Annotated in this window: 55 protein-coding genes (1 of these 55 only partly in view); 30 read left to right on the plus strand and 25 right to left on the minus strand. The window is 72.0% G+C overall.

Annotated elements, in window-relative coordinates; genetic code table 11:
- From QE401_RS14920 to QE401_RS14940, 5 genes are all read right to left on the minus strand, one after another.
- Positions 1 to 169, minus strand: partial view of a capsid assembly protein gene (locus QE401_RS14920; RefSeq protein WP_307138959.1) — the beginning only. Its footprint begins 560 nt before the window's first position; only the first 169 of its 729 coding nucleotides appear in the window; it begins with the start codon at positions 167 to 169; the stop codon falls past the left edge of the window.
- A gap of 7 nt (positions 170 to 176) precedes the next feature.
- Positions 177 to 1601: a portal protein gene (locus QE401_RS14925; protein ID WP_307138960.1), complete on the minus strand. Its 1425-nt coding sequence runs from the start codon at positions 1599 to 1601 to the stop codon at positions 177 to 179.
- A 4-nt stretch (positions 1602 to 1605) separates the two neighbouring features.
- Positions 1606 to 1839, minus strand: coding sequence for a hypothetical protein (locus QE401_RS14930; RefSeq protein ID WP_307138961.1), 234 nt, complete (start codon positions 1837 to 1839; stop codon positions 1606 to 1608).
- Positions 1840 to 1984: 145 nt separating this feature from the next.
- A complete protein-coding gene (locus QE401_RS14935; RefSeq protein WP_307138962.1) occupies positions 1985 to 2452 on the minus strand; it encodes a hypothetical protein in 468 nt (155 codons plus the stop codon).
- A gap of 1 nt (position 2453) precedes the next feature.
- Positions 2454 to 2897: a hypothetical protein gene (locus tag QE401_RS14940; protein ID WP_307138963.1), complete on the minus strand. Its 444-nt coding sequence runs from the start codon at positions 2895 to 2897 to the stop codon at positions 2454 to 2456.
- A 126-nt stretch (positions 2898 to 3023) separates the two neighbouring features.
- Between QE401_RS14940 and QE401_RS14945 the strand changes: the two genes are divergently transcribed.
- Positions 3024 to 3674, plus strand: coding sequence for a S24 family peptidase (locus QE401_RS14945; RefSeq protein WP_307138964.1), 651 nt, complete (start codon positions 3024 to 3026; stop codon positions 3672 to 3674).
- 327 nt (positions 3675 to 4001) lie between these two features.
- Here the strand turns inward: QE401_RS14945 and QE401_RS14950 are convergent, their stop codons facing one another.
- A complete protein-coding gene (locus QE401_RS14950; protein WP_307138965.1) occupies positions 4002 to 5966 on the minus strand; it encodes a phosphatidylglycerol lysyltransferase domain-containing protein in 1965 nt (654 codons plus the stop codon).
- Positions 5963 to 7621 (minus strand): lysine--tRNA ligase, encoded by a 1659-nt coding sequence (locus QE401_RS14955; protein ID WP_307138966.1) that lies wholly within the window; start codon positions 7619 to 7621, stop codon positions 5963 to 5965. The genes QE401_RS14950 and QE401_RS14955 overlap by 4 nt, the downstream gene beginning before the upstream one ends.
- A 142-nt stretch (positions 7622 to 7763) precedes the next feature.
- On the opposite strand from QE401_RS14955, the gene QE401_RS14960 reads away from it, so the two are divergent.
- From QE401_RS14960 to QE401_RS14970, 3 genes are all read left to right on the plus strand, one after another.
- The gene (locus tag QE401_RS14960; protein WP_307138967.1) at positions 7764 to 10652 is read left to right on the plus strand and encodes an ATP-dependent DNA helicase; all 2889 of its coding nucleotides are present in this window, start codon (positions 7764 to 7766) and stop codon (positions 10650 to 10652) included.
- Between the two features lie 46 nt (positions 10653 to 10698).
- Positions 10699 to 11121, plus strand: a complete 423-nt coding sequence (locus tag QE401_RS14965; protein WP_307138968.1) for a tellurite resistance TerB family protein — start codon at positions 10699 to 10701, stop codon at positions 11119 to 11121.
- Positions 11122 to 11277: 156 nt separating this feature from the next.
- Positions 11278 to 13341 carry a prolyl oligopeptidase family serine peptidase gene (locus tag QE401_RS14970; RefSeq protein WP_307138969.1) on the plus strand — a complete coding sequence of 688 codons (2064 nt, stop codon included), beginning with the start codon at positions 11278 to 11280 and terminating at the stop codon, positions 13339 to 13341.
- Between the two features lie 6 nt (positions 13342 to 13347).
- On the opposite strand, the gene QE401_RS14975 is transcribed toward QE401_RS14970, so the two are convergent.
- From QE401_RS14975 to groES, 4 genes are all read right to left on the minus strand, one after another.
- Positions 13348 to 13896 (minus strand): DUF2165 family protein, encoded by a 549-nt coding sequence (locus QE401_RS14975; RefSeq protein WP_307138970.1) that lies wholly within the window; start codon positions 13894 to 13896, stop codon positions 13348 to 13350.
- 47 nt (positions 13897 to 13943) lie between these two features.
- Complete coding sequence (locus QE401_RS14980) at positions 13944 to 14147, minus strand: cold-shock protein (RefSeq protein ID WP_271137093.1); 204 nt, start codon at positions 14145 to 14147, stop codon at positions 13944 to 13946.
- A 279-nt stretch (positions 14148 to 14426) separates the two neighbouring features.
- The gene (groL, locus tag QE401_RS14985) at positions 14427 to 16070 is read right to left on the minus strand and encodes a chaperonin GroEL (RefSeq protein WP_307138971.1); all 1644 of its coding nucleotides are present in this window, start codon (positions 16068 to 16070) and stop codon (positions 14427 to 14429) included.
- Positions 16071 to 16121: 51 nt separating this feature from the next.
- Positions 16122 to 16412, minus strand: coding sequence for a co-chaperone GroES (groES, locus tag QE401_RS14990; protein WP_076958178.1), 291 nt, complete (start codon positions 16410 to 16412; stop codon positions 16122 to 16124).
- Positions 16413 to 16702: 290 nt separating this feature from the next.
- On the opposite strand from groES, the gene QE401_RS14995 reads away from it, so the two are divergent.
- Positions 16703 to 16978: an usg protein gene (locus QE401_RS14995; protein WP_307138972.1), complete on the plus strand. Its 276-nt coding sequence runs from the start codon at positions 16703 to 16705 to the stop codon at positions 16976 to 16978.
- A 29-nt stretch (positions 16979 to 17007) separates the two neighbouring features.
- Here QE401_RS14995 and QE401_RS15000 read toward each other — a convergent pair whose 3' ends face one another.
- Genes QE401_RS15000 through QE401_RS15010 form a run of 3 tightly spaced genes read right to left on the minus strand, consistent with a single transcriptional unit; the run spans position 17008 to position 19494 of the window.
- The gene (locus tag QE401_RS15000) at positions 17008 to 17925 is read right to left on the minus strand and encodes an AEC family transporter (RefSeq protein WP_307138973.1); all 918 of its coding nucleotides are present in this window, start codon (positions 17923 to 17925) and stop codon (positions 17008 to 17010) included.
- A gap of 49 nt (positions 17926 to 17974) precedes the next feature.
- Entirely contained in the window at positions 17975 to 18604 is a 630-nt protein-coding gene (gene gmk, locus QE401_RS15005) for a guanylate kinase (RefSeq protein ID WP_307138974.1), read from the minus strand.
- Complete coding sequence (locus tag QE401_RS15010) at positions 18601 to 19494, minus strand: YicC/YloC family endoribonuclease (protein ID WP_307138975.1); 894 nt, start codon at positions 19492 to 19494, stop codon at positions 18601 to 18603. Before QE401_RS15010 ends, gmk begins: the two co-directional genes overlap by 4 nt.
- A gap of 39 nt (positions 19495 to 19533) precedes the next feature.
- On the opposite strand from QE401_RS15010, the gene QE401_RS15015 reads away from it, so the two are divergent.
- Positions 19534 to 20322, plus strand: a complete 789-nt coding sequence (locus QE401_RS15015) for an SDR family NAD(P)-dependent oxidoreductase (RefSeq protein ID WP_307138976.1) — start codon at positions 19534 to 19536, stop codon at positions 20320 to 20322.
- Between the two features lie 144 nt (positions 20323 to 20466).
- On the opposite strand, the gene mltG is transcribed toward QE401_RS15015, so the two are convergent.
- From mltG to fabD, 5 genes are all read right to left on the minus strand, one after another.
- Positions 20467 to 21444, minus strand: a complete 978-nt coding sequence (gene mltG, locus QE401_RS15020; RefSeq protein ID WP_307138977.1) for an endolytic transglycosylase MltG — start codon at positions 21442 to 21444, stop codon at positions 20467 to 20469.
- A 174-nt stretch (positions 21445 to 21618) separates the two neighbouring features.
- Positions 21619 to 22902 carry a beta-ketoacyl-ACP synthase II gene (gene fabF / locus QE401_RS15025; protein ID WP_307138978.1) on the minus strand — a complete coding sequence of 428 codons (1284 nt, stop codon included), beginning with the start codon at positions 22900 to 22902 and terminating at the stop codon, positions 21619 to 21621.
- Positions 22903 to 22951: 49 nt separating this feature from the next.
- On the minus strand, positions 22952 to 23191 hold the full coding sequence (locus tag QE401_RS15030) for an acyl carrier protein (protein ID WP_007003588.1): 240 nt from the start codon (positions 23189 to 23191) through the stop codon (positions 22952 to 22954).
- Between the two features lie 181 nt (positions 23192 to 23372).
- A complete protein-coding gene (gene fabG / locus QE401_RS15035; RefSeq protein ID WP_307138979.1) occupies positions 23373 to 24110 on the minus strand; it encodes a 3-oxoacyl-[acyl-carrier-protein] reductase in 738 nt (245 codons plus the stop codon).
- Positions 24111 to 24122: 12 nt separating this feature from the next.
- Positions 24123 to 25079 (minus strand): ACP S-malonyltransferase, encoded by a 957-nt coding sequence (fabD, locus tag QE401_RS15040; RefSeq protein ID WP_307138980.1) that lies wholly within the window; start codon positions 25077 to 25079, stop codon positions 24123 to 24125.
- A gap of 432 nt (positions 25080 to 25511) precedes the next feature.
- Here fabD and rpsF point away from each other — a divergent pair, with 432 nt between their 5' ends.
- The 14 genes from rpsF (at position 25512) to QE401_RS15110 (ending at position 39269) form a co-directional block, all read left to right on the plus strand.
- Positions 25512 to 25982: a 30S ribosomal protein S6 gene (gene rpsF / locus QE401_RS15045; protein ID WP_307138981.1), complete on the plus strand. Its 471-nt coding sequence runs from the start codon at positions 25512 to 25514 to the stop codon at positions 25980 to 25982.
- A gap of 6 nt (positions 25983 to 25988) precedes the next feature.
- On the plus strand, positions 25989 to 26270 hold the full coding sequence (rpsR, locus tag QE401_RS15050; RefSeq protein ID WP_007003584.1) for a 30S ribosomal protein S18: 282 nt from the start codon (positions 25989 to 25991) through the stop codon (positions 26268 to 26270).
- Between the two features lie 42 nt (positions 26271 to 26312).
- Positions 26313 to 27242 carry a hypothetical protein gene (locus QE401_RS15055; protein WP_307138982.1) on the plus strand — a complete coding sequence of 310 codons (930 nt, stop codon included), beginning with the start codon at positions 26313 to 26315 and terminating at the stop codon, positions 27240 to 27242.
- Between the two features lie 16 nt (positions 27243 to 27258).
- On the plus strand, positions 27259 to 27828 hold the full coding sequence (gene rplI / locus QE401_RS15060) for a 50S ribosomal protein L9 (protein ID WP_271137082.1): 570 nt from the start codon (positions 27259 to 27261) through the stop codon (positions 27826 to 27828).
- Positions 27829 to 28028: 200 nt separating this feature from the next.
- The gene (locus tag QE401_RS15065; protein WP_307138983.1) at positions 28029 to 29300 is read left to right on the plus strand and encodes an SAM-dependent methyltransferase; all 1272 of its coding nucleotides are present in this window, start codon (positions 28029 to 28031) and stop codon (positions 29298 to 29300) included.
- 93 nt (positions 29301 to 29393) lie between these two features.
- Positions 29394 to 30914: a replicative DNA helicase gene (locus tag QE401_RS15070; RefSeq protein WP_307138984.1), complete on the plus strand. Its 1521-nt coding sequence runs from the start codon at positions 29394 to 29396 to the stop codon at positions 30912 to 30914.
- A complete protein-coding gene (gene alr, locus QE401_RS15075; protein ID WP_307138985.1) occupies positions 30895 to 31995 on the plus strand; it encodes an alanine racemase in 1101 nt (366 codons plus the stop codon). Before QE401_RS15070 ends, alr begins: the two co-directional genes overlap by 20 nt.
- Before the next feature lie 15 nt (positions 31996 to 32010).
- Positions 32011 to 32796, plus strand: a complete 786-nt coding sequence (locus QE401_RS15080) for an MlaE family ABC transporter permease (protein ID WP_307138986.1) — start codon at positions 32011 to 32013, stop codon at positions 32794 to 32796.
- Positions 32793 to 33566, plus strand: a complete 774-nt coding sequence (locus QE401_RS15085; protein WP_307138987.1) for an ABC transporter ATP-binding protein — start codon at positions 32793 to 32795, stop codon at positions 33564 to 33566. The genes QE401_RS15080 and QE401_RS15085 overlap by 4 nt, the downstream gene beginning before the upstream one ends.
- A gap of 223 nt (positions 33567 to 33789) precedes the next feature.
- Positions 33790 to 34626, plus strand: coding sequence for a Hint domain-containing protein (locus QE401_RS15090; protein WP_307138988.1), 837 nt, complete (start codon positions 33790 to 33792; stop codon positions 34624 to 34626).
- A gap of 214 nt (positions 34627 to 34840) precedes the next feature.
- The gene (gene radA / locus QE401_RS15095; RefSeq protein ID WP_307138989.1) at positions 34841 to 36268 is read left to right on the plus strand and encodes a DNA repair protein RadA; all 1428 of its coding nucleotides are present in this window, start codon (positions 34841 to 34843) and stop codon (positions 36266 to 36268) included.
- 198 nt (positions 36269 to 36466) lie between these two features.
- Entirely contained in the window at positions 36467 to 37024 is a 558-nt protein-coding gene (locus tag QE401_RS15100; protein ID WP_307138990.1) for a CvpA family protein, read from the plus strand.
- Between the two features lie 5 nt (positions 37025 to 37029).
- Entirely contained in the window at positions 37030 to 38529 is a 1500-nt protein-coding gene (gene purF, locus QE401_RS15105) for an amidophosphoribosyltransferase (RefSeq protein ID WP_307138991.1), read from the plus strand.
- Positions 38526 to 39269 (plus strand): SDR family NAD(P)-dependent oxidoreductase, encoded by a 744-nt coding sequence (locus QE401_RS15110; RefSeq protein ID WP_307138992.1) that lies wholly within the window; start codon positions 38526 to 38528, stop codon positions 39267 to 39269. Before purF ends, QE401_RS15110 begins: the two co-directional genes overlap by 4 nt.
- A 31-nt stretch (positions 39270 to 39300) precedes the next feature.
- Here the strand turns inward: QE401_RS15110 and QE401_RS15115 are convergent, their stop codons facing one another.
- Positions 39301 to 39777 carry a GNAT family N-acetyltransferase gene (locus QE401_RS15115; protein ID WP_307138993.1) on the minus strand — a complete coding sequence of 159 codons (477 nt, stop codon included), beginning with the start codon at positions 39775 to 39777 and terminating at the stop codon, positions 39301 to 39303.
- 66 nt (positions 39778 to 39843) lie between these two features.
- The gene (locus QE401_RS15120; protein WP_307138994.1) at positions 39844 to 40770 is read right to left on the minus strand and encodes a calcium-binding protein; all 927 of its coding nucleotides are present in this window, start codon (positions 40768 to 40770) and stop codon (positions 39844 to 39846) included.
- Between the two features lie 488 nt (positions 40771 to 41258).
- Between QE401_RS15120 and QE401_RS15125 the strand changes: the two genes are divergently transcribed.
- On the plus strand, positions 41259 to 42326 hold the full coding sequence (locus tag QE401_RS15125; protein WP_307138995.1) for an aspartate-semialdehyde dehydrogenase: 1068 nt from the start codon (positions 41259 to 41261) through the stop codon (positions 42324 to 42326).
- A gap of 168 nt (positions 42327 to 42494) precedes the next feature.
- Here the strand turns inward: QE401_RS15125 and QE401_RS15130 are convergent, their stop codons facing one another.
- A complete protein-coding gene (locus QE401_RS15130) occupies positions 42495 to 43127 on the minus strand; it encodes a TenA family protein (RefSeq protein ID WP_307138996.1) in 633 nt (210 codons plus the stop codon).
- A gap of 121 nt (positions 43128 to 43248) precedes the next feature.
- Between QE401_RS15130 and QE401_RS15135 the strand changes: the two genes are divergently transcribed.
- The 7 genes from QE401_RS15135 (at position 43249) to QE401_RS15165 (ending at position 49245) form a co-directional block, all read left to right on the plus strand.
- Positions 43249 to 44565, plus strand: coding sequence for a dihydroorotase (locus tag QE401_RS15135; RefSeq protein WP_307138997.1), 1317 nt, complete (start codon positions 43249 to 43251; stop codon positions 44563 to 44565).
- 173 nt (positions 44566 to 44738) lie between these two features.
- Positions 44739 to 45389: a tetratricopeptide repeat protein gene (locus tag QE401_RS15140; RefSeq protein WP_307138998.1), complete on the plus strand. Its 651-nt coding sequence runs from the start codon at positions 44739 to 44741 to the stop codon at positions 45387 to 45389.
- Positions 45389 to 46723 carry an outer membrane protein assembly factor BamB family protein gene (locus QE401_RS15145; protein ID WP_307138999.1) on the plus strand — a complete coding sequence of 445 codons (1335 nt, stop codon included), beginning with the start codon at positions 45389 to 45391 and terminating at the stop codon, positions 46721 to 46723. Before QE401_RS15140 ends, QE401_RS15145 begins: the two co-directional genes overlap by 1 nt.
- A gap of 83 nt (positions 46724 to 46806) precedes the next feature.
- On the plus strand, positions 46807 to 48144 hold the full coding sequence (gene der / locus QE401_RS15150; RefSeq protein ID WP_307139000.1) for a ribosome biogenesis GTPase Der: 1338 nt from the start codon (positions 46807 to 46809) through the stop codon (positions 48142 to 48144).
- Positions 48145 to 48359: 215 nt separating this feature from the next.
- Complete coding sequence (locus QE401_RS15155; RefSeq protein WP_271137066.1) at positions 48360 to 48566, plus strand: cold-shock protein; 207 nt, start codon at positions 48360 to 48362, stop codon at positions 48564 to 48566.
- A 122-nt stretch (positions 48567 to 48688) separates the two neighbouring features.
- Positions 48689 to 48898, plus strand: coding sequence for a hypothetical protein (locus QE401_RS15160; RefSeq protein WP_271137065.1), 210 nt, complete (start codon positions 48689 to 48691; stop codon positions 48896 to 48898).
- A 146-nt stretch (positions 48899 to 49044) separates the two neighbouring features.
- Positions 49045 to 49245: a hypothetical protein gene (locus QE401_RS15165; protein WP_307139001.1), complete on the plus strand. Its 201-nt coding sequence runs from the start codon at positions 49045 to 49047 to the stop codon at positions 49243 to 49245.
- A gap of 165 nt (positions 49246 to 49410) precedes the next feature.
- Here QE401_RS15165 and asnB read toward each other — a convergent pair whose 3' ends face one another.
- The 3 genes from asnB to QE401_RS15180 form a co-directional block, all read right to left on the minus strand.
- Positions 49411 to 51168: an asparagine synthase (glutamine-hydrolyzing) gene (gene asnB, locus QE401_RS15170; protein ID WP_307139002.1), complete on the minus strand. Its 1758-nt coding sequence runs from the start codon at positions 51166 to 51168 to the stop codon at positions 49411 to 49413.
- 6 nt (positions 51169 to 51174) lie between these two features.
- On the minus strand, positions 51175 to 52239 hold the full coding sequence (locus QE401_RS15175) for a glycosyltransferase (protein ID WP_307139003.1): 1065 nt from the start codon (positions 52237 to 52239) through the stop codon (positions 51175 to 51177).
- A gap of 70 nt (positions 52240 to 52309) precedes the next feature.
- Complete coding sequence (locus tag QE401_RS15180; RefSeq protein ID WP_307139004.1) at positions 52310 to 53254, minus strand: glycosyltransferase family 9 protein; 945 nt, start codon at positions 53252 to 53254, stop codon at positions 52310 to 52312.
- 165 nt (positions 53255 to 53419) lie between these two features.
- On the opposite strand from QE401_RS15180, the gene ygfZ reads away from it, so the two are divergent.
- Together ygfZ and QE401_RS15190 are read left to right on the plus strand one after the other, a co-directional pair.
- The gene (gene ygfZ, locus QE401_RS15185; protein WP_307139005.1) at positions 53420 to 54280 is read left to right on the plus strand and encodes a CAF17-like 4Fe-4S cluster assembly/insertion protein YgfZ; all 861 of its coding nucleotides are present in this window, start codon (positions 53420 to 53422) and stop codon (positions 54278 to 54280) included.
- A 24-nt stretch (positions 54281 to 54304) separates the two neighbouring features.
- Positions 54305 to 55168, plus strand: a complete 864-nt coding sequence (locus QE401_RS15190) for a hypothetical protein (RefSeq protein WP_307139006.1) — start codon at positions 54305 to 54307, stop codon at positions 55166 to 55168.
- The last annotated feature ends 136 nt before the right edge of the window (positions 55169 to 55304 follow it).

Raw genomic sequence — 55304 nt, forward strand, 5'->3', positions numbered from 1 at the left:
CCTCGGCAGGAGGCGCGAAGCGCTGGGAGAGGCGCTTCTCCAGCTCGCGATAGGATTTCAGCAGGGCATCCACACGGAGCGCCTGCTTCTCCGCATCCCAGAACTTCTCGGGGATGTCCTCGGGGCGGGCCGCATTGTCCGGCGCGGGGTCCAGCAGATTCTCAGCCATGCGGCTGTCACTCCTCGGCGGGGGTCAGGATGCCGGCCGGCGCGGCGAGCGTGCGGGCCAGGTGGCGGGTGGCGGCGGCGAGGTCGACCTGCGCCACCGCCGGCGCGCCGAGCGCCGCCACCGCCTGCAGGAAGAGCAGGGTGTTGGCGGCGTCCGAGCGGCCCTGCACGCGGGCCAGCGGCGAATGGTAGGTCAGGCGGGCCTCGCGCCCGTCCAGCAGCAGCGGCGGCACCTCGCCGCGGCGGCGCAGGATCGAGAGGCAGCGGGCGATCAGCGGCGTCAGCAGCTCCGCCTGCAGCCTTCCATAGGTGGCGCCGAGCAGCCGCGCGGTCTGCGCGCTGCGCTCCAGCACCTCGGTCGCGGTCATGGCGGCGCTGCCGGGCGGGCCCAGCCGGTCGGCCAGGAGCGCCGCGCGGATGCGGCCGCGCAGATCGTCCAGCACCAGCTGGGAGACGTCGAAATTGCCCGGTGCCGCCAGCGGGGTGAGGCCGGAGGAGCCCGGCGCCTTCGGGATGATGGCGCCCGGCACCAGGCGGACCGTCGCCGGGTTCAGCACCCCGTCATCCTCCGCCTGCCAGATGCCGGTGGCGGCGATGGAGGCGTTCTTCAGCACCAGCTCCACCACCTTGTTGGCGGTGCGGATGTCGGGCAGCGCCTTCATCACCGGGCCGCGGCCATAGGCCTCGCCCGGCGCCTTCAGCCAGCGGAAGGCGATGAAGGGGCTGTCCTGGAAGCGCCCGGCGGCCAGCGGCAGGGCGCGGCCATCCTGCTCCAGCACGGCGAGATAGGCGCTGCCGCCGCGCTCCGGCCAGACCGCCTCCACCACACGGTGGCGCGGCGCCTCCTGGCTGTCGCTGCCGGCGCCGAGGCCGGGCGGCAGCACGGCGCCCGGATAGCGCGCGGCGATCGCCGCCGCCTCCAGCGCCATGGCGCGGTAGACGGTGTCGAGCCGGCCGCTCTCGCCCTCCTCCAGCACCGCCTCGCGCAGCGGCACGGCGGTGAAGCGCAACGCGGAGAGCGCGCCGGGCGGCGCCTCCTCCACCAGCAGCACGCCGGTGCCGGCGACCACCAGGTCGAGGAAGGCCTGATGCATCTCGACGGCGAAGTTGGAGCGGTCGAGATGCCCCTGCAGCGTCTCCGCCGCCTCCTCCAGCGCGGCGGCGGCGGCGGTGCCGTCGGGTCCCTCCGCCACGGCGCGGGAGGGGGCGAGGCCGAACCAGCGCGACCAGGGCGGCGTCAGCTCGGCCAGCAGGGAGGCGGCCAGCTGCTCGGCCGCGTCGGGCGCGGTCGCGTCATACAGCATGGCGCCGCCGCTGCCCGGCGTCTGCGCCAGGACATGGTCGTAGCATTCCTGCCAGACGCCCTCCCAGGGGCGGCGCCGGGCCAGCGCCGCCTGGTATCGCGGCAGGATGGTCTCGGGGGTCAGGCGCATGCGCTCACTCCCCGAGCAGGGTCTTGCGCGCCCCGGCCAGGCCGGGCGGCAGCGGCTCCAGCACGCCGCGGGCGGAGGTCGCGATGGTGCCGGCCAGCCCGCGGCGGGAACGCTCCTGGCTGTCCAGCCGGGCGGTCTGGGCGACCGCCTCCGGGCTGGGGGCGGGGCTGGCAGAGGTGGTGGGGACCGGCTCGGTCCTGACGACCACCGGCTTCGGGGCACGGAACAGGCCACCCATGCGCGTGCGGGCTCCTCTGCGTTGGCGGCGGGAAGCGATCGCGCAAAAGCCGCGCGGCCCGCCGGAGGGGGTCCGGCGGGCCGCGCGCAGGTGCGGGATCGGGAGGATGCCGCCGGGCGCAATTCGCCCGGTGACGGGGCTTGTCTTACGCCTCGGCGAACCCCGCGTCAATGATTTTATTCCTATCGGCGGAAATTTTCTCCAACCGACGGTAGAGGCCGTGCGGCGTCAGCGCGAAGGGCGCCGCCTCCCCCAGCAGGGCGCGGCAGACGCTGACGCAGGAATAGGGTGAGAATTCCGGCCGCCAGGAGCAGACCGGCGGCCCGGGCAGGAAGGGGCCGAGCAGGGTCAGCCCGGCGCGGCGGTAGAAGCCCGGCAGGTCGAAGCCCTCGACCAGCTCGGGCCGCGCCACCAGCAGCCGGCCGGAGAGCGGCTCCACCACCGTCCAGCCGCGCGCATCCTCGACCACCGCGAAGCAGTGGCGGAAGCCGGGGCGCAGCAGCCGCAGCCAGAGCCGGTCGGCGCGGCCGCCGAAGCCGATCCAGACGCGCTGCGCCCCCTCCTCCAGCTGGTGGCGGGACGCAATGCGGGGCGCGAGGCGCGGCGGGGCCATGTCACGCCCGCCCATCACGACCCATGGGCCAGGGCAGCAGCTCCGCCCCTGCCGGCGCGCGCAGCGCCGGGCCGGCGACGATGCCCTTGTTGCGCAGCGGCCAGTCGAGCCGCGACAGCGCCTCGCTCCACAGCCGCCAATCGCCGCGCTCGGCCGGGTAGCGCGGGTCGGGCGCCTGGCCGCGCTCGCCCCAGAGGCGCAGGATGCGGGCATGCTGCAGATCGACCCGCCGCTGGCGGTAGAGGCGGTCGAGGCATTTCACCACATCGTCGGGCTCGCAGGGGCGCTGGGTGCGGCCGGCGCCGGCGACGATTCGCGCCCCCTCCCGCCGCGCCACCAGCGCGGCCATGGTCCAGAGCCAGGCCTCCTCGGCACTCTGGAAGGGTTCGGCCTTGGCGAGGGACGCGAGGACGGGGGCCGTGTTGGCGCGGGGGGCGGCTGGCATGGGCTATTCTCCTCGCCTGTGAGTTGATTACCCCTTAATCCTTGCTCGGGCGCATTCTAGGCGTCAACACCTATGTGTGATGATCTTCCTATTGTGTTCGGACCAAGAACCTAGGATCATCCACCCATGCGTCACGACGACATCTGGCGGGCGGTCGATGCCCTGGCGGCCGAGCACGGGCTCTCCCCCTCGGGCCTCGCCCGCAAGGCCGGGCTCGACCCCACCGCCTTCAACCCCTCCAAACGCGTCGGCGCCGATGGGCGGGCGCGCTGGCCCTCCACCGAATCGGTCGCCAAGATCCTGGCCGCCACCGGCACCGACATGGAAAGCTTCGCCGCCCTGGTCACCGGCGTGGCCTCGGCGCTGAACCGCGGCCCGCGCACCATGCCCGGCCGGCGCATCCCGCTGATCGGCCTGGCCCAGGCCGGCGGCGAAGGCTATTTCGGCGATGGCGGCTACCCCGTCGGCGCCGGCTGGGACGAGATCTCCACCCCCGAACTCTCCGACCCCAACGCCTATGCCCTGGAGATCTCCGGCGACAGCATGGAGCCGGTGTTCCGCGACGGCGACATCATCATCGTCTCGCCCAACGCCCCGGTGCGCCGCGGCGACCGCGTCGTGGTCCGCACCCTGAAGGGCGAGGTCATGGCCAAGGAACTGCTCCGCCAATCCGCCCGCCGCATCGAGCTCGCCAGCCTCAACCCCGCCCATCCCGGCTACAGCTTCGACCTCACCGAGATCGCCTGGATCCACCGCATCCTCTGGGCCAGCCAATAGTTTTTTCGGGCTGCCGCCGTCTGGTTTTGAAGCGGGACTCTTTTCGGGCTGCCGCCGTCTTGTTTGGAGGCGGGACGCTGTTTCGGGCTGCCACTGCCGGGTGGGGCCCGGGCCGGGTCGGCTGCGGCCGGGTGGTGCGGTGAACCGCATCGTCACGCGCCGCACCGCCGGAAAGCCTCCGCCTCCTGCGGGCTGAATGCGCCGGAACCCGCCCGGACGACCACCCTCGCCCCTGGAGCCGGCCGCCCTGCCCGGTCGCCCCCCCCTCCCGGCGCTGTTCGGCCTCTGTCGACCGAGGCGGCGGGGACCGGAAAGCGGCCCTGCCCCTCAGCCCTCGCGCGGCGTCTCCGCATCGGCCGGGGCGGGCAGGCGCGGATCGGCCAGCCGCTCCAGCAGCGCCTCGGGGTCGGCGCCGGCGGGCAGCGCCAGATAGGTGCCGTCGCCCAGCGGATGGCTGGCCAGCCCGGTATCCTCATAGAGCCGCAGCAAGGACGGCCCCACCCGGTAAAAGGCATGGCCGACGCCGTTGCGCTCGCACAGATCGCGGAAGCGCCACAGCACCGCCAGCTGCCCGGCCTTGTCCCCGGCCGGATCGCCCAGCCCGACCCAGACATCCTCGAGCTTCAGGAAGGCCAGCCCGGCATTGGCGCCGCCATCGGTGAACAGCGCGCCATCCGCCCGGGCCGGCACCCGCCCGCCCAGCGCCGAGAGGCGGCTGCGGGCAACCATGTCATACTCCGCCGGGCGCAGCCGCGCCGGGCGCAGCAGCCGCAGCGCCGCCACCAGCAGCAGCACGCCGCACAGCCCCACCGCGAAGCGCAGCGTGTGCGGCGTCTCGGCCAGGAAGGGCACCGCCCACCAGGGCTCCTCCGCCACCGGCTCGCGCCAGGCGATGCGCGCCAGGGTCAGCGCCGCCCCCAGCGTCACCACCAGCGGCAGCAGCGTGGCGGCCGAGAGCGGCTCCCCGGTCACCCGCGCATCGCGGTAGAAGGCGGTGCGGATGCAGGCGAGCAGCCCGGACAGCGCGATGAAGCCGCCGGAGATGAACCAGGGCTCGCCGCGCAGCAGTGCCACCACGCCGCCCAGCAGCAGCAGCACGATGCCGCTGGCCCAGGCGATGCGCAGCCGCCGCAGCATGCCATAGGCCGCCACCAGCAGCAGCGAGCCGATCAGCGAGGCGGCGAAATGGCTGGCCAGCGCCGCCCATTCCCCGGCCCAGAGGGCGAGGCGCGAGCCGCGCGCCGGCAGCGCGCCGATGAACAGCAGCGCCGCGCCGGCGATGCCGGACAGCCCGGCCAGCACCGGCCCCTCCAGCGAATCCGCCACCCGCGTCTCCGGCCCGATGCGGCTGAGCAGGTGCCGGCGCTGGTTCAGCTCGAAGCCGGCGAACAGCGCTCCGGCCAGGAAGAGCGGGATGATGTAGTAGTAGAAGCGGAACAGCAGCAGCGCGCTGATCACCTCAGGCGCCGCGATATAGGGCTGCAGCCCGACCAGGATCGCCGTGTCGAACACGCCGAGCCCACCCGGCACATTTGCAGCCAGCCCCGCCGTATAGGCCGCCAGATACAGGCCGATGAAGCGGACGAAGCTGAGCCCCTCCGCCGGTGGCAGCAGGGCGTAGAAGATCATCGCGGTGACCGCGACATCGACCGCCGCCAGCGCCGTCTGGGCGCAGGCCATGCGGAAACCCGGCAGGTCGATGCGGTGGCCGAAGGCGTGGAAATGCGGCAGGAAGCGCGACAGCAGCAGGTAGCTGGCCACCACGCCGAGCAGCGCCACGCCGATCAGCTGCATGGTCCAGTGCGGCGTGTGCGCGCCGATCCAGGGCACCACCTCGGGCTCCAGGATCAGCACCAGCCCGCCCAGCGCCATGCCGCCCAGGCCGAAGGTCAGGCTGGTGAAGGCGATGACCTTGGCGATCTCGCCCGGCGTCAGCCCCCAGGCGGCATAGAAGCGGTAGCGCACCGCGGCGCCGGAGACGGCGGCGAAGCCCAGATTATGCGCCAGCGTATAGGCGCAGAAGGAGGCCAGCGAGGTGCGGAGATAGCTGACCGGCTTGCCGGCATAGACCGAGCCCAGCCGGTCATAGATGGTCAGCACCCCATAGGCGAGCAGCGTCCACCCAGCCGCCACCCACAGCGCATGGGAGGGCATGTTGCCCAGCGCCCGGCGGATCTCGGCCAGCGAGAGGTGGCGGAACTCCCGCTGCACCACATAGACGGCGCCCGCCAGCAGCAGCAGGCCGAACACCGTCGGCCCATGCCGCCGCAGCGCCGTGAGGACGGCTTTCACGCCGCCGGGCTCTCCGCCGCGGCCGCGCCCGGGGGCGCCGCAGCGGCCGGCCGCGCCAGCGCTTCCTCGATCAGGCGGATCGTCTCCTCCACGCCATAGGCGGCGGCCAGGCTGCCGAAGCGCGGCCCCTGATCGGCGCCGACCAGCACCTGGTAGAGCGCGTTGAACCAGCCGCGCGCCACACCCGGGGAGCCGTCTTTCATCACCTGGATGAAGGGCTCGCGCCGGCCGGCGTCATAGACATCGACCTGGATGCGCTCGGCCTGGGGCAGGCCCGGCGGCAGCGCCTCGATCTCTTCCCTGTGCGCGCGCAGCAGGTCGATCAGCGCCTGGAAGCAGGGGCGCTCCTCGGCGGTCGGGGCGCGCGGCGTCAGCGTCGGCAGGATGAAGTCGCGCGAATAGGCAACCGCGTATTCCACCAGCTGGCCCAGCAGCGGCTGGTTCTCGGGCGTCGCGCCGGGGGCGTAGTTGCGGACGAATTTCCACAGCCGCTCCGGCGTATCGGCGGCCGAGACGGTGGCCAGGTTCATCAGCATGCCGAAGGTCAGCGGCGGCTCGGGCGTGTTCGGCGCCTCGCCGCCATGGATGTGCCAGTCGGGATTGGCCGGGTCGGGATTGGCCCGCAGCTTCTCCCGCTGCTGCAGATACTCATCCGTCGCGCGGGGAATGACGTCGAAATGCAGCCGCTTGGCCCGGCCCGGCTGCTGATACATGAAATAGGCCAGGCTCTCGGGCGGGGCGTAGCGCAGCCATTCCTCGATGGTCAGGCCATTGCCCTTGGACTTGCTGATCTTCTGGCCCTGGGAGTCGAGGAACAGCTCATAGGTCATGCTGACCGGCGGCTCCGCCCCCAGCACCCGGCAGATCGCCGAGGAGAGCTTGACGCTGTCGATCAGGTCCTTGCCCGACATCTCGTAATCGACGCCAAGGGCATACCAGCGCATGGCCCAGTCGGCCTTCCACTGCGCCTTCACATGGCCGCCGGTCACCGGGCTCTCGAAGCGCTCGCCGCTTTCCGGGTCGCGCCACACCACGGTGCCGTCCTGCGGCCTGACCTCCTCCATCGGCACCTGCATCACCACCCCGGTCTTCGGGTGCACCGGCAGGAAGGGGGAGTAGGTGGCGCGGCGGTCCGGGCCGAGGGTCGGCAGGATCACCTGCCGGACCTCCTCATGGCATTGCAGCATGCGCAGCAGCGCGGCGTCGAAGCGGCCGGACTTGTAGTAGTCGGTGGCGGAGGCGAATTCGTATTCGAAGCCGAAGGCGTCGAGGAAGGCGCGCAGCCGGGCATTGTTGTGGTGCCCGAAGCTCTCATGCGTGCCGAAGGGGTCGGGGATGGCGGTCAGCGACTTGCCCAGATGCGGCCGCAGCAGCTCGCCATTCGGGATGTTGTCCGGGATCTTGCGCAGCCCGTCCATGTCGTCCGAGAAGGCGACGAGGCGCGCCGGCAGGCCGGTCAGCCGCTCGAAGGCGCGCTTGACCCAGGTGGTGCGCGCCACCTCGCCGAAGGTGCCGATATGCGGCAGGCCCGAGGGGCCGTAGCCCGTCTCGAACAGCGCCGCCGGTTTCCCCGCCGCCTGGATGCGATCGGCGACCTTGGCGGCTTCCTCGAAGGGCCAGGCCTTGACGGTACGGAGGGAGGGATCGGCGCTCATGCCCGCCCCATGCCAGCGCGGCGGGTCCCGGTCAACGCGCTCTCCAAGCGTGGCAGCCCTCCTTTGCTTGCGGTGCCATCATCTTTTGGAAAAGCCCCGGCCGATCCTGGCCTTGTTCGCCTTTTGCCCCTAGGTTCCGCCGGTGTCCCCCGCCCAAGGGCCCGCCAGCGCCCTCCCCCCCCGCCTGTTGCTGCCGGACGCGCCGGCCCTCGTCGCCCCCGCCCCGGGCCGCGCCGCGCTGCTGACGCCGGATGGCGAGCTGTTCACCCCCCGCCCGGCCGAGCTGCCGCGGCTGCTGCGGGAATTCGGCCCGCCGATCCTGGTGCACGCGCCGGCGGTGGCGAAGCGGCTGAACCTGCCCGGCCTGCAAGGCGCCTGGGACCTGCTGGAGCTGTTCGCCTTCTGCCTGCCGGCCCAGCCCGCCCCGCCCACGCCGCGCGGCCTGGCGCTGGCCCTCGACATGGCCCCGCCCGAGGATGCCGAGAGCGCCGCCGCCCTGCTGCCGGAGATCGCCACCGAGCTGCTGCGCCGCCTGGCCCGCGCCCGCTCCGCGCCACTGAACAAGGATGCCGGGGCGCTGGCCGCGCGCATGGCGCAGGCGGCGGATTGGGCCTGGACCCCCTCGGTGCTGGCGGCCCTCGGCCTGCCATCCGCCCGCCCCTCCCAGGACGCGCTGAAGGTGTGGCGCGCCTTGCCGGAATGGGAGGAGGAGGCGCCGCCCCCGCCCCCCGCCAGCCACGCCGTCACGCCGACCGAGGCGCGCACCCGCCTGGCCGAGATCCTGGGCGATGGGGCGGAGCAGCGCCCCTCCCAGGCGGATTTCGCCTCCGCCGCCAGCCTGGCCTTCACCCCGCGCGAGACCCCGGGCGAGCCCCGGCTGGTGCTGGCCGAGGCCGGGACGGGCACCGGCAAGACGCTGGGCTATGTGGCGCCGGCCAGCCTCTGGGCCGAGCGCAATGGCGCCCCCGTCTGGATCGCCACCTACACCCGCAATCTGCAGCGCCAGCTCGACCAGGAGCTGGCCCGGCTTTACCCGGACCCCGAGGACCGGCGGAAGCGGGTCGTCATCCGCAAGGGCCGCGAGAATTATCTCTGCTTGCTGAACTATGACGAGGCGGTGACCGGCGCCATGCCGGCGCGGCTGGTGGCGCTCGGCCTGGTGGCGCGCTGGGCGCTGGCGACGCGGGATGGCGATCTGCTGGGCGGCGATTTCCCCGGCTGGCTGATGGAGCTGTTCCCGAGCGGCGCCATCTCGCTCCTCGCCGACCGGCGGGGGGAGTGCATCCACTCCGCCTGCCCGCACTGGAAGCGCTGCTATGTGGAGCATTCCATCCGCCGCGCGGCGGGCGCGCATCTGGTGGTGGCCAACCATGCGCTGGTGATGGTGCAGGCGGCGCTCGGCGGCGGCGAGGACGGGCCGGCGCTGCGCTATGTCTTCGATGAGGGCCACCATCTGTTCGACGCCGCCGATGGCGCCTTCTCGGCCGAGCTGTCAGGCGCCGAGATGGCCGAGCTGCGCCGCTGGCTGCTTGGCAATGAGGGCGGCCGCGGACGGGCGCGCGGCCTGCGCCGGCGGCTGGAGGAAATGCTGGCCGAGCACCCGGCGCTGGTGCCGCCGCTGGAGCTGATCGAGCATGCGGCGCGCGCCCTGCCCTCCCCCGGCTGGTGGGACCGCTGGGCCGCCCTGCCGGAGGAGGATGCCGAGCGCGCCGAGGACCGCGACGAGCTGCCCGAGGATCCGCGCGGCCCTGCCCTGCCCGCCGCCCCCGGCATCCCGCGCCCGCGCCCCTTCCAGGACAGCGTCCCGGCCGAGGATTTCCTGCGCGCCGTGCGCGCCCAGGTGCTGGCCCGCACCGCCGAGGGCGACCCGCTCTACGACGCCGAATGCGATTTGCACCCGCTCCTGGACGACATGACCCCGGCCGCCGTGGCGCTGGAGGTGGCGCTGGAGCGGCTGCGCGACCCGCTGAAGCATTTGGCCTCGCTGCTCACCACCCTGCTGGAGGACCCCGAGCAGGAGCTGGAGACCGGGGTGCGCATCCGGCTGGAAACCGCCAGCCGCAGCATCGAGCGCCGGGCGCTGATGCCGCTCGCCGCCTGGCTGTCCATGCTGCGCCGCCTGCATGAGGAGCCGGCCGAACCCGGCCAGCGCCCCACCTATGTGGACTGGCTGGCGCTGACACGGCGCGAGGGGCGCGACATCGATGCGGGGCTGCACCGCCACTGGCTGGACCCGACCATGCCCTTCGCGACGCAGGTGGCGGCGCCGGCGCATGGCGTGCTGATCGCCTCCGCCACGCTGCGCGACGCGGCGCGGAAGGACCCCGATGCCGCCTGGCGGGAGGCCGAGGCCCGCACCGGCGTGCAGCACCTGCCGGCGCTCGCCGTTCGCGCCGCCCTGCCCTCCCCCTTCGACTATGCCGCCAACACCCGCGCCTTCATCATCGACGACATGAACCGCGACAGCCCGGGCCAGGTGGCGGCGGCGATGCAGCAGCTCTTCCTGGCGGCGGGCGGCGGCGGGCTCGGCCTGTTCACCGCCATCCGGCGGCTGCGCGACGTGCATGCGCGCATCGCGCCGGCGCTCGCCGAGGCCGGGCTGCCGCTCTACGCCCAGCATGTCGACGCCATGGACAGCGCCACCCTGGTCGACATCTTCCGCGCCGAGGAGGACTCTTGTCTGCTCGGCACCGATGCCTTGCGCGATGGCGTCGACGTGCCCGGCCGGGCGCTCAGGCTGCTGGTGTTCGACCGGGTGCCCTGGCCGCGCCCCTCCATCCTGCACCGGGAGCGGCGCATTCATCTCTCCGGCGGGCGGCCCGGCCTGTATGATGACGCCATCGCCCGGCACCGGCTGCGCCAGGCCTTCGGCCGGCTGATCCGCCGCGCCGATGATCGCGGCGTCTTCGTGCTGCTGGACCCGCGCACGCCCTCCCGCCTGCTGGCCGGGCTGCCGGAGGGGGTGGCGCCGCAACGGCTCGGCCTGGCCGATGCGGTGCGGGAGACAACCGCCTTCCTGGCGGGGCGTTGAACCGCGACGGCCGAGGCGGTACCGCTTGGCCAGGAAGGATGATCCGATGCCGCACACCAAGATCCGCTTCACGGCCCAGGAGGCGCTGATCTGCGCCATGGTGCTGATGTCCGCCGCCGACCGCGCCATGTCGGATGCCGAGCTGGCGATGATGTCCCGCCTGGTGCAGGAGCTGCCGGTGTTCTCGGATTTCCATCCGCAGGAGATCGAGGCGGTGACCGAGACCTGCCTGCGCCTGCTGGAGCAGGCCGATGGCCTGGACCGCGCCTGCGAGCTGATCCGCGACGCCCTGCCGCCGCGCCTGCGCGAGACCGCCTATCTGCTGGCCTGCGAGGTCGCCGCCGCCGATGGCGATGCGACGCAGGAGGAGCTGCGCTTCCTGCAGGATTTCCGCATCACCATGGATATCGACCGTTTGATCGCCGGCGCCATCGAACGCGCCGCCAAAGCCCGCTACCAGATCGTTTAGTTTTCGGGCTGCCGCCGTCTGGTGGGGAGGCGGGACGCGGCGGTGGAAGCGGGGCGGCGGTGGCCAGGGGGTGAGACGCCGGCACCGCCGGGCCGGAGCGCCCTCGTCCCCGTGCAGCCCTTCCCGTCGCGGCCCTGACCGGTAGAAGGAAGAAAAATGCAGCCGACGCTGGAGAAGCCGGACGAGGATCCCTTCCTGTGGCTGGAGGAGATCGAGGGCGAGCGGGCGCTGGAATGGGTGGCGGAGCAGAATGCCCGCACCCTGGCGGCGCTGGAGAGCCCGGGGCTGGAGGCTGATCGCACGGCGCTGAAGGCGGCGCTGGACCGCCCCGGCAAGCTGCCGCATGTGACGCGGCGCGGGCCGCATCTGTTCAATTTCTGGAAGGATGCGGCGCATCCGCGCGGCCTGTGGCGCCGCACCACCCTCGACTCCTTCCGCAGCGAGACGCCGGAGTGGGAGGTGCTGCTCGACCTCGACGCGCTGGCGGCGGCGGAGGGGGAGGACTGGATCTGGGCCGGCGCCGCCACCCTGCCCGGCCAGCATGACCTGGCCCTGCTGCGCCTGTCGCGCGGCGGCAGCGATGCGGCGGTGCTGCGCGAATTCGACATCCCCTCGCGCCGCTTCGTGGAGGGCGGCTTCACCCTGCCCGAGGCCAAGGGCGGCGCCGCCTGGCTGGACCGCGACACGCTGCTGCTCTCCGCCGCTTATGGCGAGGGGCATGTCACCGGCTCCGGCTATGCGCGCACGGTGCGGCTCTGGCCGCGCGGCACGCCGCCGCTGGAGGCGACCACCCTGTTCGAGGTGCCCGAGGCCAGCATGATGGCCTGGGGCGGGGTCGAGCATGAAGAGGGCCGCGAGACCCTGCTCTTCATCGACCGCACCGGCATGTTCGACGGCACGGTGTGGCTGGGCGACCGCAGCGGGGCCAAGACCCGCGTGCCCCTGCCGAGCGACGCGCATTATGTCTGGCAGCGCGGCCATCTGGCGGTGAAGCCGCGCACCCCCTGGGTGGTGGAGGGCCGCAGCTACGACACCGATCTGCTGCTCGGCCTGTCGCTGGAGGATCTGCTGGCCGGGCGCGTCGCGCCGCAGATCCTGTTCACGCCGCAGCCGCGCCTGTCGCTGCAGGGCTTCTTCTGGTGCGAGGGGCGGCTGGTGGTGTCGATCCTCGACAATCTCGCCCCGGTCTACCGGATCTTCACCCCGGGCCCCGGCGCCTGGGCCAGCGAGGATCTGCCCGGCCTGCCGCGGATCGGCGTGGTCGATCTCGGCCCGCTGGATGCCGAGATCGAGGAATCCGACGGCACGCTGCTGGTGATGGCGCAGGACCCGGTGACGCCGCCGCAGCTGCTGCTGGCCAGCGCCACGCGCCCGGCCGCGCCGGCGCTGCTGAAATCCTCCAGCCCCAGCTTCGACGCCACCGGCCTGACCGTGTCGCGGCATGAGGCGATCTCCACCGATGGGGAGCGCATCCCCTATGTGCAGATCGGCCCCCTGGACGAGAGCGGCCAGGCGCCGGTGCACATGACCGCCTATGGCGGCTTCCAGATCCCCTGCCTGCCCTATTACTCGGCCAGCACCGGGCGGCTCTGGCTGCAGAAGGGCGGCACGGCGGTGATCGGCCAGATCCGTGGCGGCGGCGAGTTCGGCACCGCCTGGCACGAGGCCGGGCGCGGCGCGAGGAAGCGGCAGAGCCATGATGATTTCGCCGCCATCGCGCAGGATCTGGTGCGGCGCGGGGTGACGGTGCCGGGCCGCATCGCCGCCGAGGGCGGCTCGAATGGCGGGCTGCTGATCGCCAATATGCTGACCCGCTATCCGGAGCGCTTCGGCGCGCTGTTCTGCACCATCCCGCTGATCGACATGCGCCGCTACACCAAGCTGTTGGCGGGGGCGAGCTGGATCGCCGAATATGGCGACCCGGACAAGCCGGAGGATTGGGCCTTCATCCGCCATTTCTCCGCCTATCAGGCGGTGGAGCCGGGCCGGTCCTACCCGCCCATCCTGCTGGCGACGACGCGGCGCGACGACCGGGTGCATCCCGGCCATGCCCGCAAAATGGCCGCCCGGCTGCAGGAGATGGGCTATGAGGCCTGGCTCTACGAGCCCGAGGCCGGCGGCCATGGCTATGGCAAGGACAATGCGGAGGTGGCGCGCTTCGCCTCGCTCGGCGCCGCCTTCCTGCGCCGCGCCATCGGCTGGGAGCCGGAGGCGGGCTGAGGCGCCTCAGCCTGGCGGCGGTGGCGGCGTGTCCCGCCGCCGCGGCGCGCCGCTGCCGCCGAAGCTCTCCGGCAGCACGACATAGAGGGTGACGAGCAGGATCGTGGTGGTGAAGCGGAAGGCCGCTTCCTGCCCGTTCCAGCTGGCCGATTGCCACATCAGGAACCACTCCCCGCCGATCACCTGGAAGCCCAGGAACCAGACCAGGACGCCGAGCGCCGCGCCGAGCTGCGCCCAGCCCTTGGCCGCGGCGAAGCCCGCGCCGCGCAAGCCCCGCGCCATCAGCAGCGCGGCCATGGCATAGGCCAGGCCGGTCAGCGCCTCGCCCAGGATGATCAGCCCATAGCCCGCATGCCACAGCGCTGGCGCGGTGATGGCGCGGTGGCGCAGCGTGTTGTCGGGGAAGGTCGTGTCCATGCTCAGCACATGCGCCACGAAGGCGAAGTTCGAGCCGTAATCGACCAGATTGTTCCAGGCCACCAGCAGGGCGAAGGCGGCCAGCGCCGCCACCATGGCGAGCTTGGAGAGGCGCGCGAGGAAAAGCGGCAGGGGCATGGAGGAAGCAGGCTCGCTCCGCTGGCCCGCCCCTGTCCGCGTCGGGATCAGAGCGGCTTGAGGTTGGTGGCGGCCGCCTTGCCGCGCTCCATCACCACTTCATAGCTGATCTTCTGGTTCTCGTTCAGCCCCTGCAGGCCCGCCTTCTGCACGGCGGTGATGTGCACGAACACATCCTTGCCGCCATCCTGCGGAACGATGAAGCCGAAGCCCTTGGTCGCGTTGAACCACTTCACGGTGCCGATCGCCATGCGACGGATCCTTCCTGGCGGCGGAGGCCCGAGCGCCCCGCCTGGTGACCTTCCGATCATCCCCGGACGGCTTGTGGGCGATCCGGGTCTCCGGAGGCACGGCAAGGCGAAGGGACGCGGTTGGCTGACGGCAAGTGGGACAGATCGTTACCGTACTGTCAACGCAAACCGACGGATTTCGTGACGATACAGGAACAACGTGACGACAGCGAAAAGGGGCGGCCCTTGCGGACCGCCCCCCATCGTTCTGGCTGGGTGAACCCCGATCCGTGAGACGGATCAGAAATCCATGTCGCCGCCCATGCCACCCATGCCGCCCGGAGCGCCGGCCGGAGCCTTCTTCTCGGGACGCTCGGCGATCATCGCCTCGGTGGTGATCAGCAGCGAGGCGACCGAGGCCGCATCCTGCAGGGCGGTGCGCACGACCTTGGTCGGGTCGATGATGCCGGCCTCGACCAGGTTCTTGTACTCGTCGGCCTGGGCGTCGTAGCCGTACTCGTAGGTGTCCTTGCGGAGCACCTCACCGGCGATCACGGCGCCGTCCTTGCCGGCGTTCTCGGCGATCTGCTTCAGCGGCACCTGGATGGCGCGGCGGACGATCTCGATGCCGACATGCTGGTCGTTGTTGTCGCCCTTGAGGTCGGCGAGCTTCGACGCGGCGCGCAGCAGGGCCACGCCACCACCCGGGACGATGCCTTCCTCGACCGCGGCGCGGGTCGCGTGCAGCGCGTCGTCGACGCGGTCCTTGCGCTCCTTCACCTCGACCTCGGAACCGCCGCCGACGCGGATGACGGCCACGCCGCCAGCCAGCTTCGCCAGGCGCTCCTGCAGCTTCTCACGGTCGTAGTCCGAGGTGGTCTCCTCGATCTGCGCCTTGATCTGCTCGACGCGGCCCTGGATGTCCTCCTTGGAGCCGGCGCCGTCGACGATCGTGGTGTTCTCCTTCTCGATGCGGATGGTCTTGGCCTGGCCAAGCATCTGCAGCGTCACGGTCTCGAGCTTGATGCCGAGATCCTCGGAGATCACCTGGCCACCGGTCAGGATCGCGATGTCCTCGAGCATCGCCTTGCGGCGGTCGCCGAAGCCCGGGGCCTTCACGGCGGCGATCTTCAGGCCACCGCGCAGCTTGTTGACGACCAGGGTCGCCAGCGCCTCGCCCTCGACATCCTCGGCCACGATGACCAGCGGACGGCCGGACTGCACGACGCTCTCCAGCAGCGGCAGCATCGGCTGCAGCTGGGACAGCTTCTTCTCGTGGATCAGGATGTAGGGGTTCTCGAGCTCGGCGATCATCTTCTCCGCATTCGTGATGAAATACGGGGAGACATAGCCGCGGTCGAACTGCATGCCCTCGACGACGTCGAGCTCGGTCTGGATGCCCTTGGCTTCCTCGACCGTGATCACGCCCTCATTGCCGACCTTCTCCATCGCCTCGGCGATCATGGAGCCGATCTCGGCCTCGCCATTGGCGGAGAGGGTGCCGACCTGGGCCACCTCGGCGGAGGTGGTGATCTTCTTGGTCTTGGCCTTCAGCTCCTCGACGATCACGGCCACGGCCTTGTCGACGCCGCGCTTCAGATCCATCGGGTTCATGCCGGCGGCGACCGCCTTCGCACCCTCGCGCACGATGGCCTGGGCCAGCACGGTCGCGGTGGTGGTGCCGTCACCGGCCAGGTCGTTCTGCTTCGAGGCCACTTCGCGCACCATCTGGGCGCCCATGTTCTCGAACTTGTCGGCCAGCTCGATTTCCTTGGCGACCGTCACACCGTCCTTGGTGATGCGCGGCGCGCCGAAGGACTTGTCGATGACGACGTTGCGGCCCTTCGGGCCCAGCGTCACCTTCACGGCGTCGGCCAGGATGTCCACGCCGCGCAGCATGCGCTCGCGGGCGGAGGCGCCGAACTTAACGTCCTTAGCAGCCATGGGAATTACCTCGTCTGTTCTGGTGGAAGGATGGGGTCCGCAGGCCGCGAATTAGGCCGCGATCACGCCCATCAGGTCGGATTCCTTCATGATCAGGAGCTCTTCGCCGCTGATCTTCACTTCGGTGCCCGACCACTTGCCGAACAGCACGCGGTCACCGACCTTGACGTCCAGGGCGACGACGACGCCCTGCTCGTTGCGCGCGCCGGAACCGACGGCGACGATCTCGCCTTCCATCGGCTTTTCCTTGGCGGTGTCGGGGATGATGATGCCACCGGACGTCTTCTCCTCGGCGGTCAGCCGGCGGACGACGACGCGGTCATGCAGGGGACGAAACTTCATGGCCCTCTCCTGACGCCCTTCAAGGCGCATTCAGCGACGGTTGCCTCGGCCGGCGGGCAAGCCCTGTTAGCACTCACCCCCGGCGAGTGCTGACGATCTAGGAAACTCCGCGAAACCCGTCAAGCGCCAAGCAGCACTCTTTGACGATGAGTGCTAAGGCGCTGTTTTCCTGCGGTTTTTCTTGCGGCCCAAAGCCCCCCTCATGGCATGCTGATGACACCGGCCGGGCCAAGCCCCGCCGGATGCCGGGCCGAAGCCACGGCCCGCGCCGAGAACGGAGACGATCGCCCATGCTGCTACGGGATATCGATGCCCTGCTCCGCGCACCGGACTGGCATCTGACGACGGCGGAAATCCTCTACCATCTGCCCGACCATCCGGGCCTGCTGCAGAGCTTCGTGTGGCAGAAGCTGGACCACGCGCCGCGCTTCCCGGAGCTGCACCGCTTCCTCGATTTCTGGCAGCGCGAGATCGAGGGCAAGCTGCACAGCGTGCGCATCGCCTCCGCCGCCCTGACCCAGCCGGCCGAGTTCCGCTACGCCAGCGGCGTGCTCACCCTGCACTGAGAGAAGGCGGAGGGGGCCGCCCGGCCCCCTCAGAGCACCACCAGCAGCACCGCCAGCGTCGCCACCGACAGGATGGTAGACAGCAGCACGGTGGCGCCGGAGCGGTCGGCCCCGGCGGCATAGCGCCGCGCCAGGAAGAAGGCATTGGCGCCCGTCGGCATCGCCGCCGCCAGCACCGCGACCGCGGTGGGCAGCCGCGGCAGGCCGATGCCCCAGGCCACCAGCCAGACCAGCGCCGGCATCAGCAGCAGCTTCAGCGCCGTGCAGAGCAGCGCCGAGGGCCAGTCGCGCCGCGCATCGAAGGCGATCAGGCTGGCCCCCAGGCAGAACAGCGCCACCGGCGGCCCGGCCATGCCGGTCGTCTCCAGGAAGCGCCGCGCCACCCCCGGCAGCTCCAGCCCCGCCTGGTGGATGATGAAGCCCAGCAGCACCGCCATCACGATCGGGTTCTTCAGCACCGACAGGAAGGTGGATTTGGCGATGGCGCCGATCCGCGCGCGCGAGCTGTGCGCGATCTCCCCCACCACCGTGCCGAGCGGCAGCAGGATCAACGAGTGCAGCCCGATGATGGCCAGCAGCTGCGACAGCCCGGCCTGGCCATAGGCGGCCAGCACCAGCGGCACGCCGATCATGCCGGTGTTGCCGAAGGCGGCGTTCAGCGCGAAGGTCCCGCCCTCCGCCAGGCGCATGCGCAGCACCAGCCGCGACAGCAGCAGCGCCAGCGCATAGGCCGCGAGGCAGCCGGTGAAGAAGGCCAGCGCGGTGGCCCCGCCATCCGGATGCGGCGTGGTGGCGCCGGCCAGCAGCAGGCAGGGCATGGCCAGACGGAAGACGAAATCCGTCATGCCGCGCAGCCCCTCCTCCGAGATCCAGCGGCGGCGGGCGGAAACATAGCCGATGCCGATCAGCAGGAAGATCGGCGCCACGACATTCAGCAGCGTGTTCATCGCGATGCACCGGCGGCGGGCGGCGCGAGGTGCGGCGCCGCCGCCACCCTCACGGCCGCAGCAGCCCGTCGACGAAGCCGGGCAGCCAGGGCTGCCGGGCGCGCGCGCTGCGCGCCGCATGGATGATGGCGCGCACCGAATCGACGGTCTCGTGGAAGTCGTGGTTCACCAGGACATGGTCGAAATCGGCCCAGTGGCTGATCTCGTCGCGGGCGGCATGCATGCGGCGGGCAATCTCTTCGGCGGAATCCTGCCCACGGCCATGCAAGCGGCGTTCCAGCTCGGTCAGGCTCGGCGGCAGCAGGAAGACGCTGACCACATCGGCCGGCAGCGCCCGGCGCAGCAGCAGGTGCCCCTGCCAGTCGATGTCGAACATCACGTCGCGGCCTGCGGCCAGGGCCTGCTCCACCGGCGCGCGCGGCGTGCCGTAGCGGCGGCCGAAGACATGGGCGCTCTCCAGCATCTCGCCGGCCGCCTCCATCGCCTCGAACTCCGCCATGCTCTTGAAGAAGTAGTGCACCCCTTCCTGCTCGCCGGGGCGGGCGGCGCGGGTGGTGGCGCTGACCGACAGGCGCAGCTCCTTCTCCCGCTCCAGCAGCGCGCGGCTGACCGAGGATTTGCCGGCGCCCGAAGGGGCGGAGAGGACCAGGCAGATGCCGCGTCGGGAGATCCGGTTCATTCGATGTTCGCCGCCTGCTCGCGCAGCCGCTCGATGGCGGCCTTGAGGTCCAGGGAATGCCGCGTCAGCGCGAGGCTGGCCGATTTGGCGCCCAGCGTATTGGCCTCGCGGCCGAATTCCTGGGCCAGGAATTCCAGCCGCCGCCCCACCGCCTCGCCCGATTCCAGCAGGGCGCGCGCCGCCTCGACATGCGCGCCGAGCCGGTCCAGCTCCTCCCGCACATCGGATTTCTGGGCCAGCAGCGCCACCTCGACGGCCAGCCGCTCCTCCGGCACGCGGTGCTCGCCCTCCAGCAGCTCGGCCAGCGCCGCCGTCAGCCGGGCGCGATGCGCCGCGGGCTGGCTGGCGGCCTCGGCCAGGGCGGCCTCGCGCAGCGCGGCGATCTCGGCCAGCAGCGCGGCCAGGATGGCGTCCAGCTTCGCGCCCTCGGCATCGCGCGACTCGGCCAGCCCCGCCAGGGCCTGGGCATAGGCGGCGGCGAGGGCCGCCTGCTGCGCCTGCTCCTCCTCCTCGGGGGGTGCGGCGGTGGCGCTGCGCAGCACGCCCGGCATGGCCAGCACCGCCTCGGCCCGCGGCGGCGGGCAGCCCGGGATGCGCGCGGCGAGGTCGAGGGCCAGCGCCAGCGCCTGCTCCAGCGCCGCCGGGTCGGGGGTCAGGCGCGGCGCCCGGTCCTCCCGCTTCAGCGTCAGCGTGGCGGAGATGTTGCCGCGCTTGAAGCGCGCCGCCGTCGCCTCGCGCAGCGGCGCCTCCAGCCGGTCGAGGCCGGGGGGCAGGCGCAGCCGCACATCCAGCCCGCGCCCGTTGACGCTGCGCAATTCCCACACGTAACCCGTGCCATCCGGCAGGGTGCCCGCCTGGCGGGCAAATCCGGTCATCGAGGAGAGAGCCATGCCCGGCCTTCTCTTCCCCTCCGCTGCAGGATGCAAGGCATGGCGAACATTCCCTGGCGACGCATCGCCATCACCGGCGCCTCCTCCGGCCTCGGCCGCGCCCTGGCCGCAGCCTGTGCTGCCCCCGGCGTCACGCTGCACCTCGCCGGCCGCGATGCCGGGCGGCTGGAGGCCAGCGCCGAGACCTGCCGCGCCCGTGGCGCCACGGTGGCGGCCAGTGTGCTGGACGTGCGCAATGAGGCCGCCTGCGCCGCCTGGGTCGAAGGCATGGACGGGCTCGACCTGCTGATCGCCAATGCCGGGATCTCCGGTGGCACCGGCGGCGTGGCCGAGCCCGGGCCGCAGGTCCGCGCCATCTTCGACACCAATGTCCAGGGTGTGCTGAACACCGCCCTGCCGGCCCTGGAAAAAATGGCGGGGCAGGCGCCGGGGGCGGATGGGGTGCGCGGGCGGGTCGCCGTCATCGCCTCGGTCGCCGCCTTCGTCGCCGCGCCGGGCGCCGCCGCTTACTGCGCCAGCAAGGCCGCGGTGCAGCGTTGGGCCGAGGCGGCGGACGCCACCGAGCGCCATCGCGGGCTGCGGCTGCACGCCGTCTGCCCGGGCTATGTCCGCACGCCGATGACGGCGGTGAACACCTTCCCCATGCCCTTCATGCTCTCGCCCGAGGAGGCCGCGCGCCGCACCTTCGAGGGAATCCGGCGCGGGCGCACCCGCATCGCCTATCCCTTCCCGACCTATGCCATGGCGCGGCTGGCCGGCGCCCTGCCGCTCTCCTTCCGCGCTTTCGTCGCATCCCGGCTGCCGGCCAAGCCCGTGACCCAGGCTTGAGGGGGCTTTGCCCCCTCAAACTCCCCCGGCAGGGGACAGGGTCCCCTGCACCCGCCATCAGTTGTTGAGCTTAAACAAATGGGTTTCCAAAGGCCTCAGGCCTTTGGTGGGGAGTGAGAGGGGCAAAGCCCCTCTCAAAGCACCTCACTGCGTCGCCGGCTGGCTGCGCTGCCGCTCGATGGCGCGCCAGCGCGCCACGTTGCGGTTGTGCTCCTCCAGCGTGCGGGCGAAGGCGTGGCCGCCGCTGCCATCGGCCACGAAATACAGGTCCTCGGTGGCCATGGGCTGCAGCGTGGCGCGCAGCGAATCGAGCCCCGGGCTGGCGATCGGCCCCGGCGGCAGGCCGCGGATGCGGTAGGTGTTGAAAGGGTGGTCGCGGTCGAGGTCGGCGCGGCTGATCGGCCGCTCCAGCACCCCGCCATCGGCCGCCGCATAGGCGACCGTGGGGTCGGATTGCAGCATCATGCCGCGCTTCAGCCGGTTGATGAACACCCCCGCCACATGGGCGCGCTCCTCCGGCTGGCCGGTCTCGCGCTCGACGATCGAGGCCAGCACCAGCGCCTCCCGGGCGGAGGCCAGCGGCAGCCCCTCGGCGCGCTCCTTCCACAGCCGCTCCAGCGCCTCGCGCATCGCCGTGCCGGCGCGGCGCACGATGGCGGCGCGGCTGTCGCCCCATTGATAGGCATAGGTCTCGGGCAGCAGCTCGCCCTCGCCGAAGGGCGGGGTGTCGCCGGTCAGCCCCTCGGCCTGGCCGATCAGCACTGCCATCTGCTTCGCCGTCAGCCCCTCGGGAATGGTCAGGCGGCGCTGCACCGGCCGCGCCGTGCGCAGCACCGTCAGCACGTCGCGCAGCGAGGCATGGGCGGGAAACAGATACTCGCCGGCACGCAGCGGCCCCTCCTCCCGCGTCAGCCAGACGGCGGCGGGGAAGGCGCGCGGCTCGGCCAGCACGCCGCGCTCGGCCAGCGTGCGGGCGATCTGCTCGGTGCCGCCGCGGGCGATGACGATGGGGGTGGGCTGGGCCAGCGGCCCCGGGGCCAGATACTGCTCGCGCGCCCACCAGGCGCCGCCGGCGCCGGCGAGGATGAGCAGGGCCAGCAGCGCCAGGAGAAGCTTGCGCATCGTCGAGCCTTTGTCAGGGCCTGTGGGGGCCGGGGCAAGGGCCGGGCGGGCCCGGCGCGGCGGGTCTGCCAGTTCCCTCTCCGCCCTGCCCCCTCCGGGGCGGCAGAGATGGGAAGGGCCAGGGGAATTCGCAGCCCTGCGAATCCCCCTGGCCCGGTCACGCTTCCGAAAGGCTCAGGGCGCCTTCTGGAACAGGATGGAGGCGTTGGTGCCGCCGAAGCCGAAGCTGTTCGACAGCGCGATCTCGATCTTGCGCGGCTGCGCCTGCAGCGCCACGCGGTCGATCACGCTCTCCTTCGAGGGCTCGTGCAGGTTCAGCGTGGGCGGGGCCACCTGGTCGCGCAGCGCGAGCACCGAGAAGATGCCCTCCACCGCGCCGGCCGCGCCGAGCAGATGCCCGATCGCCGATTTGGTGGAGGACATGGCCAGGCCCTTGGCGGCATCGCCGAACAGCCGCTCCACCGCCTCCAGCTCCAGATCGTCGCCGAGCGGCGTCGAGGTGCCGTGGGCGTTGACGTACTGGATCTGCTCCGGGGTGATGCCGGCATCCCGCAGCGCCGCCTTCATGGCGCGGTAGGCACCGTCATGGCCCTCGGCCGGGGCGGTGATGTGGTAGGCATCGCCCGACATGCCGTAGCCCAGCACCTCGGCATAGATCTTGGCGCCGCGCTGCTTGGCGTGCTCGTACTCCTCGAGCACGAGAACACCGGCGCCCTCGCCCATGACGAAGCCGTCGCGCCCGGCATCCCAGGGGCGGGAGCCCTCGGTCGGCCGGTCGTTGAAGCCGGTGGACAGGGCGCGGGCGGCGCAGAAGCCGGCCATGCCGATGTCGCAGATCGCGGCTTCCGCGCCGCCGGCCACCATCACATCGGCATCGCCGAGCGCGATGAGCCGCGCCGCGTCGCCCAGCGCATGCACGCCGGTCGCGCAGGCCGTCACCACCGCGTGGTTCGGGCCCTTGAAGCCGTAGCGGATCGAGACATGGCCGGAGGCCAGGTTGATCAGCGCGGAGGGGATGAAGAAGGGCGACAGGCGGCGCGCCTTGCCCTGCGCCACCAGCTGGGCGTTCTCGGCGATCGCCGGCAGGCCGCCGATGCCGGAGCCGATCATCACGCCGGTGGCGTGCCGGTCGGCGTCCGATTCGGGCACCCAGCCGGAATCCTCGACCGCCTCCACCGCCGCCACAAGGGCGAGCTGGATGAAGCGGTCCATCTTCTTCTGGTCCTTGACCGGGATCCACTCGTTGAAGTCGAGCTTCCCCTCGGCCTTGGTCCCGGCAGGCACCTCGCCGGCGATCCGCGCCGGCAGGTCCTTGGCATCGAACAGGGTAATCGGGCCGATGCCGCTTTCACCCGCCAGCATCCGCTGCCACACATTCGCGACGCCGACGCCAAGCGGGCAGGCAATGCCCATCCCGGTGACGACGACGCGGCGCGGCGTCGTCAGAGAACCGAACACGCGTTATCTCCCCAAGGGCGCACGCAAAGGGTGGCGCGGATGGAAGGCCTCAGGCGGCCTTCTGCGCCTCGATGTAGTCGATCGCGTCCTTGACGGTCGTGATCTTCTCGGCGGCATCGTCCGGGATCTCGACACCGAAGGCCTCTTCGAAGGCCATCACCAGCTCGACCGTGTCGAGGCTGTCGGCGCCCAGGTCGTCGATGAAGGAGGCGGTTTCGGTCACCTTGGCCTCCTCGACGCCGAGGTGCTCGACAACGATCTTCTTCACCTTCTCGGCGGTATCGCTCATCGCCCGAGTCTCTCCTGCTTGCAGACGCTTGCCGGCTGCCCTGCCGGGGACGATCCCCGGCCTCAGACCGCGCGGCATTAACATGGAAGCCGGCCGGGGAACAGGTTTCCCGGAAGGGTCACGCGGCGGGGATTGCCCCGCGCCGCCGCTCCCCCACGGGTCCCTGCCCGGCCGACGCGCTTCAGGTCATCGCCATCCCGCCATTGACGTGGAGGGTCGCGCCCGTCACCCAACCGGCCTCGTCCGATGCCAGATAGGCAACGGACGCGGCAATGTCATCGGCCTCGCCCATCCGGCCGAGGGGGATCCGCTCCATCAGCCGCGACTTCTGCTGCTCGTTCAGCGCATCGGTCATCGGCGTGCGGATGAAGCCCGGGGCCACCACGTTCACCGTGATGCCGCGGCTCGCCAGCTCCTGCGCCAGCGACTTGCTCATGCCGATCAGCCCGGCCTTGGCGGCGGCGTAGTTCGCCTGCCCCGGATTGCCGGTGGTGCCCACGATCGAGGCGATCGAGACGATGCGGCCCGAGCGGCGCTTCATCATCCCGCGCATCGCGGCGCGCGCCAGGCGGAAGGGGGCGGAGAGATCCACCTCCAGCACATCCGCCCAGTCCTTGTCGGACATGCGCATCGCCAGCCCGTCGCGGGTGAAGCCGGCATTGTTGACCAGGATGTCGAGCCGGCCGAGCTCGGCCTCCACCTTGTCGACCAGCGCCTGGGGCGCGGCCGGGTCGGAGAGGTTGGCGGGCGCCACCAGCGCGCCCTCGCCCAGCTCGGCCGCCAGCTCGGCCAGCACCGATTCGCGGGTGCCGGAAAGCGCGACCTTGGCGCCCTGCCGGTGCAGGGTGCGGGCGATGGCGGCGCCGATGCCACCCGTGGCGCCGGTCACCAGCGCCACCTTGCCGTCCAGTCGGAACATCCGCGCCTCTCCTCAGAGCGTCTTCAGGAAGGCCTCGATCTCGGCGGGGGAGCCCACCGACATCGCCTGGGCCTCGGGGGCGAGGCGCTTCATCAGCCCGCTCAGCACCTTGCCGGCGCCGATCTCGATGAAGCGCTCGCAGCCCAGCTCGCGCATCGTGCCGATGCATTCGCGCCAGCGCACCGTGCCGGTCACCTGGCGCACCAGCAGCTCGCGGATCTCGGAGGGCTCGGTCGCCTTGGCGGCGGTGACATTGGCCACCACCGGCACCAGCGGCGGGCGCAGCTCGGCCAGCGCCAGCGCCTCGGCCATGGCATCCGCCGCCGGCGCCATCAGCGCGCAATGGAAGGGGGCAGAGACCGGCAGCAGCATGGCGCGCTTGATGCCGGCTTCCTTGGCCAGCGCCACCGCGCGCTCCACCGCGCCGCGATGGCCGGAGATCACCACCTGGCCGCCGCCATTGTCATTGGCGGCCTCGACCACCTCATGGCCGCCCTCGGGCGCCAGGGCGGCGCGCTCGCAGATCTCCTGCGCCTGGGCCATCTCGGCGCCGAGCAGCGCCGCCATGGCGCCCTGGCCGGCCGGCACCGCCTTCTGCATCGCCTCGCCGCGCAGCCGCAGCAGGCGCGCGGCCGTCGCCACGTCGAAGCTCTGCGCCGCCGCCAGCGCGCTGTATTCGCCGAGGCTGTGGCCGGCGACGACCGCGACCTTCGCCTTCAGGTCGAAGCCGCCTTCCTGCTCCAGCACCCGCATCACCGCCAGGCTCATGGCCATCAGCGCCGGCTGGGCGTTGGCGGTCAGCGTCAGCTCCTCGATCGGGCCTTCGAACATCAGGCGCGAGAGGTTCTGCTTCAGCGTCTCGTCCACCGCCTCGAACACCTCGCGCGCGGGGGCGAAGGCCTCGGCCAGCTCGCGGCCCATGCCGACGGCCTGGCTGCCCTGGCCGGGGAAGACGAAGGCGATCGACATGGTGGTGCCGGCTTTCCTCGATGATGCGGCGGCCCTGGGGCGGACCTTCTGCGCTGGTGCGGTCCTGCCCGGGCGCCGATGGGGCGTCTCTGAGGGTCGGCGGGGTAACGGTCGGGAAACACCCTGTCAACGCCGGAGCGTGCCGGGCACCCCGCCGGAGCGCGCCGGCGGGCCTCCGGCATCGCCGCAGCCGCCGCCAGGAGGGGGCCGGGCGGCGCCGCGCCACACCCCTCCCGCGCCCCGGCCCGCAGCCCCCGCCGCGGGCCGCCCCGCCTGCGGCGCATGGCCTTTTCCCTTGCCGCCCCCCGGAAAATATGGTTCTAGCCGCGCTCCCCTGCCGGGCGCGTGAGGCATCGCGCCCGGCTATGCCCGTTTGCACTGCCTGACATGGGTCAGGACCAGGCCGGGCTGAGACAGCCACAGGGAGATCCCATGCCGCTGTACGAGACCGTGCTGATCGCACGCAACGACCTGACGCAGGCGCAGGTCGAGGCCATCGCCGACCAGGTCACCTCCGTCATCACCGAAGCCGGCGGCGAGGTGAAGAAGCGCGAGTACTGGGGCCTGCGTGGCCTGGCCTACCGCATCAAGAAGAACCGCAAGGGGCACTACATGCTCCTCGGCATCGACTGCCCCGTGGCGGCCGAGCAGGAGGTCGCGCGTCAGCTCGGCCTCAACGAGGACGTGCTGCGCCACATGACGCTGCGCATCGAGGCGATCGACGAGGCCCCCTCGGCGATCCTGGCCAAGCGTGGCGACGATCGCGAGCGCGATCGCGGCTTCCGCGGCCCGCGCCCGGCCGCCGGCCGCTTCTCGTCGGGCCGCCGCGAGCGGAACGACGACCGTGAAGAGTATCGCGCCCGTCCGCGTGACGAGGCCGAAACCGCTGGCGGCGAGGAGTAATCGATCATGTCCGACACCAACACCGACGTGAACATCGCCGCCCGCCGCCCCGCCGTGGGCGCCCGCCGGCCGTTCTACCGCCGCCGCAAGTCCTGCCCCTTCTCCGGCCCGAACGCGCCGAAGATCGACTACAAGGACGTGCGCCTGCTCTCCCGCTTCCTGAGCGAGCGCGGCAAGATCGTCCCCTCCCGGATCACCGCCGTGTCGGGGAAGAAGCAGCGCGAGCTGGCCAACGCCATCAAGCGCGCCCGCTTCCTGGCCCTGCTGCCCTACGTCATCAACGACTGACGGCAGCGGACGGGATCAGGACCTGAGACCAGGACCGGCATCGTGGCAACCGGAACCCCCCGGAACGGCCTGACCGAGGACCCCCGCCTGCTGGCGGGCGTCGCGGCCGGGCTCGTCTCCGCCCTCACCGCCCTGGCCGCCTTCCGCGGCCTGCCGGGCGGCATGGGGCTGTTCTGGCTGTCGCCGCTGCCGCTGTTCCTGGCCGGATTGGGCTTCGGCAAATTCGCCGCCGGCCTGGCCGTGGCGATCGGCGGCGTCGCGCTGCTGCTGACCACGCCGGGCCTGCTGCCGCTGCTGTTCTGGCTGGCCCTCTATGGCGGGCCGGTGCTGCTGCTGCTGGCCATCGGCCTGCGGCAGGAGCCGGATGGCACGGCAAGGCTGGCGCTCGGCCCGTCGCTGGCGGTGCTGGGTCTCTGGCCGGCCGCGATGCTGCTGCTGGCCTCCTTCGCCGCCGGCGAAGGCGGGCTGGAGGGCATGCTGCGCGGCGCGGTGGAGACCGGCATGGCCCGCATGGGCGCCGAGGCCTCCGAGGCGATCCTGCAGCAGATCATCCGGCTGCAGGCGGCGGCGCTGTCGCTCTGGACCGCGCTGGTGCTGGTGGCCAATGCCGCCGGCGCGCAGGGTTTCCTGCTGCGCCGCGGCCTGGCCCTGGCGCCGGCCCCGGCCTGGCGCGCGGCGCGGCTGCCCGGCTGGTATCCGGCGCTGCCGGGCCTGGCGGGTGTGCTGTGGTGGATCGCCGAACCCTCGGCCGAGCTGCTGCCGCTGTCGCTCTGCCTGGTGCTGGCGGTGCCGCTGGTGCTGCAGGGCCTGGCCGCGATGCACACGCGTCTGGCGGGCTTCTCGGCCCGGCTGCCGCTGCTGATCCTGCTCTACGTCCTGATTCTCGTCTTCAGCCTGCCGGGCGCCCTGATCCTTGTGGCGCTCGGCCTCCTCGAACAGTACGGGCGCCGCAACCCGCCCGCCAACATGTGAGATCGGGGTTACACCGATGATCGAAGTCATCCTGATGCAGCGGGTCGACAAGCTCGGCCAGATGGGCGAGGTCGTGAAGGTCCGCCCTGGCTACGCCCGCAATTTCCTCCTGCCCAAGGGCAAGGCGATCCGCGCCAACAAGGACAACCTGGCGCGCTTCGAGCGTGAGCGGGTGCAGCTCGAGGCGCTGAACCTGAAGCGCCGCGAGGAAGCCGAGCGCATCGCCGAGCGGATGGACGGCCTGTCCGTCGTCATCATCCGCCAGGCGGGCGAGTCGGGCGGCCTGTACGGCTCCGTCTCCAGCCGCGACATCGCCGATGCCGCCAAGGAGGCCGGCCTGACCGTGGCGCGCAACCAGATCCTGCTGGAGCAGCCGATCAAGACGCTGGGCGTGACCCAGGTGAAGGTCGAGCTGCACCCGGAGGTGCTGCTGCCGATTTCCGTCAACGTCGCCCGTTCGGTCGAAGAGGCCGAGAAGCAGGCGCGTGGCGAGGATCTGCGCGCCGAGCAGCAGGCCGAGGAGGAGAGCCTGGAGGCCGAGCTGGCCGCCGAGCTGTCCGAGCTGGGCGCCGCGACGGAGGAGTGATCCCTCCCCTTCCCCTCGGGGAAGGCCGGGCACGGAACAGGGCGTCCCCCGCGCGGGGGGCGCCCTTTTTCGTGGCCGGGCGGCCACGTGCCACAAAAACTTCATGACCAAACCGTAAAGACCATGCCGCCCGCTTGAATGGACAGCCCTGCCGACCCAACCCAACCTGCATCGGCTGTGCAGAAGGAAGGGTTCGGACGATGCTGTTCGACCGGGTTCTGTCCCGCATGATCCGGCGCGGGACGCTGACGGTGCGCTACCCCGATGGCCAATGCCGCGTCTATCGCGGCGCCGAGGGCCCCGCCGCGGGGCTCGACATCCGCAGCCGCCGCGCCGAATGGCGGCTGGTGACCAATCCGGGCCTGGCCTTCGGCGAGGGCTATATGAGCGGCGAGCTGGCGCCGCTCGACTGCTCGCTCTACGCGCTGATGGACCTGCTGGTGCTCAACCTGATGGACACCGGCCATCCGGGCGAGGCGGTGATGGAGAAGCTGCGCTGGCTGCGCCGGCATCTCGACCAGCTGAACCCCGCCCCGCGCTCGCGCCGCAACGTGGCGCATCACTACGACCTGAATGGCCGGCTCTACGCCCTCTTCCTCGACCGCGACCGGCAATATTCCTGCGCCTATTTCCCGACCGGGCAGGAGAGTCTGGAGGAGGCGCAGGAGGCCAAGAAGCGCCACATCGCCGCCAAGCTGCGGCTGGACCGGCCGGATCTCGAGGTGCTCGACATCGGCTGCGGCTGGGGCGGCATGGCGCTGCACCTGGCGCGCGAGCATGGCGCGCGCGTCACCGGCATCACGCTGTCCACCGAGCAGCTGGAGGTGGCGCGCGCCCGGGCCGAGGAGGCGGGGCTGGCCGGGCGCGTGCGCTTCGAGCTGATGGATTACCGCGACTGGGCGCGGCCGGTGGACCGCATCGTCTCGGTCGGCATGTTCGAGCATGTCGGGATCGACCATTACCGCCGCTTCTTCCGCACGCTGCGCGGCGCGCTGAAGGAGGATGGCGTGGCGCTGGTGCACGCCATCGGCCGCAGCGACGGGCCGGGCAGCACCAATCCCTGGATCGCCAAATACATCTTCCCCGGCGGCTATTCCCCGGCCCTGTCGGAGGTGCTGCCGGCGGTGGAGAAATCCGGCCTGTGGGTGACCGATATCGAGATCCTGCGGCTGCATTACGCGCAAACCATCGCGCATTGGCGGCGCCGCTTCGCCGCCAACCGGGATGCGATCCAGAGCCTCTATGACGAGCGCTTCTGCCGCATGTTCGAATTCTACCTGATCGGCTCCGAGCTGGCCTTCCGGCGCATGGGGCATATGAACTGGCAGCTGCAGCTGACCCGCAAGGTCGACACCCTGCCGCTCACCCGCGACTACATGGCCGAGGCCGAGGCCAGGGGGCTTCGCCCCCTGGACCCCCACCAAGAACCTGAGGTTCTTGGATCTCCCATCCGTCTGGAGCGACCCGACTGAAGGCGGGGTCCGGGGGGACCCTGTCCCCCCGGCGGGGCCGGGGGCGGAGCCCCCGCTGTTCCCCCGGCGCCCCCGCCGGGCTAGACTGCCGCCATGAACAGCCTACCCCAGCCCGGCGAGACCCTGATCGGCCTGTCCCAGCGCCTGCCGCCGGCGAATCTGGAAGCCGAGCAGGCGCTGCTCGGCGCGCTCCTGGCCAACAACAAGGCCTATGAGCGGGTCTCCGAATTCCTGGCGCCGGAGCATTTCGCCGATGCCGTGCATGGTCGCATCTTTGCCGCCATCCAGCGCCGCATCGAGGCGGGGCAGCTGGCCGATGCGGTGACTTTGCGCGCCGAGTTCGAGCATTCCGGCCTGCTCGACGAGGTCGGCGGCGCCGCCTATCTGGCGCGGCTGCTCTCGGCCATGGTCGGCATCATCAATGCCGGCGAATACGGCAAGGTCATCCACGACTGCTGGATGCGTCGGCAGCTGATCGATCTCGGCGAGACGGTGGTCAACCGCGCCTTCGGCGCCGAGGCCGAGCTGGATGCGCGCGAGCAGCTGGAAGCCGCCGAGCAGTCGCTGTTCGACCTGGCCAAGGATGGCGGCTCGGAGGGCGGCTTCGTCACCTTCGGCCGGGCGCTGACCGAGGCGGTGAACATGGCCGAGAAGGCCTTCACCAGCGGCGGCGGCGTCTCCGGCCTGCCCTCCGGCCTGCGCGACCTGGATGCCAAGACCGGCGGGCTGCATCCCTCGGACCTCGTCATCCTCGCCGGCCGTCCGGGCATGGGCAAGACGGCGCTGGCCACCAAGATCGCCTTCGGCGCCGCCAAGTCGCTGCTGCGCGAGGCGGAGGACCAGGGCGGCCCCGGCACCGTGCCGAAGGGCGGCTGCGCCATCTTCTCCCTCGAAATGAGCGCCGACCAGCTGGCCACGCGTCTGCTGTCGGAGGAGAGCCGCATCTCCGGCGACCGCATCCGCCGCGGCGAGATCCAGCAGCGCGATTTCGACAAATTCGTCGAGGTCAGCCGCGAGCTGGCCAGCCTGCCGCTGTTCATCGACGACACGCCGGCCATCACCATCTCGGCGCTGCGCACCCGCTGCCGGCGCCTGAAGCGCACCCGCGGCCTCAGCCTGATCGTGGTCGACTATCTGCAGCTGATGCGCCCCGCCGCCGGCAGCAAGCCGGAGAACCGGGTGCAGGAGATCAGCCAGATCACCCAGGGGCTGAAGGCCATCGCCAAGGAGCTGGCGGTGCCGGTGATCGCGCTGTCGCAGCTCTCCCGCCAGGTGGAGAATCGCGAGGACAAGCGCCCGCAGCTGGCCGACCTTCGCGAATCCGGCTCGATCGAGCAGGACGCCGACATGGTGATGTTCGTCTATCGCGACGACTACTACCTGAAGATGCGTGAGCCGAAGCAGACCGACCACGACAATCTGGAGAAGTTCGAGGCCGCGCACAGCGCCTGGCGGGACCGGATGGAGAAGGCCTACAACCGCGCCGACCTGATCGTCGCCAAGCAGCGCCACGGCCCCACCGGCACCATCCCGCTCTTCTTCGAGGCGGAGTTCACCCGCTTCGGCGACCTCGACATCGTGCATGGGGATGCGCATGGCGGCAGCGATTACTGAGGCCTCTCGCCCGGCGGAGGCCCGGCCGCTGGCCGCCTTCGAGGCGGAGCTGCTGGTCGATCTCGGCGCCATCACCGCCAATTGGCGCGACCTGGCTGCCCGCCACGCCACCGGCCCGGTGGCCGGGGTGGTGAAGGCGGATGGCTATGGCCTCGGCGCCGCGCCGGTGGCGCAGGCGCTGGCGGAGGCCGGCTGCCGGCATTTCTTCGTGGCGCAATTCGCCGAAGGCCTGGCGCTGCGCCGGGCGCTCGGCCCCGGGCCGATGATCGCGGTCCTCGGCGGCTTCCCGCCCGGCGCGGATGAGGGCGCCGGCCTGACCCCGGTGCTGAACGCGCCCGAGGATGTGGCGGAGGCGCGCGCCGCGAACCGGCGCGGCGCCATCCTGCATGTCGACACCGGCATGGAGCGGCTCGGGCTGAACGCCGCCGAGCTGGCGGCGGCGGGGGACCTGTCGGACCTCGGCCTGCGCTATGTGATGACCCATCTGGCCTGCGCCGACGAGCCGGGCCATGCGCTGACGCCCGAGCAGGCGCGGCGCTTCGCCGATGTGCGGGCCGCCCTGCCCGGCCTGCCGGCCAGCTTCGCCAATTCCGCCGGCATGTTCCTCGGCGACGAGTTCGCCTCCGACCTCGCCCGCCCCGGCTGCGCGCTCTACGGCATCAACCCGACCCCCGGCCGGCCCAACCCGATGCGGCAGGTGCTGCGGCTGACGGTGCCGGTCCTGCAGCTGCGCGAGGTGCCGGCCGGCACCAGCGTCGGCTATGGCGCCAGCTGGGTTGCAAAGCGTGCCAGCCGGATCGCCACCATTGCAGCGGGCTATGCCGATGGCTATCTGCGAGTCCTGTCCAGCCAGGGTGTCGCCACCCTGCATGGGCAGGATGTGCAACTGGTGGGGCGGGTGTCGATGGATCTGATCACCCTGGACGTGACCGACGCCCCCGAATGCCGCCCGGGCGACCGGGTGGAGCTGATCGGCCCGCGGCAGACGCCGGATGCGGTGGCGGCGCTGGCCGGCACCATCGGCTATGAGATCCTGACGTCCCTCGGCGCCCGCTACCGGCGGCGCTACCTCCCGGCATGAAGCGGTAGCCGCGATTTGAACCTGATCCTGAACGCCCTGGCGGCCATTGGCCGCGGCGTGCTCGGCGCCTGCCGTGCCGCCGGCGCCATCACCCTGTTCGCGCTGGAAGCCGTCTCGCATCTGGTGCGGCCGCCCTTCTATCCGCGGCTGTTCCTGCGCAGCTTCGTCGAGATCGGCTATTTCTCCCTGCCGGTGGTGTCGCTGACGGCGGTCTTCACCGGCATGGTGCTGGCGCTGCAATCCTATTCCGGCTTCTCCCGCTTCGGGGCCGAGAGCGCCATCGCCAATGTCGTGGTGCTGTCCATCACGCGCGAGCTGGGGCCGGTGCTGGCGGGGCTGATGGTAGCGGGCCGCATCGGCGCCGCCTTCGCCGCCGAGATCGGCACGATGCGCGTGACCGACCAGATCGACGCGCTGACCACCCTGTCCACCAACCCGATGAAGTATCTGGTGGCGCCGCGCCTGCTGGCCGGCACCATCGCCATGCCGCTGCTGGTGGTGGTGGCCGACATCCTGGGCGTCATGGGCGGCTGGCTGATCGGCACCGCGCAGCTCGGCTTCTCCTCGGCCTCCTACCTGACCTCCACGCTGAATTTCGTGCAGCCGATGGATGTCATCTCCGGCCTGGTGAAGGCGGCGGTGTTCGGCTTCACCATCACGCTGATGGGCTGCTACCACGGCTACAACAGCCGCGGCGGCGCGCAGGGCGTGGGCGCCGCCACCACCAGCGCGGTGGTCGCCTCCTCCATCCTGATCCTCGCACTGGACTATGTGCTGACGGCGATGTTCTTCGGCTCATGAGCGGCACCCCGAAAATCCGCCTGCGCGGCCTGACCAAGCGCTTCGGCGCCAAGACGGTGCTGGATGGTGTCGATCTCGACATCGCCGCCGGCCAGGGCATGGTGATCCTGGGCGGCTCCGGCTCCGGCAAATCGGTCACCATCAAATGCATCCTCGGCCTGATCACGCCGGATGCCGGCACGATCGAGATCGATGGGCGCGACGTGCTCACCATGCCGCGGCGCGAGCGCGAGGCGCTGAACGACCGCACCGGCATGCTGTTCCAGAATGGCGCGCTGTTCGACAGCCTGCCGGTCTGGGAGAATGTCTGCTTCAAGCTGCTGGCGCAGAAGCGCATCAGCCGCGCCCGCGCGCGCGACAAGGCGGCGGAGGTCCTGGCCCAGGTGGGCCTCGCCGCCAGCGTGGGCGACCTCTCCCCCTCGGAGCTCTCGGGCGGCATGCAGAAGCGCGTGGGCCTGGCCCGCGCCATCGCCGCCGAGCCGGAGATCATCTTCTTCGACGAGCCGACCACCGGCCTGGACCCGATCATGGGCGCGGTGATCGACGGGCTGATCGTCGATTGCGTGCAGCGCCTGGGCGCCACGGCCGTGTCGATCACCCATGACATGGCCAGCGCCCGGCGCATCGGCGAGACGGCGGCGATGCTGCACAAGGGCCGCATGGTCTGGACCGGCCCGGCGGCGGCGCTCGGCCACACCGGCAACCCGATGGTCGACCAGTTCGCCAATGGCGAGCGCGAGGGGCCGATCACCATGGAGCTGCGGAAGTAGCGCCTGGCGGGCGGGGGTCCGGGCTGGCAGGCCGGCCAGGATCCTTCCCGCCTTCGGCGCCGCGCTGCCCGGGCCCTGGCCCGCAAGGCCGCTCCGCCCCGGGCCGGACGCGGCCGCCTCCCCGGGGCGGGGGGTTAATTCCGAGTTAACAGAAGCGAGAGCATGACGGTCCGGCGGCCCCGCAAGGGGCGGCTTCTGATCCATCGGTACCGGAGTGCCTCGCATGGCCATCCTCTCCTTCGCCCACGGCTATGCCGTCTGGGGGACCTCGACCGCCGGCAATGGCGGCAGCGTCAGCGGCGTCACCATCGACACCGGCGACGCGACCGTGCTGGAGCAGGGCGATACCTTCGCCCTGAACTATGGTGCGGGCGAGCAGACCTGGGTGTTCAGCTACGCCTCCGATGACGGCTTCGTCGCCTACACCGAGGGTTTCCCCAGCAACACCTACCTGTTCACCAACAACACCTACGCGCCCAACACCCCGGTCGCGAATGAAGGCAGCAGCTTCGTCACCTGCTTCCTGGAGGGCACCCGCATCGCCACCCCGGCGGGCGAGGTGCCGGTCGAATCGCTGGCCATCGGCGAGCAGGTGACGACCCTGGATGGCAGCGCGCGCCCGGTGCGCTGGATCGGCCGCCGCACCATCGCCACCCGCTTCGCCGATCCGCGCCGCCAGCTGCCGATGCGCATCGCCGCCGGCGCGCTGGGGCAGGGCCTGCCGAAGCGCGATCTGCTGGTCTCCCCCGACCATGCGCTGCTGCTGGACGGGCTGCTGGTGCAGGCCGGCGCGCTGATCGGCCAGCCCGGCATCGCCACCGCCTATGACCTGCCCGACCGCGTCACCTATTACCACATCGAGCTGGAGGACCACGCCCTGGTCCTGGCCGAGGGCGCGGCGGCCGAGACCTTCGTCGACAACGCCACCCGCCAGAGCTTCGACAATTATGACGAGTTCCTGGCCCTCTATGGCGAGGCCCCGGCGCCGACCGGCGAGATCGACCTGCCGCGGGTGAAGAGCGCGCGGCAGCTGCCGGCCCGCTGGCGCCACGCCGCCTGAGGCGGCGTGAGGTCAAGCATCGCCTGAGGCGGCGCGAGGGCAAGCGCCGCCCGGGGCGGCGAGCGCTGAGCGCCGCCTGAAGCGGCCGGGTCCGCCGCCCGAAGCGGCGCCCGACCAGGCCCGCCGGCGGCGGCGCGGCCCGGGGCCCTGGCCCCGGGCCCTCCGGCGGAACAGGCCCCTCGCCGGCGTTCCTGTTTTGCCCCATATTGGCGGCATGGCCAAATCCACCGCCCGCTTCGTCTGCCAGAATTGCGGCGCCATCGCCCCGCGCTGGCAGGGCCGCTGCGACACCTGCGGCGAATGGAACACCATCGTCGAGGAACAGCCCGAGGCGCCCCGCGCCCCCGGCCCCGCCGGCAAGTCAGCCGGCGGCCGCAAGCTGGAATTCGTGGCACTCAAGGGCCGCGCCGCGCCGCCGCCGCGCACCGTCAGCGGCATGGCGGAGCTGGACCGGGTGCTGGGCGGCGGCTTCGTGCCCGGCAGCGTCATCCTGGTGGGCGGCGACCCCGGCATCGGCAAATCCACCATCCTGCTGCAGGCGGCGGCGCGCATCGCCAATGCCGGCAGGCGGGTGCTCTACATCTCGGGCGAGGAAGCGATCGACCAGGTGCGGCTGCGGGCGCTGCGTCTCGGCCTGCAGGACAGCCCGCTCGGCCTCGCGGCCACCACCAGCCTGCGCGACATCGCAGCCTCCCTGGAGGAGGAGAAGGAGGCGACGCTCGTCATCATCGACTCGATCCAGACCGTCTGGCTGGACAGCCTGGATTCCGCCCCCGGCACGGTCAGCCAGGTGCGCGCCTGCGCCGCCGAGCTGACGCGGCTGGCCAAGACCCGCAACTTCGCCGTGGTGCTGGTGGGGCATGTGACCAAGGAAGGCACCCTGGCCGGCCCCCGCGTGCTGGAGCACATGGTCGACGCCACGCTGTATTTCGAAGGCGATCGCGGCCACCAGTTCCGCATCCTGCGCGCGGTGAAGAACCGCTTCGGCGCCACCGACGAGATCGGCGTCTTCGAGATGACCGATCGCGGGCTGATGGAGGTGGCCAACCCCTCCGCCCTTTTCCTGGCCGAACGCCGCGGCAATATTTCGGGGAGTGCCGTCTTCGCTGGGATGGAGGGCACGCGGCCGGTGCTTGTGGAAATCCAGGTGCTGCTCTCGCCCTCCGCCTCCGGCGGCTCGCCGCGGCGGCAGGTGGTGGGGTGGGATTCCGGGCGGCTGGCCATGCTGATGGCCGTGCTGGAATCCCGCTGCCGCGTCAGCCTCGGCCAGAACGACGTCTATCTGAACATCGCCGGCGGGCTGCGGGTGGGCGAGCCGGCGGCCGATCTCGCGGTTGCCGCCGCCCTGGTCTCCGCCGCAACCGACCGGCCGACCGACCCGGACATGGTCTTCTTCGGCGAGATCGGCCTCTCCGGCGAGGTGCGCCAGGTGGCGCAGACCGATACCCGCCTGCGCGAGGCCGCCAAGCTCGGCTTCGCCGCCGCCATGCTGCCGCGCCGCGTGGCGCGCGGCGGCCGCGCCGCCCCCGCCCATGAGGGGCTGCGCCTGACCGAGATCGGGCACCTCGCCGATCTGGTGGCGCCGCTGGCGGCCGCCGCGGCCGGGAAGGCAGAGAAAAAGGAAAAGAAAGCGGGGGAATGAATTCCCCCGTTTTTCTGTCAGGGCCGGCCGCCGCTGGCGGCCGGCAGGGCCATGGATCGGCCAGCGCTTCCCGGCCAGGGCAGCGGCCGTCGTGCGACACCCACACCCCCTCCCCTGCAGCGTCCCGCCTCCCCACCCGACGGCGGCAGCCTGAAAGAAAGATGGCGGGGGGACAGGGGCTTGGGTATAGGGGCGGCGATGACCTGGGTGGACGGCATTGTCCTGGCGGTGATCGCCCTCTCGGCGCTTATTGCCTTCTTTCGCGGCCTGGTGCGTGAGGTGCTGGGCGTCGGCGCCTGGATCGGCGCTGGCCTGTTCGCCATCTATATGCTGCCGGGGGCGTCGCAGCTGGCCGGCACCTATGTGCAGCCGCCCTGGCTGGCCGAGATCGTCGGCGGGGCGGTGGCCTTCCTGATCGCGCTGATCGTGCTCAAGCTGCTGATCGGCTGGTTCGCCGGGCTGGTGCGGGCCTCGGTGCTCGGGGGTCTGGATCGCGCCCTCGGCATGGTGTTCGGCCTCGCGCGGGGTGCTTTCCTGGTCGTGCTCGCTTATATCGTGGGCGGGTTGTTCCTGCCTCAGGTCGAGCGCTGGCCCGAGCCGGTGCAGGAGGCACGCAGCCTGCCCACCGTGGCGGATGGGGCGGCGATGCTTGTGTCGCAGCTTCCGCCGGAGTATCGCCCGCGCCTACCCGATTTGCCGCAGCGCAGCATGCCCAGCATGGACGAGCTGCTGCGGCCCCCGGCCCAGAGCCGGTAACGAGGATGCCGATGCAGCCCCTGCCCTCCACCCATCCCTGGGACGACGAAGACGGCTTCCATGAGGAATGCGGCGTTTTCGGAGTCTGGAACGCGACCGATGCGGCGGCGCTGACCGCGCTCGGCCTGCATGCCCTGCAGCATCGCGGGCAGGAGGCCTCGGGCATCGTCACCCTGGCGGATGCGGGCACGGCGTCCGGCAAGTTCCACGCCCATCGTGGCCTGGGGCTGGTCGGCGACATCTTCGGCGATGCCAAGGTGATGGCGGGGCTGAAGGGGCGCAGCGCCGTCGGCCACAACCGCTACGCCACCACCGGCGAGACCGCGCTGCGCAATGTGCAGCCGCTGTTTGCCGATTTCGAGTTCGGCGGCCTGGCCGTCGCCCACAATGGCAACCTGACCAATGCGACGGCGCTGAAGCGCGCCCTGGTGCGCCGCGGCTGCCTGTTCCAGAGCACCACGGATTCCGAGGTCTTCGTCCACCTCATCGCCATCAGCCTCTACGCCAATGTGGTGGACCGGCTGATCGACGCCCTGAAGCAGGTGCAGGGCGCCTATTCGCTGATCGCGCTGCATGATGGCGCGCTGATCGGCGCGCGCGACCCGATGGGCGTGCGCCCGCTGGTGCTCGGCCGCCTCGGCGCGCCGGAGGGCGGCGCCTATGTGCTGGCCAGCGAGACCTGCGCCCTCGACATCGTCGGCGCGGAGTTCATCCGCGACATCGAGCCGGGCGAGATCGTCATCATCAACAATGACGGGCTGCGCAGCATCAAGCCCTTCGGCCGCGGCCAGAGCCGGTTCTGCATCTTCGAATACATCTATTTCGCCCGCCCCGATTCGGTGGTCGAGGGCACGCCGGTCTATGAGACGCGCAAGCGCATCGGCTCGGAGCTGGCCCGCGAGAGCCATGTCGAGGCCGATGTGGTGGTGCCGGTGCCGGATTCCGGCGTCCCCGCCGCCATGGGCTATGCGACCGAGGCCGGCATTCCCTTTGAGCTCGGCATCATCCGCAACCACTATGTCGGCCGCACCTTCATCGAGCCCACCGACCAGATCCGGCATCTGGGCGTGAAGCTGAAGCACAGCGCCAACCGGCCGATGATCGAGGGCAAGCGCGTCATCCTGGTGGATGATTCCATCGTGCGCGGCACCACCTCGAAGAAGATCGTCGAGATGGTGCGCCAGGCCGGCGCCAAGGAGGTGCATATGCGCATCTCCTCGCCGCCGACGACGCATTCCTGCTTCTACGGCATCGACACGCCGGAGCGGGAGAAGCTGCTGGCCGCCAACCATGATGTCGAGGAGATGGCCCGCATCATCGGCGCCGACAGCCTCGCCTTCATCTCGCTGGACGGCATGTACCGGGCGCTGGGCCGCCCGGGGCGCGACGCCACCAACCCCGGCTATTGCGATGCCTGCTTCACCGGCGACTACGCCATCCCGCTGACCGATATCGAGGGCCATCCCGAGCGCATCCCCGCGCTGCTGGCGGCCAACGGCCAGTGAGCGCGGTGGCTGAGGCCGCGTCGGGCACCGCCCGGCCGCTGGCCGGGCAGATCGCCCTCGTCACCGGCGCCAGCCGCGGCATCGGGGCTGCGACGGCGGTGGAGCTGGCGCGGCTCGGCGCGCATTGCGTGCTGATCGCCCGCACCCAGGGCGGGCTGGAGGAGACCGACGACGCCGTCCGCGCCGCCGGCGGCCAGGCCACGCTGCTGCCCTTCAACCTGGTGAAGGATGCCGACAAGATCGACATGGTCGGCCCCTCCCTGGTGGAGCGCTTCGGCCGGCTCGACATTCTGGTGCACAATGCCGGCGCGCTGGGCGCGCTGACGCCCGTCGCGCACATCACCCCGCGCGACTGGAACGAGGTGATCGGCACCAACCTGACCGCTGCCTGGCGGCTGATCCGCACCTGCGACCCGCCGCTGCGCGCGGCGCCCGCGGGAAGGGCGGTGTTCGTCACCACCGGGCGGGTGCAGCGGCCCAAGGCCTTCTGGGGGCTCTATGGCGCCTCCAAGGCGGGCATGGAGCATCTGGTGCAGACCTGGGCGCAGGAGGTGGAGCACACGCCGCTCCGCGTGAACCTGTTCGACCCGGATGTGGTGGCGACCAAGCTGCGCGCCCAGGCGATGCCGGGCGAGGACCCGGACAGCATCGCCCAGCCGCGCGACGTGGCGCCGGTGCTGGCCGCGCTCTGCCTGCCCGCCGAGTCGCGGCACGGCCAGACGGTTCTCTTCCGGAGCTGACCGGACGCTGATCCCGGGGGCGCGGGCCGGCTCAGCCGGCCGCGTCCTCCAGGGCGCAGCGCATCAGCGCGATCTCCCCGGCCCCCTGCGGCAGCCGCTCGACACAGACCCAGCCGAGGCGCTCATACAGCGCCTCGGCGCTGTCGGTGTAGAGCCAGAGCTCGGCCGCCCCCTGCGCCCGCGCCGCCTGCTGCACCGCCCGCGCCAGCCGCGCCGCATGGCCCTGGCGCCGCGCTTCCGGCACCACATAGAGCCCGGCCAGCCAGGGCGTCAGCAGCGGCCGCGCCTCCAGATCCCCCGCCGCCAGCGAGGCGGTGCCAAGCGGCACCCCGTCCCGCAGCAGCACGAAGCTCCGCGGCAAGGCGGGCGGCGCCTGCGGCAGGGCCAGCATCGCCATCACCTCCGCCTCCTCATGTCCCTCCGCCTGCCAGAAGGCCTGCCACAGCCAGGCGGCGACCTGGGGCGCGAGGTCCGGGCGCTGGGTGAGGCTGGTGATCTCGATGCTCATGCGGCCCTACCAAGCACCGGCGCGGCGTCCTGCCCAGGGGGCCGGCGCCGCGCCGGGAAACCAGGGCTAGAGGAGGAAGCTGTCGGCGGTCAGCGTGTGCAGGCCGGCGATCTGCACATGGACCTCGGCGGCGCCGCCATCGCCCAAATCGGCCTCGATATAGGTGTTGGCCGAATCGGTGTACCAGCGGACCTCCGCGACACCGCCGGTGAAGGCCGCGCCTTGTGTCGCCAGGAAGGCGAAGGCCTGGTTGCCGGCGGTCGCGGGATCGGTGTCGATCACCGAGAGGTCGAAGCGGTCCGCCTCGGCCACGCTGAAATCATAGACGATGTCATAGGCCGTGGCCGTGCTCTGGTTGAGGACGTAGAGGAAGCTGTCGGCCCCGGCGCCGCCATAGAGCCGATCCGCCCCCGCGCCGCCGGCCAGGCTGTCATTGCCCAGCCCGCCATAGATCGTGTCGTCGCCCTCGTCGCCGCGCAGATAATCATTGCCGGTGCCGCTGGTGGCGCTCTGGTCGCCATAGACGGTGTCGTTGCCGAGCCCGCCAGAGATGTAGTCATCGCCGTCCTGGCCGCGCAGGATGTCATTCCCGGCATCACCTACGATAAAATCGTTCTGGGCGCCGCCATAGACGGTGTCGTTGCCGTTGCCGCCATAGATCGTATCCTCCCCGTCATTGCCGTAGAGGATGTCGTTCTGGTCGCCGCCATTGAGATAGTCGTTTCCAAGGCCGCCCTCGAGCCAGTCATTGCCGTGGCCGCCATAGATATCGTCGTCCCCTCCCTCCCCATACAGAAAGTCATTCTCGGTTTCGCCGATGAGCCGGTCATTGCCGTCGCCGCCATAGAGGTAGTCGATGCCGGCGCCGCCATTCATCATGTCATTGCCGCCATTGCCCCAGGCGCGGTCATTGCCGTTGCTCAGGTAGAAGCTGTCGTCGTCTTCGGTGCCAAACATCTCATCGGCGCCAAGGGTCCCATTGAAAACAGCCAATCCAGCCTCCTGTCCTCGCCTCCGACCGGGCGGCCCCTGCCCCAGGGCCCGGCGCGCCGCCGCTGCGTCGGATCATTCCGCGGCGCGCAAAGCCCACGCCGCCGCCGGAGGGCTCCGGCCAGGCCAGCAGGCCACCGGTCGTGCCGGCGGCGCAATCACGGCATTTCGCAAAAACTCTTGATTTTACAGGCCTGAAAGCGGCGCGCAGCGTGCCGCTGGCGGTGCCGGCGCCCACCCTCCGGCAGCCCGCGCCACAGCCGCTGCGAAGGCCACCTTGACGGCCGCCCGCATCCGGGGCGAAATGACCGCCATGTTCGCCCCGATCACCATTAAGCGCATTACCAAGACGACCGCTCCGGCGGGGCGTCCTCTGGTGCATGCGCGGGTCGCCGCAGCATAACCACCAGAAGGCCCCGCCGGAGACGGACGGGGCCAGAGCCGGACAGGAACCCGGCCCCGTCTCTCCCGGCACCACCGGACAGAGATCGATGAACGCCCTCCCCTCCTCCGCCGAACTGGCCCCGCCCTCGCATCAGAGCGTGGCCGCCAACCCCGTGGTCGCCATTGTCGGCGCCACCGGCGCCGTTGGCGTCGAGATGCTGCGCTCGCTCGAGGAGCGCGACTTCCCGCTGGCCTCGCTGAAGCTGCTGGCCTCGCCGCGCTCGGCCGGCAAGACCATGCGCTTCCGCGGCCAGGATCTGGCCATCGAGGCGCTGGACGAGAGCAGCTTCGAGGGTGTGGACCTCGCTTTGTTCTCCGCCGGCTCGGGCGTGTCGAAGCGCTATGCGGCGGCGGCGGTGAAGGCCGGCGCGGTGGTGGTGGACAATTCCTCCGCCTTCCGCATGGACCCCGACGTGCCGCTGGTGGTGCCCGAGGTGAACGGGGCCGAGATCGCGCGGCATCGCGGCATCATCGCCAACCCGAACTGCGTCGCCATCATCGCCACCGTGCCGCTCTGGCCGCTGCAGCAGGCGATCGGCATCCGCCGCGTCACCGCCGCCACCTACCAGGCGGCCTCCGGCGCCGGCGCCGCGGCGATGGAGGAGCTGCGCGCCTCCACCGAGGCCTATCTGAAGGGCGAGGCCTTCACGCCGCAGGTGCTGCCGCACCCCTATGCCTTCAACCTGTTCAGCCACAATGCCGAGGTCGACCCCGAGAGCGGCTACAATGGCGAGGAGCTGAAGGTGATCGCCGAGACGCGGCGCATCATGGACGCCCCCTCCCTGCCGCTCGGCATCACCTGCATCCGCGTGCCGATCCTGCGCGCCCATGCCATCGCGCTGAATGTCGAGTTCAACCGCCCGGTCTCCCCGGACGAGGTGAAGGCGCTGCTGGCCGAGGCGCCGGGGGTGCGCATCGTCGATGACCGGGTGGCGAACCATTTCCCGATGCCGTCCGAGGCCTCGGGCCAGGGCGATGTGCTGGCCGGCCGCTTCCGCGCCGATCTGGGCGACCCGAGCGGGCATTCGGTGGCGTTCTTCGTCGCCGGCGACCAGCTGCTGAAGGGCGCGGCGCTGAACGCCGTGCAGATCGCGGAGCAGCTGCTGGCGCGCTGAAGACAGCAAGGCCGGGGGGACAGGGTCCCCCCGGACCCCGCCTTCAGTTTGGCGCCATCTGATGGCGGGGTCCGGGGTGGCCCTGCCACCCCGGCGGAGGGGTCTGGGGAGGCGGCGCCTCCCCAGATATCATCTGGTTTGTCTGGGGAGGCAAAGCCTCCCCAGCTCTCACCTGTAAAGATCGTCGAAAAACTGCCGCTCCAGCCTGACCGCCCGCCCGAACAGCGCGGCGCAGGCGGCTTCCTCGGCCGGGCCGACGCGGTCCAGCTCGCCGCGCAGCCAGCCCACGAAGCCGCGGAAATACTCGTTGTCGTGCAGGGTGATCCATTCGGCGTGCAGGAAGCTTCCGGGCTTCGGCCCGTGCAGCCTCTCCGCCCAGCTCAGATAGAGCCATTCCGCCACCGCCAGCACGGAGAGCGCCTGGGCGTAGGAGCGGCTCTCGGCCGCCTCGCGCATCAGCTCCTGGAAGGCGCGGGTGGTCTCGCTCAGCTCTGGCGCTGTGCGCTCCGCCTCCGGCACGCCGAGTTCGTCGAAGGCGCGCTGGAAATAGGTGTTCTCGTCGCTGGTGATCATCGCCAGGAAGCGGGAGAGGCGCAGCCGCGCGGCATAGCTGTCGGCCGAGGCGATGGCCGCGCCCAGCAGCGCCACGAAGCGGTCGATGAACTGGTAGTCCTGCACCAGATAGGCGCGCAGCACGGCGGGGTCGATGCTGCCGGCGCCCAGCTCGGCCGCGAAGCGGTGGGTGGTGGCGGCGTCCCAATCGGCGGCGTTCTGGGCGCGCAGGCGCTCGGACAGGCTCATGGGGCTTCTCTCTCCCGGTCTGGCGTTGCCCATCTGGCTAGCAGATCGCCGGCGAGGGGTCGCCCCCGGCGGCAAACTTGCCTAAAGACAGGGCCGTCCGTTTGCGTCGAGAGGATGCCGCATGACCAGCTTCGATCTCATCCTGCGCGGGGGAACCTGCGTGCTGCCCTGGGGCGAGGCGGTGGCGGATGTCGGCGTCAAGGCCGGCCGCATCGCCGCGATCGGCGATCTGGGCGCGGCCAGCGCGCCGCAGGTGGTCGATTGCGCCGGGCTGCATGTGCTGCCCGGGCTGATCGACCCGCATGTGCATCTGCGCGACCCGGGCGACCCGGCGGTGGAGACCATCCCGACCGGGACCAAGGCCGCTATCCTGGGCGGCATCACGGCCGTCTTCGACATGCCCAACACCACGCCGTCCATCACCAGCCAGGCGGCGCTGGAGGAAAAGCGGGCCTATGTGCAGGGCAAGGCCTGGTGCGACATCGGCTTCTATGTCGGCGCCGCCAAGTCCAACATCGCCGAGCTGGCGGCGCTGGAAGCCAATCCGGATGTCTGCGGCATCAAGGTCTTCGCCGGCTCCTCGACCGGCGACCTGCTGGTGCATGACGATGCCAGCCTGGAGCGGGTGATGCGGCTCGGCCGCCGCCGCATCTCCTACCATTCCGAGGACGAATACCGGCTGCAGGAGCGCAAGCCGCTCTACGCCGCCGGCGGCCCGCACCGGCTGCATGCCGAGTGGCGCGATGTCGAATGCGCCTTCCTCGGCACCCGCCGGCTGATGGCGCTGGCGCGCGAGACCGGGCGGCCTGCGCATATCCTGCACGTCTCGACCGCCGAGGAGCTGGTCTATCTGAAGGATTTCCGCGACGTCGCGACCGTCGAGGTGCTGGTGAACCACCTCTCCCAGACCGACGAGGCCTATGAGCGGCTGGGTGGCTATGCGGTGATGAACCCGCCGATCCGCGACGCGCGCCACCAGGCGGCGGCGTGGGAGGCGGTGCGCAACGGCACGGTCGATTGCATCGGCTCCGACCACGCCCCGCACAGCCGCGCTGCCAAGGAGCGCCCCTGGCCGGCGACGGCGGCCGGGCTGACGGGCGTGCAGACCCTGGCGCCGCTGATGCTCGACCATGTGAATGCCGGCCGCCTGACGCTCGGCCGCATGGTGGACCTGATGTCGGCCGGCCCCGCCCGGGTCTATGGCGCGGTCACCAAGGGGCGGCTGGCCGCCGGCTATGACGCGGATTTCACCGTGGTCGACCTGAAGAAGAGCCGCACCATCGAGGAGAGCTGGATTGCCTCCCCCTGCGGCTGGACGCCCTTCGCCGGGCAGCGCGTCACCGGCTGGCCGGTGATGACCATCGTGCGCGGCCAGGTCGCGATGCGCGAGGACGAGGTGCTGGGCAGCCCGCAGGGCAAGCCCGTCCTCTTCCACTGAGGCGGCTTCGGGCCGGGGCGCCGCGCCCCGGCCCGGCCGGGCAGCCAGCGTCCCGGCGCCCCGCGATCACGGCCGCATCAGGCCGATCCGGGCAGCGCCGCCCTTGCCCTTAACTTCGCCCTTCGCTGCCGCTATGGTCCCGCGCGCTTGTCACAGGCTTCAGGGACCGGACCTTGCCGGATATTTTCGACGAAGTGCAGGAGGAGCTGCGGGCCGAACGGGCCCGCCGCCTGGCCCTGCGGTATGGCGGGCTGTTCACCGGCGTGGCGCTGCTGGCGCTGGTCGGGCTCGGCGGCTGGCAGGGCTGGCGCTGGTACCAGCAGCGCGAGGCCACGCAATCCGCCGCCGTCTTCCTGGAGCAGCACCGCGCCGCCGAGGCGCAGGGCGCCGACCTGCGCGCGATCGGCGACCGCTTCGCCGGCCTCGCCGCAAGCAGCCCGGAAGGCTACCGGATCCTGGCCACGCTGCGCGCCGCCGCGCTGAAGGCCGAGACCGGCGACCGCGACGGCGCGCTGGCGCTGTGGAACCAGCTTTCTGGCGATGGCGGCGCGCCGCGGATCTATCGCGACCTGGCCAGCCTGATGTGGGCGCTGCACGGCATCGATTCGCAGGACCCGGCGCAGCTTTCCGCGCGCCTCGCGCCGCTGGCGGCCGAAGGCAGCGCCTGGCGCGCCTCGGCGCGCGAGCTGCAGGGGCTGCTGGCGCTGCGCCAGGGCGACAAGGCCACTGCCAAGCGCGAATTCGAGGCGCTGGCCCAGGATGTCACCGCGCCGCAGGGCCTGCGCGACCGCGCCGGCCGGCTGGCCGCAGGATTGGGGGTGTGATGCAGGGCAAAGTCTGGACACGGCGCGCGGCGCTGCTCGGCGGCGCGGGCCTGCTGAGCGGCTGCGGCATTCTCGACATGTTCGGCGAGAGCAAGGACCGCCTGCCGGGCGAGCGCCGCTCGATCCTGGCGTCGCAGCGGCCGCTGGAGGCCGATGCGAGCCTGGCCGGCCAGCCCCTCGCCCTGCCGGCCGCCACGCCGCGCAGCGCCTGGCCGCAGCCCGGCGCGGGTCCGACCCATGCCACCGGCCACAGCGCGCTCGGCGCGCAGCTCGGCCAGGCCTGGCGCGCCTCCGCCGGCACCGGCAGCTCCTATCGCCGCCGCCTGACCAGCGGCCCGGTCATCGCCGAGGGCACGGTCTTCGCGGCCGACGCCTATGGCGAGGTCTCGGCCTTCGACCTCGCCTCCGGCGGCCGCCGCTGGCGCTTCGACACACGGCCCGAGAAGGATGATGTGGGCGGCGTCGGCGCCGGCTGCGCCTTCGCCGATGGCACGCTCTACGTCACCACCGGCCTCGCCGAGCTGATCGCCATCGACCCGGCGACCGGCCAGCAGCGCTGGCGCGCCAGCCTGCCGGCGCCGACCCGCGGCGCCCCCACCGTGGCGCGCGGCCGCGTCTATGTGCCGACGCTGGAGAACCAGCTGCTGGCGCTCTCGGCCGAGGATGGCAGGCGGCTCTGGACCTACCGCGCCCAGGCGGCGACCGCGCTGCCGCTCGGCCTGCCGGGCCCGGCGGTGGACGAGGATTTTGTCGTCGCCGGCTTCCCCTCGGGCGAGCTGGTGGCGATGCGGCCCGAGGATGGCCGCGTGCAATGGACCGAAAGCCTGGCCGGCCAGGGCCGCGGCGGCCTCGGCGACATCGCCGGGGTGCGCGGCCTGCCGGTGATCCATGAGGGGCGCGTCTATGCCATGGGCATGGGCGGCACCTCCATGGCGGTCGATCTGCGCTCCGGCCGCCGGCTGTGGGAGCATGAGCTGGGCGGCACGGAAAGCCCGGTCGTCGCCGGGGACTGGCTGTTCCTGGTGGGCGACAATGGCACGCTGATCGCCGTGCAGCGCGAAAGCGGCCGCATCCGCTGGCTGTCCGAGCTGAACGAGCCGCCGGCCGGCACCGACCCGAAGAAGTTCGAGGCGGCGAGCTTCGCCACCCCGATCCTGGCCGGCGGGCAGCTGATCCTGCCCAGCAGCAAGGGCGAGGCGCTGCTGGTCGACCCCACCTCCGGCCAGGTCGGCGGGCGGCTGCGCCTGCCGGGCTCCACCACCCTGCCCGGCGCGGTGGCGCAGGACACGCTGGTGCTGCTCACCGATGACGGGACGCTGGTCGCCTACCGGTAAGAGAAAAGTCCGGGGCGCTGCCCCGGGCCCCGCCTGCGGATTTGGTTTCGCCAGAGGGCGTTCCGCTGTAAAGGCGGGGCATCATGCTGCCTCGTATCGCCATTATCGGCCGCCCCAATGTGGGCAAGTCCACGCTGTTCAACCGCCTGGCCGGCCGCAAGCTCGCCATCGTGGACGACACCCCGGGCGTCACCCGCGATCGCAAGGAGACGGAAGCCCGGCTCGGCGGCCGCGCCGTGCTGCTGCTCGACACGGCAGGCCTCGAGGAAGCGCCGCCCGACACCGTCGCCGGCCGCATGCGCGCCAGCTCCGAGGTCGCCATCCGCGACGCCGATCTGGTGCTCTTCGTGGTCGATGCCCGCTCGGGCATCACCCCCTCCGACCGCGCCTTCGCCGCCTGGCTGCGCCGCCAGAGCGTGCCGGTGCTGCTGGTCGCCAACAAGACCGAGGGCCGCGGCGGCGGCATGGCCGCCTATGAGGCCTATGAGCTCGGCCTCGGCGACCCCGTCGCCATCTCCGCCGAACATGGCGAGGGCATCGCCGATTTGCACACCACCGCCGCCGAGCTGCTGCCGGAGGAGGAGGACGAGGATGCGCGCGACCGCACCCGGCCGCTGCGCCTGGCCATCGTCGGCCGGCCCAATGCCGGCAAGTCCACCCTGCTGAACGCCCTGCTGGGCGAGGAGCGCATGATCACCGGCCCCGAGCCCGGCCTGACCCGCGACGCGGTGGCCGTGGAATGGACCGACGAGACCGGCGGCAAGGTGCGGCTGGTCGACACCGCCGGGCTGCGCAAGAAGTCCCGCATCGTCGAGGGGCTGGAGCAGATGTCGGTGGCCGCCACCATCGCCGCGCTGAAGGAGGCGGAGGCCGCCATCCTGGTGCTCGACGCCAATCTCGGCATGGATGAGCAGGATCTGCGCATCGCCCGCCTGGCCGAGCGCGAGGGCCGCGCCGTCATCATCGCCTTCAACAAATGGGACGCCGTCGAGGACCGCGCCGCCTGCCGCCGCAAGCTGGACGACGTGCTCGCCTCGTCGCTCGCCCAGCTCAAGGGCGTCGGTGTCGTCACCCTCTCGGCCATGACCGGGCGCGGGGTGGACCGGCTGATGCCGGCGGTGCGGCAGACGGTGGAGCGCTGGAACCGCCGCATCCCGACCGGCGAGCTGAACCGCTGGTTCGAGGCCGCCGTGGCGCGCCATTCCCCGCCGCTGGTCGATGGCCGCCGCATCAAGCTGCGCTACGCCACCATGCCGAAGGCGCGGCCGCCCACCATCGCCATCTTCGGCCCCCGCGCCGAGGACCTGCCGGAAGATTATCGCCGCTACCTGGTGAACAGCTTCCGCGACGCCTTCGACATGCCGGGCGTGCCGATCCGGGTGAATGCCCGCGGCGGCAAGAACCCCTTCGTCGAGGAGTGATCCGGCGCCCCCGCGCGGCCGCCGCGCGGGGGCGCCCGGCATTTTAGGGTTGCACCCGCCCCCCGGCAGGACCATGTTGGTCGGGTCAGCTCGTTTGGTTCGGCCTGCTCCCTGCTCATTCGTGAGCGCCGAGCCCGGTGTCCGTCTCCCCGCGACGTTCGATCCGCCCCGCGATGTCCGTGGGGCGGCCTTCTGTTTTTGAACGGAACAGCATCATGGCTTTCGGCACCGTGAAGTGGTTCAACGCCACCAAGGGCTACGGCTTCATCCAGCCGGAAGACGGCTCCAAGGACGTCTTCCTGCACATCTCCGACGTGCAGCGCTCCGGCCTGCGCGAGCCGCGCGAGGGCGAGCGTCTGCAGTATGACCTGCAGCAGGGCCAGCAGGGCAAGGTCTCCGCGACCAATCTGCGCCAGGGCTGAAGCCCGCGCCCGGGCCTTGCGCCCGGGACCAGGCCGGGGCCTTGATGCCCCGTGCCGCCGGCCATGGCGGAACCCCGCCATGGCCCCTCCCCGACCGCGCCCCTGACGGCGAAGGAACAGACATGCCACCCCATGGCTTCTCGGTCGGGCAGATCGTCGAACTGGTTCCCGGCAAGTATGACGGCAACATCCCGCGCGGCGCCTATGCGGTGACGCGGCTGCTGCCGAATGATGGCAGCGACCGCGAGTATCGGGTGCGCAGCCAGCAGGACGGGCATGAGCGCGTGGTGCGCGAAAGCCAGCTGCGCCAGGGCGCCGGGGCGCCCCGCTAGCCCGTCTTCCGGCTGGCGCCGCAGGGCGCCTGTCTCACCGCCGGCGCCGCAGGGTGTCCGGCCCGCCGCCCTCGCGCGGCCCTTTCACGACGCGCCGCTTCGGCCCGCCGCTCCCCCAGCCCCGGCAAACGCCGGCAGGAGCCCCCATGTCCGACCTCCGCAAGAAACCCGCCATGGCCCCGCAGGCCGAGGCGCCGACCATGGTCTTCGACGAAGCCGAGGTGGAGTACCTGTCCAAGCGCCTCCGCGTCTCGGCCGCCATCATCCGCGAGATCATGCGCCGCATCGGCTCGGGCGAGCGCTCCGCCGTGGAGCGCGAGTTCCGCAAGGGCATGGCCCGGCGCTGAACGGGCGGCGCTCTCGAGAGGAGCTTCGCCCCTCTCACTCCCACCAAAGGCCTGAGGCCTTTGGAAACCCATCTGTTTGAATTCTAAAACTGATGGCGGGTGCAGGGGACCCTGTACCCTGCTGGGGGAGTTTGAGGGGGCAAAGCCCCCTCAAGCCGGTCGCGCTCAGCGCGCCGCCAGATACTCGAAGGTATCGCCCGCGGGCATCACGCCCTCCACATGCCGGCGGTGCCACAGCGCGTAGAACAGCAGGTGCCAGGCGGCGAAGCCCTCGCGCTTGCCGCCCGCCGCCTTGAACAGGGCGGCCACGCGGTCCGGCCGGGCGATCTCGGCCACGCCGGGCTGCGCCGCCACCAGCGGCCCCAGCCGCTCGCCCTTGGCGGCGATCCAGGCGCCGACCGGCACGGTGAAGCCCTGCTTCGGCCGATGCGGCTCGGCCGCCGGCAGATGCCGCGCCAGCCATTCGCGCAGCAGCCATTTGCCCGCACCGTTGCGCACCTTCAGCGCGTCCGGCAGGCGGAACACCGCCCCCGCCACGGCGCTGTCCAGGAAGGGGGTGCGCCCCTCCACCGCATGCGCCATCAGGCAGCGGTCCAGCTTCAGCAGCAGGTCATTGGGCAGCCAGTCGGCCACATCCAGCGCCTGGGCGGCCATCAGCCGGCTGCGCCCGGGCAGCGCCACGGCGGCCTCGGCGGCGGCGATGCCGTCGCGCCAGCCGGTGGGGGGCGCGCGCAGCACCTCCAGCCGGTCGAAGGCGCCGCGGCTGCGCAGCGCCTTGCCGCCCAGCCACCAGGGCCGCATGGCGGCGCGGTAGCGGCCATAGCCGCCCAGCAGCTCATCCCCGCCCTCGCCCGAGAGCACCACCTTCACCTCCTGCCGGGCGCGGCGCGCCAGGAACCAGGTGGGGATGATGGCGTAATCCGCCGCCGGGTCGTCCATGGCGGCGACGATCTCCGGCAGATGCCGCCAGACCTCGGCCTCGGAGACGGTGATGCTCTCATGCCGGGCGCCGACGGCGCGGGCCAGCGTCGCGGCGCGCTCGCGCTCATCCGCGGCACCCGCCACGTCGAAGCCGGCGGTGTAGGCGCGCACCGGGCTGTCATTCAGCCGCGCCATCATCGCCAGCACGGCGGCGCTGTCGGTGCCGCCCGACAGGAACAGGCCGTAGGGCACGTCGCTGCGCTGGTGCAGATCGACGCTGGACTGGAAGGCGGCATCGAACGCCGCCAGCGCCGCCTCCTCGGTGGTCGCCACCGGCCCGCCCTCGGGCAGGGCGGCGCGGCGGCGGCGCTCCAGCACGCGGCCTTCCGAGATCGCCACCGTCTCGCCCGGCAGCAGGCGGGTGATGCCCTCGAAGATGGTCTCGGCGCCGGTGGTGAACTGCATCTGCAGCAGCTCGGCGCGCGATTCGGCGCGGATGCGCGGCGCCACCAGACCGGCGCCGATCAGCGCCTGCGCCTCGGAGGCGAAGGCGATGCCCTCCGAGGTCTCGGCCAGGTAGAGCGGCTTGATGCCGAAGGGGTCGCGCGTCAGCACCACCTGCCGCGCCGCGCGGTCATGGATGGCCAGCGCATACATGCCACGCAGCCGGTCGGCGAAGCCCAGCCCGTCGCGCCGGTAGAGATGCAGCGGCGGCTCGCAATCGCTGCCGGTGGCGCAGCCGAGCTGGTTCTCCTCGCGCAGCTCGCGGTAGTTGTAGACCTCGCCATTGCCGACCAGCGCGGCGGGGCCGGCGAAGAGCGGCTGGTCGCCGGTGGCCAGGTCGATGATCGCCAGCCGGTTATGCGCCAGCGCCACCTGGCCGGCGACATGATGCCCCGAGCCGTCCGGGCCGCGATGCGCCAGCGCGCCGATCAGCCGCTGCAGCAGCGCCGCGTCGGGCGTGGCGCCGGGTTTCAGGATCAGGCCGGCAATGCCGCACATCGGGGTTCAGGCCGCTCCGCCCAGGGTTGAAGCACCGGTTGAGGCACTGGCTGCCGGAGCCACCTGTTGCAGGAAGCCGCGCCAGCGCGCAAGCACCGGCGCCTCGGCGAAGCCGGCCAGATAGGCGGCGCGCCCGGCCTCGGCCAGCGCCGCGCGCCGCTGCGGCGCCGCCAGCAGCCCGGCGATCGCCTGGCCCAGCGCCTCCGGCGCCTCCTGCGGCACCAGCAGCCCGGTCTCGCCCTCGCGGATCAGCTCGGAGGGGCCCTGCGCCGCGATGGCGACGACGGGGCGCGCCGCGCTCCAGGCCTCCAGCACGATATTGCCCAGCGGCTCGTGCCGGCTGGAGCAGACGAAGACGTCGCAGGCCGCCAGCAGCGCCCCGGCATCCTGCCGCCAGCCGAGGAAATGCACTCGCTCGGCCACACCCAGCTCACGCGCCAGGGCTTCCAGCGTGGCGCGCTCCGGCCCCTCGCCGGCCAGCGCCAGATGGGCGCCGGGCACATGCGGCAGGGCGCGCAGCAGCGTGTCGAAGCCCTTGTTGCGGTGCAGCCGCCCCATCGCCAGCAGGCGCGGCGCCTCGGCGGGCAGCGGCAGCTCGGCCGGCAGCACGCCGCCCATCTCCTCGACGAAATTGGGCAGGTAATGCACCCGCTCCGCCGGCTGGCCCTGCTCCACCATCCAGCGCACCAGGTCGCGCGTGTTGCCGACCAGATGGTCGCAATGGCGGTAATGCTTCAGGTCGTAATAGCCGCCCAGCCGCCCGACCAGCGTCCAGCCGCCGCGCGGCGTGAACAGCGTGGCGCGGTTCATCCAGGACACCACCACCTGGGGCTGGAAGCGGCGCAGCGCGGCGGAAAGGCGCGGCCGCGTCATCCAGTCGAGCCAGGGGCTGCCGAAGCGCAGCTGCAGCGGCGCGAGGCCGCGCACCGCCAGCCGCGCGGCGCGGCCCGGATCGGCGCGGATGACCGAGAGCACCTCCTCCCCCTCCGCATGCAGGGCGCAGGTCAGGCGCTCATAGAAGCCCTCGGCGCCGCCCATGCGGGCGCCGGCTATCACCTGCGCGATCCTCATGCGGCATGCCCTTCCCGGCGGGTGCTTCCGGTCAATGCCGGGGCCGATGCGGGGTTGCCGCGCCGGGGGCTCACGCCGCCGCCTCCGCCGGCGTCCCGGCGGCCGGGCTGTCCAGCAGGGCGATGGCGGCCTGCAGCGCATCCTCGACCGGCAGCGCCGTCATCGGCGCCTGCCCCGCCGCCCCCTGCGCCAGCACGGCGCGGGCGCGCGGGCCGATGGGGGCGTATTCGCTGGCCGGGGTCGGGCCGAACAGGCCGAGCGTCGGCACCCCGGCGGCGGCGGAGAGATGCATCAGCCCCGAATCATTGCCGATGAACAGCGCGCAGCGGGCGAGCAGCGCCGCCGCCTCCGGCAGTTCCAGCCGGCCCACCAGGTCGATGGCGCCGGGCAGCGCCGCCAGCACCGGGGCGGCCATCGCGGCCTCGGTCGCGCCGGGGCCGGCCAGCACCACCGGGCGCGCGCCCTCCAGCCGGCCGCCCGGGCCGGACAGCGCCTGGAACAGGGCGACGAAACGCTCCGCCGGCCAGACCTTGCCGGCCCAGTTGGCGCTGGGGCCCAGGGCGATCAGCGGCGCCCCGCCCTCGGGCGGCAGCAGCGCGGCGGCGCGGGCGATGTCCTGCGCGCCATACCAGGCGACCGGGCGCGGCGCCGGCTTCAGCCCCAGCACGCCGGCCAGATGCAGCAGCTTATGCCCGGGGCGGCGGCCGCCGCGCATCACCGCGCGCTGGCGGGTCCAGACCAGCCAGGACAGGGCCGAGCCGCGCAGATCCACCACCAGGTCCCAGCGGCGGCCCACCACCCGGCTCCACAGCGCCAGCCAGTGCAGCGAATAGCGCCGCTTGGCCAGCACGATGGTCTCCTCCCGATTCGGCATGCGGGCGAAGATGCCCTCCGCCACCGGGCCGCAGGCGATGGTGATGCGCGCCCCGGGATGGGCGCGCAGCAGATGGTCGAGCAGGCCGGTGGACAGCACCGCATCCCCGATCCGGGTGGCGGTCACGAACAGGATGCGCATGGTTGCGGCGCGCTTAGCATGGTTTGGCGTCCCTGTCCGCTGCCGGCGCCCCGCGCGGGCCACGCCTGGCGAGAAAAGCCGCCCCCCGCCCGCCACCGCCGCGTGTGGCCGCTTCCGCCCCGGCGGCGCCTTGTCCGCGGCCATGCGGCGCCTCATCTTCCGGCCATGCCCCTTTCTCCCCTCCCCGACCGGGCCGTGGTGGAGGTGACCGGCGAGGACCGCGTCGCCTTCCTGCAGGGCCTCGTCTCCAACGACGTGACGCAGGCCGCGCCCGGCCGCGCCGTCTGGGCCGCGCTGCTGACGCCGCAGGGCAAGTGGCTGGCCGATTTCTTCATCCTGGCGGGCGCCGACCGGCTGCTGCTCGACACCGCCGCCGGCCAGGCGGAGGCGCTGGCGCAGCGTCTGTCGCGCTTCCGCCTGCGCTCCCGCGTCGCCATCGCGCGGCGCGAGGATTTGGCCGTGCTGGCCGGCTGGGGCGAGTCGCTGCCGCCCGAGGGCGTGCTCTGCGCCGCCGATCCGCGCCTGCCGGAGGCCGGCTGGCGCGCCATCCTCAACGCCTCCGCCCTGCCGCCCGGGGATGGCGACTATGCGCTGCACCGCCTCAGCCTCGGCCTGCCGGATGGCGCGCCGGATCTGGAGCCCGAGAAATCCGTGCTGCTGGAGGCCGGCTTCGATGAGCTGGACGGCATCTCCTGGAGCAAGGGCTGCTACATGGGCCAGGAGCTGACCGCGCGCACCCGCTATCGCGGCCTGCTGAAGCGCCGGCTGGTGCCGGTGGCGGTGGCGGGCCCGCTGCCCGCCCCCGGCACGCCCGTGCTGCGCGATGGCGCCACGGTGGGCGAGATGCGCTCCGGCCACCCCACGGGGCTGGGCCTCGCCCTGCTGCGCCTGCCCATCCGCGAGGGCGAGGCGCTGTCCTGCGGCGAGGCCACCCTGACCCCGCGCCTGCCCGGCTGGATGCGCCTGCCCGAACCCGCCCCCTCCGCGGCCGAGTCGCCAGTCCCGGCGGGGGGAACCGTTTCTTAACCCTGCCGCGTCACCTTGCCGGGCATGATGGATGCCCTGCCGATCGCGGTGAGAAGCGCCGCGTCGCCAGCCCCGGCCAGCGCGGCCGGGGCGGCGGTTCCGCAAGGGAGCCCGAAGCGCTCCTTCGCAGCCCTGCTGGAGGAGAAGCGCCTCGGCTTCAAATCCGCCGACGCCAAGCGGCCCGAGGTCCGCGCGCCGTCGCGATCCCCCGCCCTGCCCGGCGGCCTGGCCACCGAGCCCTTCCCCCGCCCCGACAGCCTGGCCCGCCGCACCGCCGCCCGCGCCCTGGGCGGTGACGCCCCCCTGCCCCTGCCGCCGCCCGCGCCACCCGCCGCGCCCGCCCCCGCCAGCGGGCCGAACGCCACCTCCACCCTGCGCGACCGCCTGGCCGAGGCCGAAGGCACCGCCGACGAACCCTGCCGGGGCTATGCCGTGCGCAACACGCGCTCCGGCGCGCTGGGGCGCTACCAGATGCTGCCCATCGCGCTGCGCGACATCGGCTGGATGGATGCGTCCGGCGGCTGGACCCCGCGCGCCGCCGCCGCCGGCGTGCGCAGCACCGCCGATTTCCTGGCCCGCCCCGCCGCCCAGGAAGCCGCCATGGCGGACTACCTCCACCGCGCCGAGCAGCAGCTTTCCGCCAATGGCGCGCTGGACAAGGCCGGACGCCGGCTGCGCGGGCTGGACGGCCAGCCCATCCTGCTGACCCGCACCGGCCTGGTCGCCGCCGCCCACCGCCAGGGCGCCGGCGCCGTCGCCAAATGGCTGGAACATCGGATGGAACAGCCCGCCGCGCCGCTCAGCCCCGCCGAGCGCAGCCGTTTCCAGAGCATCGAGACCAGGCTGCGCAACTTCGCCAGCCTGCCGGCGCCGGAGCGCAACGCCTGAGGCCGCCAGGTTTTTCTACCAGCTGCCGGTCAGGGCCGCGACGGGATTACTGCACTCACAACCACCGCGCCGGCCCAGCGCCGCGCCCCGCCTCTCAACAGGACGGCGGCAGCCCGAAAAAACAGGACGGCGGCAG

It is taken from the genome of Pseudoroseomonas cervicalis (assembly GCF_030818485.1).
Taxonomy (GTDB): Bacteria; Pseudomonadota; Alphaproteobacteria; order Acetobacterales; family Acetobacteraceae; genus Pseudoroseomonas; species Pseudoroseomonas cervicalis_A.

Coding starts and splice junctions, on each gene's coding strand:
- fabG (WP_307138979.1), bottom strand. CDS start 24,110: ATGTTCCGACTGGACGGCAAGGTGGCGCTGGTGACCGGCGCCACGGGT.
- QE401_RS14975 (WP_307138970.1), bottom strand. CDS start 13,896: ATGCCCCTGCCGCTTTTCCTCGCGCGCCTCTCCAAGCTCGCCATGGTG.
- QE401_RS15070 (WP_307138984.1), top strand. CDS start 29,394: ATGAACAGCCTACCCCAGCCCGGCGAGACCCTGATCGGCCTGTCCCAG.
- QE401_RS15015 (WP_307138976.1), top strand. CDS start 19,534: ATGGCGAACATTCCCTGGCGACGCATCGCCATCACCGGCGCCTCCTCC.
- QE401_RS15085 (WP_307138987.1), top strand. CDS start 32,793: ATGAGCGGCACCCCGAAAATCCGCCTGCGCGGCCTGACCAAGCGCTTC.
- QE401_RS15125 (WP_307138995.1), top strand. CDS start 41,259: ATGAACGCCCTCCCCTCCTCCGCCGAACTGGCCCCGCCCTCGCATCAG.
- QE401_RS14945 (WP_307138964.1), top strand. CDS start 3,024: ATGCGTCACGACGACATCTGGCGGGCGGTCGATGCCCTGGCGGCCGAG.
- QE401_RS15145 (WP_307138999.1), top strand. CDS start 45,389: ATGCAGGGCAAAGTCTGGACACGGCGCGCGGCGCTGCTCGGCGGCGCG.
- QE401_RS14940 (WP_307138963.1), bottom strand. CDS start 2,897: ATGCCAGCCGCCCCCCGCGCCAACACGGCCCCCGTCCTCGCGTCCCTC.
- QE401_RS15010 (WP_307138975.1), bottom strand. CDS start 19,494: ATGGCTCTCTCCTCGATGACCGGATTTGCCCGCCAGGCGGGCACCCTG.
- QE401_RS15065 (WP_307138983.1), top strand. CDS start 28,029: ATGCTGTTCGACCGGGTTCTGTCCCGCATGATCCGGCGCGGGACGCTG.
- QE401_RS15135 (WP_307138997.1), top strand. CDS start 43,249: ATGACCAGCTTCGATCTCATCCTGCGCGGGGGAACCTGCGTGCTGCCC.
- rplI (WP_271137082.1), top strand. CDS start 27,259: ATGATCGAAGTCATCCTGATGCAGCGGGTCGACAAGCTCGGCCAGATG.
- QE401_RS14955 (WP_307138966.1), bottom strand. CDS start 7,621: ATGAGCGCCGATCCCTCCCTCCGTACCGTCAAGGCCTGGCCCTTCGAG.
- QE401_RS14995 (WP_307138972.1), top strand. CDS start 16,703: ATGCTGCTACGGGATATCGATGCCCTGCTCCGCGCACCGGACTGGCAT.
- QE401_RS14965 (WP_307138968.1), top strand. CDS start 10,699: ATGCCGCACACCAAGATCCGCTTCACGGCCCAGGAGGCGCTGATCTGC.
- purF (WP_307138991.1), top strand. CDS start 37,030: ATGCCGATGCAGCCCCTGCCCTCCACCCATCCCTGGGACGACGAAGAC.
- QE401_RS15155 (WP_271137066.1), top strand. CDS start 48,360: ATGGCTTTCGGCACCGTGAAGTGGTTCAACGCCACCAAGGGCTACGGC.
- QE401_RS15130 (WP_307138996.1), bottom strand. CDS start 43,127: ATGAGCCTGTCCGAGCGCCTGCGCGCCCAGAACGCCGCCGATTGGGAC.
- QE401_RS14980 (WP_271137093.1), bottom strand. CDS start 14,147: ATGGCGATCGGCACCGTGAAGTGGTTCAACGCGACCAAGGGCTTCGGC.
- rpsR (WP_007003584.1), top strand. CDS start 25,989: ATGTCCGACACCAACACCGACGTGAACATCGCCGCCCGCCGCCCCGCC.
- QE401_RS15160 (WP_271137065.1), top strand. CDS start 48,689: ATGCCACCCCATGGCTTCTCGGTCGGGCAGATCGTCGAACTGGTTCCC.
- der (WP_307139000.1), top strand. CDS start 46,807: ATGCTGCCTCGTATCGCCATTATCGGCCGCCCCAATGTGGGCAAGTCC.
- radA (WP_307138989.1), top strand. CDS start 34,841: ATGGCCAAATCCACCGCCCGCTTCGTCTGCCAGAATTGCGGCGCCATC.
- QE401_RS15190 (WP_307139006.1), top strand. CDS start 54,305: ATGATGGATGCCCTGCCGATCGCGGTGAGAAGCGCCGCGTCGCCAGCC.
- asnB (WP_307139002.1), bottom strand. CDS start 51,168: ATGTGCGGCATTGCCGGCCTGATCCTGAAACCCGGCGCCACGCCCGAC.
- QE401_RS14930 (WP_307138961.1), bottom strand. CDS start 1,839: ATGGGTGGCCTGTTCCGTGCCCCGAAGCCGGTGGTCGTCAGGACCGAG.
- QE401_RS15115 (WP_307138993.1), bottom strand. CDS start 39,777: ATGAGCATCGAGATCACCAGCCTCACCCAGCGCCCGGACCTCGCGCCC.
- groES (WP_076958178.1), bottom strand. CDS start 16,412: ATGAAGTTTCGTCCCCTGCATGACCGCGTCGTCGTCCGCCGGCTGACC.
- mltG (WP_307138977.1), bottom strand. CDS start 21,444: ATGCGCAAGCTTCTCCTGGCGCTGCTGGCCCTGCTCATCCTCGCCGGC.
- fabD (WP_307138980.1), bottom strand. CDS start 25,079: ATGTCGATCGCCTTCGTCTTCCCCGGCCAGGGCAGCCAGGCCGTCGGC.
- QE401_RS15000 (WP_307138973.1), bottom strand. CDS start 17,925: ATGAACACGCTGCTGAATGTCGTGGCGCCGATCTTCCTGCTGATCGGC.
- QE401_RS14935 (WP_307138962.1), bottom strand. CDS start 2,452: ATGGCCCCGCCGCGCCTCGCGCCCCGCATTGCGTCCCGCCACCAGCTG.
- QE401_RS14925 (WP_307138960.1), bottom strand. CDS start 1,601: ATGCGCCTGACCCCCGAGACCATCCTGCCGCGATACCAGGCGGCGCTG.
- QE401_RS15175 (WP_307139003.1), bottom strand. CDS start 52,239: ATGAGGATCGCGCAGGTGATAGCCGGCGCCCGCATGGGCGGCGCCGAG.
- QE401_RS14970 (WP_307138969.1), top strand. CDS start 11,278: ATGCAGCCGACGCTGGAGAAGCCGGACGAGGATCCCTTCCTGTGGCTG.
- QE401_RS15180 (WP_307139004.1), bottom strand. CDS start 53,254: ATGCGCATCCTGTTCGTGACCGCCACCCGGATCGGGGATGCGGTGCTG.
- QE401_RS15030 (WP_007003588.1), bottom strand. CDS start 23,191: ATGAGCGATACCGCCGAGAAGGTGAAGAAGATCGTTGTCGAGCACCTC.
- QE401_RS15100 (WP_307138990.1), top strand. CDS start 36,467: ATGACCTGGGTGGACGGCATTGTCCTGGCGGTGATCGCCCTCTCGGCG.
- groL (WP_307138971.1), bottom strand. CDS start 16,070: ATGGCTGCTAAGGACGTTAAGTTCGGCGCCTCCGCCCGCGAGCGCATG.
- rpsF (WP_307138981.1), top strand. CDS start 25,512: ATGCCGCTGTACGAGACCGTGCTGATCGCACGCAACGACCTGACGCAG.
- alr (WP_307138985.1), top strand. CDS start 30,895: ATGGCGGCAGCGATTACTGAGGCCTCTCGCCCGGCGGAGGCCCGGCCG.
- ygfZ (WP_307139005.1), top strand. CDS start 53,420: ATGCCCCTTTCTCCCCTCCCCGACCGGGCCGTGGTGGAGGTGACCGGC.
- QE401_RS15165 (WP_307139001.1), top strand. CDS start 49,045: ATGTCCGACCTCCGCAAGAAACCCGCCATGGCCCCGCAGGCCGAGGCG.
- gmk (WP_307138974.1), bottom strand. CDS start 18,604: ATGAACCGGATCTCCCGACGCGGCATCTGCCTGGTCCTCTCCGCCCCT.
- QE401_RS15090 (WP_307138988.1), top strand. CDS start 33,790: ATGGCCATCCTCTCCTTCGCCCACGGCTATGCCGTCTGGGGGACCTCG.